At 72.3% G+C, this 56,900-nt stretch carries 46 protein-coding genes and 1 pseudogene (1 of these 47 cut by a window edge); 16 read left to right on the forward strand and 31 right to left on the reverse strand.

Going from position 1 to position 56,900, the window contains the following annotated elements:
- Positions 1-223: 223 nt before the first annotated feature.
- From ACIBQZ_RS10010 to ACIBQZ_RS10020, 3 genes and pseudogenes are all read right to left on the reverse strand, one after another.
- Positions 224-1,189, reverse strand: a complete 966-nt coding sequence (locus ACIBQZ_RS10010) for a PLP-dependent cysteine synthase family protein (protein WP_396088164.1) — start codon at positions 1,187-1,189, stop codon at positions 224-226.
- Positions 1,190-1,194: 5 nt separating this feature from the next.
- Complete coding sequence (locus ACIBQZ_RS10015) at positions 1,195-1,509, reverse strand: MoaD/ThiS family protein (protein WP_396088165.1); 315 nt, start codon at positions 1,507-1,509, stop codon at positions 1,195-1,197.
- Between the two features lie 68 nt (positions 1,510-1,577).
- Positions 1,578-2,080, reverse strand: a pseudogene (locus ACIBQZ_RS10020) (Mov34/MPN/PAD-1 family protein).
- A gap of 87 nt (positions 2,081-2,167) precedes the next feature.
- Between ACIBQZ_RS10020 and ACIBQZ_RS10025 the strand changes: the two are divergent.
- Positions 2,168-3,031, forward strand: a complete 864-nt coding sequence (locus tag ACIBQZ_RS10025) for an aldo/keto reductase (protein ID WP_396088166.1) — start codon at positions 2,168-2,170, stop codon at positions 3,029-3,031.
- Here ACIBQZ_RS10025 and ACIBQZ_RS10030 read toward each other — a convergent pair.
- Positions 3,028-3,537, reverse strand: coding sequence for a DUF2017 domain-containing protein (locus ACIBQZ_RS10030; protein WP_396088167.1), 510 nt, complete (start codon positions 3,535-3,537; stop codon positions 3,028-3,030). The genes ACIBQZ_RS10025 and ACIBQZ_RS10030 overlap by 4 nt on opposite strands.
- Positions 3,538-3,557: 20 nt before the next feature.
- Entirely contained in the window at positions 3,558-3,848 is a 291-nt protein-coding gene (gene clpS, locus ACIBQZ_RS10035; protein ID WP_396088168.1) for an ATP-dependent Clp protease adapter ClpS, read from the reverse strand.
- Between the two features lie 327 nt (positions 3,849-4,175).
- Between clpS and ACIBQZ_RS10040 the strand changes: the two genes are divergently transcribed.
- The 4 genes from ACIBQZ_RS10040 to ACIBQZ_RS10055 all read left to right on the forward strand — a co-directional run bounded on the left by ACIBQZ_RS10040 (position 4,176) and on the right by ACIBQZ_RS10055 (position 10,140).
- Positions 4,176-6,767, forward strand: a complete 2,592-nt coding sequence (locus ACIBQZ_RS10040) for a LuxR C-terminal-related transcriptional regulator (RefSeq protein ID WP_396088169.1) — start codon at positions 4,176-4,178, stop codon at positions 6,765-6,767.
- A 45-nt stretch (positions 6,768-6,812) separates the two neighbouring features.
- Complete coding sequence (locus ACIBQZ_RS10045; protein ID WP_396088170.1) at positions 6,813-8,099, forward strand: nicotinate phosphoribosyltransferase; 1,287 nt, start codon at positions 6,813-6,815, stop codon at positions 8,097-8,099.
- Between the two features lie 11 nt (positions 8,100-8,110).
- Positions 8,111-8,692: an isochorismatase family protein gene (locus ACIBQZ_RS10050; RefSeq protein ID WP_396088171.1), complete on the forward strand. Its 582-nt coding sequence runs from the start codon at positions 8,111-8,113 to the stop codon at positions 8,690-8,692.
- Positions 8,693-8,760: 68 nt separating this feature from the next.
- The gene (locus ACIBQZ_RS10055; protein ID WP_396088172.1) at positions 8,761-10,140 is read left to right on the forward strand and encodes an MFS transporter; all 1,380 of its coding nucleotides are present in this window, start codon (positions 8,761-8,763) and stop codon (positions 10,138-10,140) included.
- A gap of 10 nt (positions 10,141-10,150) precedes the next feature.
- Here the strand turns inward: ACIBQZ_RS10055 and ACIBQZ_RS10060 are convergent, their stop codons facing one another.
- From ACIBQZ_RS10060 to ACIBQZ_RS10075, 4 genes are all read right to left on the reverse strand, one after another.
- On the reverse strand, positions 10,151-10,762 hold the full coding sequence (locus ACIBQZ_RS10060; RefSeq protein ID WP_396088173.1) for a hypothetical protein: 612 nt from the start codon (positions 10,760-10,762) through the stop codon (positions 10,151-10,153).
- 72 nt (positions 10,763-10,834) lie between these two features.
- The gene (gene ctaD / locus ACIBQZ_RS10065; RefSeq protein WP_396088174.1) at positions 10,835-12,592 is read right to left on the reverse strand and encodes a cytochrome c oxidase subunit I; all 1,758 of its coding nucleotides are present in this window, start codon (positions 12,590-12,592) and stop codon (positions 10,835-10,837) included.
- Positions 12,593-12,715: 123 nt separating this feature from the next.
- Complete coding sequence (locus ACIBQZ_RS10070; RefSeq protein WP_396088175.1) at positions 12,716-13,825, reverse strand: FAD-dependent monooxygenase; 1,110 nt, start codon at positions 13,823-13,825, stop codon at positions 12,716-12,718.
- Positions 13,826-14,115: 290 nt separating this feature from the next.
- Positions 14,116-14,784, reverse strand: coding sequence for a helix-turn-helix domain-containing protein (locus ACIBQZ_RS10075; protein WP_396088176.1), 669 nt, complete (start codon positions 14,782-14,784; stop codon positions 14,116-14,118).
- Between the two features lie 73 nt (positions 14,785-14,857).
- Between ACIBQZ_RS10075 and ACIBQZ_RS10080 the strand changes: the two genes are divergently transcribed.
- Together ACIBQZ_RS10080 and ACIBQZ_RS10085 are read left to right on the forward strand one after the other, a co-directional pair.
- Positions 14,858-15,925, forward strand: a complete 1,068-nt coding sequence (locus tag ACIBQZ_RS10080) for a DNA polymerase ligase N-terminal domain-containing protein (protein WP_396088177.1) — start codon at positions 14,858-14,860, stop codon at positions 15,923-15,925.
- Between the two features lie 176 nt (positions 15,926-16,101).
- Entirely contained in the window at positions 16,102-17,448 is a 1,347-nt protein-coding gene (locus tag ACIBQZ_RS10085; RefSeq protein ID WP_396088179.1) for an MGH1-like glycoside hydrolase domain-containing protein, read from the forward strand.
- A 4-nt stretch (positions 17,449-17,452) separates the two neighbouring features.
- Here the strand turns inward: ACIBQZ_RS10085 and ACIBQZ_RS10090 are convergent, their stop codons facing one another.
- The gene (locus ACIBQZ_RS10090) at positions 17,453-18,046 is read right to left on the reverse strand and encodes an MBL fold metallo-hydrolase (protein WP_396088180.1); all 594 of its coding nucleotides are present in this window, start codon (positions 18,044-18,046) and stop codon (positions 17,453-17,455) included.
- Positions 18,043-19,131 carry an S-(hydroxymethyl)mycothiol dehydrogenase gene (locus ACIBQZ_RS10095; RefSeq protein ID WP_396088181.1) on the reverse strand — a complete coding sequence of 363 codons (1,089 nt, stop codon included), beginning with the start codon at positions 19,129-19,131 and terminating at the stop codon, positions 18,043-18,045. The genes ACIBQZ_RS10090 and ACIBQZ_RS10095 overlap by 4 nt, the downstream gene beginning before the upstream one ends.
- Positions 19,132-19,196: 65 nt before the next feature.
- Here ACIBQZ_RS10095 and ACIBQZ_RS10100 point away from each other — a divergent pair, with 65 nt between their 5' ends.
- Complete coding sequence (locus ACIBQZ_RS10100) at positions 19,197-21,221, forward strand: TPM domain-containing protein (RefSeq protein WP_396088182.1); 2,025 nt, start codon at positions 19,197-19,199, stop codon at positions 21,219-21,221.
- A gap of 16 nt (positions 21,222-21,237) precedes the next feature.
- Here the strand turns inward: ACIBQZ_RS10100 and ACIBQZ_RS10105 are convergent, their stop codons facing one another.
- The 3 genes from ACIBQZ_RS10105 to ACIBQZ_RS10115 all read right to left on the reverse strand — a co-directional run bounded on the left by ACIBQZ_RS10105 (position 21,238) and on the right by ACIBQZ_RS10115 (position 24,295).
- Complete coding sequence (locus ACIBQZ_RS10105; protein WP_396088183.1) at positions 21,238-21,705, reverse strand: MarR family winged helix-turn-helix transcriptional regulator; 468 nt, start codon at positions 21,703-21,705, stop codon at positions 21,238-21,240.
- A gap of 415 nt (positions 21,706-22,120) precedes the next feature.
- Positions 22,121-22,510 carry a cupin domain-containing protein gene (locus ACIBQZ_RS10110; protein WP_396088184.1) on the reverse strand — a complete coding sequence of 130 codons (390 nt, stop codon included), beginning with the start codon at positions 22,508-22,510 and terminating at the stop codon, positions 22,121-22,123.
- Positions 22,511-22,528: 18 nt separating this feature from the next.
- Complete coding sequence (locus ACIBQZ_RS10115) at positions 22,529-24,295, reverse strand: EAL domain-containing protein (protein WP_396088185.1); 1,767 nt, start codon at positions 24,293-24,295, stop codon at positions 22,529-22,531.
- Between the two features lie 378 nt (positions 24,296-24,673).
- On the opposite strand from ACIBQZ_RS10115, the gene ACIBQZ_RS10120 reads away from it, so the two are divergent.
- Together ACIBQZ_RS10120 and ACIBQZ_RS10125 are read left to right on the forward strand one after the other, a co-directional pair.
- A complete protein-coding gene (locus ACIBQZ_RS10120) occupies positions 24,674-26,257 on the forward strand; it encodes a restriction endonuclease (RefSeq protein ID WP_396088186.1) in 1,584 nt (527 codons plus the stop codon).
- Positions 26,258-26,385: 128 nt separating this feature from the next.
- A complete protein-coding gene (locus ACIBQZ_RS10125) occupies positions 26,386-31,404 on the forward strand; it encodes a DUF5005 domain-containing protein (protein ID WP_396088187.1) in 5,019 nt (1,672 codons plus the stop codon).
- Here the strand turns inward: ACIBQZ_RS10125 and ACIBQZ_RS10130 are convergent.
- A complete protein-coding gene (locus ACIBQZ_RS10130; protein WP_396088188.1) occupies positions 31,376-31,792 on the reverse strand; it encodes a cupin domain-containing protein in 417 nt (138 codons plus the stop codon). The genes ACIBQZ_RS10125 and ACIBQZ_RS10130 overlap by 29 nt on opposite strands.
- Positions 31,793-31,844: 52 nt before the next feature.
- Between ACIBQZ_RS10130 and ACIBQZ_RS10135 the strand changes: the two genes are divergently transcribed.
- Positions 31,845-32,813 (forward strand): helix-turn-helix domain-containing protein, encoded by a 969-nt coding sequence (locus ACIBQZ_RS10135; RefSeq protein WP_396088189.1) that lies wholly within the window; start codon positions 31,845-31,847, stop codon positions 32,811-32,813.
- Here the strand turns inward: ACIBQZ_RS10135 and ACIBQZ_RS10140 are convergent.
- Entirely contained in the window at positions 32,731-36,978 is a 4,248-nt protein-coding gene (locus ACIBQZ_RS10140) for an AAA domain-containing protein (protein WP_396088190.1), read from the reverse strand. The two genes, ACIBQZ_RS10135 and ACIBQZ_RS10140, sit on opposite strands and share 83 nt — an antisense overlap.
- Before the next feature lie 91 nt (positions 36,979-37,069).
- Here ACIBQZ_RS10140 and ACIBQZ_RS10145 point away from each other — a divergent pair, with 91 nt between their 5' ends.
- Positions 37,070-37,987, forward strand: coding sequence for a hypothetical protein (locus tag ACIBQZ_RS10145; protein ID WP_396088192.1), 918 nt, complete (start codon positions 37,070-37,072; stop codon positions 37,985-37,987).
- A gap of 86 nt (positions 37,988-38,073) precedes the next feature.
- Here the strand turns inward: ACIBQZ_RS10145 and ACIBQZ_RS10150 are convergent, their stop codons facing one another.
- The 4 genes from ACIBQZ_RS10150 to ACIBQZ_RS10165 all read right to left on the reverse strand — a co-directional run bounded on the left by ACIBQZ_RS10150 (position 38,074) and on the right by ACIBQZ_RS10165 (position 41,896).
- Positions 38,074-38,268, reverse strand: coding sequence for a hypothetical protein (locus ACIBQZ_RS10150; protein ID WP_396088193.1), 195 nt, complete (start codon positions 38,266-38,268; stop codon positions 38,074-38,076).
- Positions 38,269-38,894: 626 nt separating this feature from the next.
- Positions 38,895-39,905 (reverse strand): 1-aminocyclopropane-1-carboxylate deaminase, encoded by a 1,011-nt coding sequence (locus tag ACIBQZ_RS10155; protein WP_396088194.1) that lies wholly within the window; start codon positions 39,903-39,905, stop codon positions 38,895-38,897.
- 83 nt (positions 39,906-39,988) lie between these two features.
- Positions 39,989-41,101 (reverse strand): polysaccharide deacetylase family protein, encoded by a 1,113-nt coding sequence (locus ACIBQZ_RS10160; RefSeq protein ID WP_396088195.1) that lies wholly within the window; start codon positions 41,099-41,101, stop codon positions 39,989-39,991.
- A 126-nt stretch (positions 41,102-41,227) separates the two neighbouring features.
- Positions 41,228-41,896 carry a hypothetical protein gene (locus ACIBQZ_RS10165; protein WP_396088196.1) on the reverse strand — a complete coding sequence of 223 codons (669 nt, stop codon included), beginning with the start codon at positions 41,894-41,896 and terminating at the stop codon, positions 41,228-41,230.
- A 299-nt stretch (positions 41,897-42,195) separates the two neighbouring features.
- Here ACIBQZ_RS10165 and ACIBQZ_RS10170 point away from each other — a divergent pair, with 299 nt between their 5' ends.
- Positions 42,196-43,476, forward strand: coding sequence for a hypothetical protein (locus ACIBQZ_RS10170; protein WP_396088197.1), 1,281 nt, complete (start codon positions 42,196-42,198; stop codon positions 43,474-43,476).
- Positions 43,477-43,479: 3 nt separating this feature from the next.
- Here ACIBQZ_RS10170 and ACIBQZ_RS10175 read toward each other — a convergent pair whose 3' ends face one another.
- The 8 genes from ACIBQZ_RS10175 to ACIBQZ_RS10210 all read right to left on the reverse strand — a co-directional run bounded on the left by ACIBQZ_RS10175 (position 43,480) and on the right by ACIBQZ_RS10210 (position 49,828).
- Positions 43,480-44,565, reverse strand: a complete 1,086-nt coding sequence (locus tag ACIBQZ_RS10175) for a S8 family serine peptidase (protein WP_396088198.1) — start codon at positions 44,563-44,565, stop codon at positions 43,480-43,482.
- Between the two features lie 8 nt (positions 44,566-44,573).
- On the reverse strand, positions 44,574-45,806 hold the full coding sequence (locus tag ACIBQZ_RS10180; protein WP_396088199.1) for a hypothetical protein: 1,233 nt from the start codon (positions 45,804-45,806) through the stop codon (positions 44,574-44,576).
- On the reverse strand, positions 45,803-46,222 hold the full coding sequence (locus tag ACIBQZ_RS10185; protein WP_396088200.1) for a hypothetical protein: 420 nt from the start codon (positions 46,220-46,222) through the stop codon (positions 45,803-45,805). Before ACIBQZ_RS10185 ends, ACIBQZ_RS10180 begins: the two co-directional genes overlap by 4 nt.
- Positions 46,223-46,341: 119 nt before the next feature.
- Entirely contained in the window at positions 46,342-46,662 is a 321-nt protein-coding gene (locus ACIBQZ_RS10190) for a hypothetical protein (RefSeq protein WP_396088393.1), read from the reverse strand.
- A 2-nt stretch (positions 46,663-46,664) separates the two neighbouring features.
- Complete coding sequence (locus ACIBQZ_RS10195) at positions 46,665-47,825, reverse strand: WXG100 family type VII secretion target (protein ID WP_396088201.1); 1,161 nt, start codon at positions 47,823-47,825, stop codon at positions 46,665-46,667.
- Complete coding sequence (locus ACIBQZ_RS10200) at positions 47,822-48,136, reverse strand: type VII secretion target (RefSeq protein WP_396088202.1); 315 nt, start codon at positions 48,134-48,136, stop codon at positions 47,822-47,824. The genes ACIBQZ_RS10195 and ACIBQZ_RS10200 overlap by 4 nt, the downstream gene beginning before the upstream one ends.
- Positions 48,133-48,501 (reverse strand): YbaB/EbfC family nucleoid-associated protein, encoded by a 369-nt coding sequence (locus ACIBQZ_RS10205; RefSeq protein WP_396088204.1) that lies wholly within the window; start codon positions 48,499-48,501, stop codon positions 48,133-48,135. The genes ACIBQZ_RS10200 and ACIBQZ_RS10205 overlap by 4 nt, the downstream gene beginning before the upstream one ends.
- A gap of 28 nt (positions 48,502-48,529) precedes the next feature.
- Positions 48,530-49,828: an AAA family ATPase gene (locus ACIBQZ_RS10210; protein ID WP_396088394.1), complete on the reverse strand. Its 1,299-nt coding sequence runs from the start codon at positions 49,826-49,828 to the stop codon at positions 48,530-48,532.
- Between the two features lie 149 nt (positions 49,829-49,977).
- Here ACIBQZ_RS10210 and ACIBQZ_RS10215 point away from each other — a divergent pair, with 149 nt between their 5' ends.
- Positions 49,978-50,970 (forward strand): beta family protein, encoded by a 993-nt coding sequence (locus ACIBQZ_RS10215; protein ID WP_396088205.1) that lies wholly within the window; start codon positions 49,978-49,980, stop codon positions 50,968-50,970.
- Here the strand turns inward: ACIBQZ_RS10215 and ACIBQZ_RS10220 are convergent.
- Entirely contained in the window at positions 50,967-51,662 is a 696-nt protein-coding gene (locus tag ACIBQZ_RS10220; protein ID WP_396088206.1) for a hypothetical protein, read from the reverse strand. The genes ACIBQZ_RS10215 and ACIBQZ_RS10220 overlap by 4 nt on opposite strands.
- Before the next feature lie 98 nt (positions 51,663-51,760).
- Here ACIBQZ_RS10220 and ACIBQZ_RS10225 point away from each other — a divergent pair, with 98 nt between their 5' ends.
- Entirely contained in the window at positions 51,761-52,618 is an 858-nt protein-coding gene (locus tag ACIBQZ_RS10225) for a bifunctional DNA primase/polymerase (RefSeq protein ID WP_396088208.1), read from the forward strand.
- A gap of 102 nt (positions 52,619-52,720) precedes the next feature.
- Entirely contained in the window at positions 52,721-54,526 is a 1,806-nt protein-coding gene (locus ACIBQZ_RS10230) for a SpoIIE family protein phosphatase (RefSeq protein WP_396088209.1), read from the forward strand.
- Here ACIBQZ_RS10230 and ACIBQZ_RS10235 read toward each other — a convergent pair.
- Both ACIBQZ_RS10235 and ACIBQZ_RS10240 read right to left on the reverse strand, forming a co-directional pair.
- Positions 54,513-55,982, reverse strand: coding sequence for a hypothetical protein (locus ACIBQZ_RS10235; protein WP_396088210.1), 1,470 nt, complete (start codon positions 55,980-55,982; stop codon positions 54,513-54,515). The genes ACIBQZ_RS10230 and ACIBQZ_RS10235 overlap by 14 nt on opposite strands.
- Positions 55,979-56,900, reverse strand: the 3' portion of a protein-coding gene (locus ACIBQZ_RS10240) for a hypothetical protein (protein ID WP_396088212.1). Its footprint extends 140 nt past the window's final position; only the last 922 of its 1,062 coding nucleotides appear in the window; its start codon lies off the right edge, out of view — the gene reads right to left on this strand; it ends in the stop codon at positions 55,979-55,981. Before ACIBQZ_RS10240 ends, ACIBQZ_RS10235 begins: the two co-directional genes overlap by 4 nt.

A 56,900-nucleotide genomic window follows, 5' to 3' on the forward strand; every position in this document is an offset into this window, starting at 1 on the left:
CGGACGTAGATCCGGCGGCGGCCGGCTCAGGACCGGCCGAAACGGACGTAGATCCGGCGGCGGCCGGCTCAGGACCGGCCGAAACGGACGTAGATCCGGCGGCGGCCGGCTCAGGACCGGCCGAAACGGACGTAGATCCGGCGGCGGCCGGCTCAGGACCGGCCGAGGCCGGTGCCGGCCGGGAGCCGGGCAGGCGGGGCGGTGCGACCGCCCCGCCGCGTGCTCAGGCCCAGAGCTGGCCCTCGAGGGCGTCCTCGGCCTCGGCCAGGGTGCCGCCGTAGGCGCCGGTCGACAGGTACTTCCAGCCGCCGTCGCAGATCACGAACGCCACGTCGGCGCGCTGGCCGGCCTTGACCGCCTCGTGCGCCACCGCCAGGGCGGCGTGCAGGATCGCGCCGCTGGAGAAGCCGGCGAAGATGCCCTCCACCTCGACCAGCTGCCGGGTGCGCAGCACCGCGTCGCGGGTGCCGACCGAGAAGCGCCGGGACAGCACGGTCGCGTCGTAGAGCTCCGGGACGTAGCCCTCGTCGATGTTGCGCAGGCCGTAGACCAGCTCGCCGTAGCGGGGCTCCGCGGCGACGATCTGGATGCCCTCGACCTTCTCCCGCAGATACCGGCCGGTGCCCATGAGCGTGCCCGTGGTGCCCAGGCCCGCCACGAAGTGGGTGATGGTCGGCAGGTCGTGCAGCAGCTCCGGGCCGGTGGTCTCGTAGTGCGCCCGGGCGTTGGCCGAGTTGCCGTACTGGAACAGCATGACCCAGTCCGGGTGCTCCGCCGCGATCTGCTTCGCGGTCGCGACGGCCTGGTTGGAGCCGCCCGCGGCCGGCGAGAAGATGATCTCCGCGCCGTACATCCGGAGCAGTTGCACCCGCTCGGACGAGACGTTCTCCGGCATCACGCAGACCAGCCGGTAGCCGCGCAGCTTGGCGACCATGGCCAGGGAGATGCCGGTGTTGCCGCTGGTCGGTTCCAGGATGGTGTCGCCCGGGCGGAGCCGGCCGGACTCCTCCGCCTCGCGCACCATGAACAGCGCCGGGCGGTCCTTGATGCTGCCGGTCGGGTTGCGGTCCTCCAGCTTGGCCCAGAGCCGCACCGGCGGCGCCCCCTCGGGCACCGTCGGCGACAGCCGGGGCAGGCCGACCAGCGGCGTGCCCCCGCAAGCGTCCAGCAGGCTCTCGTAGCGAGCCATGACGGCTACTTCCGCAGCAGGGCTGCGGCAGCGGCGAAGCCCAGCGCGCCACCGGCCACGGCCGGCAGGATGGTCACCGAGTCGCCGTCGCTGAGCTTGGCGTCGAGGGCGCCCAGGAAGCGGACGTCCTCGTCGTTGACGTAGACGTTGACGAAGCGGTGCAGGCCACCCTCGGGCGTGAGCAGCCGGCCCTTGAGACCGGAGTGCTTGGCGTCGAGGTCGTCGATCAGGCCGGAGAGCGTCGCGCCGGAGCCCTCGACGACCTTCGAGCCGCCGGTGTAGCTGCGCAGGATGGTGGGAACGCGAACTTCGATAGCCATGACTGTGATGCTCCTAGTGAAGAGAAGTCGAGAGAGTTCGAGGGCGGGCAGGGTCGTCCGAGGTCGCGTCAGCGACACTCGTAATAGACCGACGCCGGGCTCTGCCCGAACATGTACGACTGGACGGCCATGCCGTCCGCACTCCTACTCACGCGTCCACCGTCGCATCCACGATGTTGACCTCTTCTTCGGTCACCACACCGTCCACGATACGGAACGAACGAATCTCCTCGGAATCCGGCTCGCGGGTCGAGACCAGCACGTAGTGGGCGCCCGGCTCGCCGGCGAAGGAGATGTCGGTGCGTGACGGGTACGCCTCGGTCGCGGTGTGCGAGTGGTAGATCACCACCGGCTCCTCGTCGTTGTCGTCCATCTCGCGCCAGACCCGCAGATGCTCCATCGAGTCGAACTCGTAGAAGGTCATCGAGCGGGCCGCGTTGTCCATCGCGATGTGCCGTGTGGGCAGGTCACTGCCGATCGGCCCGGCGACGACACCGCAGGCCTCGTCGGGGTGGTCCCGGCGGGCGTGGGCGACGATCGCGTCGACGATCGCGCTGTCGATGGTCAGCACGTTGTTCACATTACCGTGACGAGCGGTCGTACCGGGGGTGGCGGTGCTCACGCGCGTAGCCGGCACCGGACCGGGTAACGATGTGTCATGAAGCAACGATCAATCGGCACCACCCAGGTCGGCGCCATCGGGCTCGGCGGCATGCCGATGTCCATCGAGGGGCGCCCCGACACCGACCGCTCGGTCCGGACCATCCACGCCGCGCTCGACGCCGGGGTGACCCTGATCGACACGGCCGACGCCTACCATCTGCACGCCGACGAGGTCGGCCACAACGAGACGCTGATCGCCCAGGCGCTGGCGAGCTGGGGCGGCGACACCTCCGGCGTGCTGGTCGCCACCAAGGGCGGCCACCTGCGCCCCGGCGACGGCACGTGGACCGTCGACGGCTCCCCCACGCACCTGCGCGAGGCCGTCGAGGGTTCGCTCAAGCGGCTCGGCGTCGACGCCATCGGGCTCTACCAGTTCCACCGCCCGGACCCCAAGGTCCCGTACGCGGACTCCGTCGGCACCCTGCGCGACCTGCTCGACGAGGGCAAGATCCGGCAGGCTGGCATCTCCAACGCGACCGTCGACCAGATCCGCCAGGCCCAGGAGATCCTCGGCGGCCGGCTGGTGTCGGTGCAGAACCAGTTCTCCCCCGCGTTCCGTTCCTCGGAGCCGGAGCTGGAGCTCTGCGACGAGCTCGGCATCGCCTTCCTGCCCTGGTCGCCGCTGGGCGGGATCTCCCGGGCCGCCGAGCTGGGCACCCGCTTCGCCGAGTTCGACCGGGTCGCCGAGGCGCACGGGGTGAGCCCGCAGCGGGTCACGCTGGCTTGGATGCTGGCCAAGAGCGAGCGGGTCGTCCCGATCCCCGGCGCCAGCCGGCCGGAGTCGATCCGGGACTCGGCCCAGGCCGCCGAGCTGACCCTGACCGACGAGGAGTTCACCCGGCTGGACCGGGCCGCCTAGCGCCGTTCCTCGATCTCCGGCAGGGCGTTGAGCAGCGACTCCTGGAGATAACCGAGGTATGCGTAGACGGAGAGCTGGAAGACCCGGCTCGACGCGGGGTCACGCACCACGGCCTCGTCGAGCTCGTCACCGAGATCGGTGTCGCCCTGGATGTCGAGCCGGGTCCCCATCGCCAGCCGCGCGTCGTTGATCGCCCGCAGCCAGGCCTCGGCCTCCTCGCCGTCCAGGCGCACCTCGCCGGGCCCGTCGTCCGGCAGCGCGGCGAGGATGGCGCCGGCCTGGTCGATCTTGCCGGTCTTGAGGTCACCCTCGGTGTAGAGGCGGAACTCGGCCGAGTCATCGGGACGGTCCGGGTAGATGTCCGGGAAGAGCCGGCCGACCACCGGGTCGGTGTGGTCGAAGCCGTCCATCAGCAGGCCCACCACCTCGCCGGCGACCTTGCGCAGCACGCGCACCTCGTCGATGGCGAAGGTGGCCACGCACTGGTTCCCGTTGCGTCGGAACATCGTTCAGCTCACCCGCCCACTCACGCCCGGTCCACCGTCGCCCACAGACCGTAGCTGTGCAGCTGCGAGGCGTCCATTTCCATCCGCTCTCGCGCGCCGGTCGACACGATCGCCTTGCCCTTGTTGTGCACGTCCATCATCAGCTGCTCGGCCTTGTCGTGGCTGTAGCCGAAGAGCTTCTGGAAGACCCAGGTCACGTACGACATCAGATTGACCGGATCGTCCCAGACGATGGTCACCCACGGCCGATCATCAGCCGGTACCTCCTCGATCTGCGGCGTCTCTGCGGGAGCGACCTGAGGCAACGCCATGCCCCCATCGTGCCACGCCGTTTCCGGCGGGAGTCGAACCGAGGAGACCGAGCGCGTCGGGAGGGGGTGGGTCGGCGCAGCCCCGAGCCTGCGCCAGGCCCGCCGAGAACCCCGCCCACCGGCGCGAACAGCCGGCGCGGCCGGCGGCGCGCCCGGACCCGCCCCGCCAGGAGGGCCCGGGCAGTCACGCCGGCACCGCCGAACCGTATGGGACGGGATCGGGACCGGACAGCTGCCGGATTACTCACCGTTTCATGCACTCTTACTCATTCTCGAACGTGGTACGGGCGGTGACCTGAATGTGACGGATCTCGATATGCTGGCCCCGTGGAGCACTGGGGATTCGTCGGCCGCGCCGACGAGTTGACCCGGCTGACCAGCGTCGCGAGGGGCGGCTCGCAGCGCGGCCTGATTCTCAGCGGAAGCGCCGGGATCGGCAAGAGCCGGCTGCTCCACGAGGCCGTCGCCGACCTGCCCGCCGAGCGGTACGCGGTGCACTCGGCCTCGGCGAACATCGCCAGCTCGGGGCTGCCGTTCGGCGGGCTGGCGCAGATCCTGCCGACCGACCCGCCCGCCGGGCTCTCCCCCGCCGGGCTGCTGCGCTGGGCCGTCGACGGGCTGCACGCGGAGTCCGGCGACCGGCCGATGGTGCTGGCCATCGACGACGCCCACCTGCTCGACCCGCCGTCCGCCGCGCTCGCCCACCTGCTGGTCCGGGAGGGCGCCACCCTGCTCGGCACGCTGCGCACCGCCGAGCCGGTGCCGCCGCCGATCAGCGCGCTCTGGACCGAGGGCCTGCTCAGCCACGTCGAGCTGGCCCCGCTGACCGACGACGAGTCGCGTGAGCTGCTGACCGCCCTGGTGCGCGGGCCGGTCGAGGCGGGCTCCGCCCAACGGCTGATCCGGCTGGGCGGCGGCAACCCACTGCTGCTGCGTGAGCTGGTGCTGGCCGCGCTCGGCGGCGGCGAGCTGGTCAAGACGTACGGGTTCTGGCGCTGGACCGGCCGGCTCACCCTGGCGCCCAGCCTGGCCGACCTGGTCGGCGCCCGGATCGGCGGGCTCACCCCCGGCGTGCGGGACGTGCTGGAGCTGGTCTCGTTCGGCGAGCCGGTGGGGCTGACGCTGCTGATGCGCGGCGCCGCCGCCGCCGACGTCGAGGCCGCCGAGGAGCGCGGCCTGATCCGGGTCGTCGCCGACGAGCGCCGCCGCGACGTCCGGCTCGCTCATCCGCTCTACGGCGAGGTGGTCCGCCGCCGCTGCCCGGTGACCCGCTCCCGGCGGCTGCTGGCCGGGCTCGCCGACCTGGTCGAGGACGCCGGCGCCCGGCGCCGCGACGACCTGCTGCGGGTCGCGCTCTGGCGGCTCGACTCCGGTACGGCGCAGGACGGCGCGCTGCTGCTCGACGCGGCCCGGCAGGCGTTCGGCCGGTTCGACATCGGCCTGGCCCGGCGGCTGGCCGCGGCCGCCCGGGACGCCGGCGCCGGGTGGGCGGCCGCGGAGCTGCTCGCCACCGTGCTGCTCTTCGCCGACAGCCCGGAGGAGGCCCTGTCCGTCCTGGACGCCGATCCGGACGACAGCGCCCGCCGGCTGACCGCCCGCGCGGCCGTGGAGTTCTTCGGGCTGGGCCGGCCGGAGGCGGCGGACACGCTGGCCGCGGCCCAGCTGACCGACCCGGCGGAGACGGCCCGGCTGCGGGCGTTCGAGGCGTTCATCCGGCTCCAGCTCGACGAGCTGCCGGCCGCCCGGCGGCTGGCCCGGGAGGTGCTCGACGAGCCGGCGGCCGGGGTCGCGACCCGCGCGCTGGCCCGCTGCGTGCTGGCGTACCTGCTCGCGGCCGGCGGCGACCCGGACACCAGCGCCGAGCTCATCGCGGCCGTCGAGGCCGACACCGCGGCCTGGCGGCGCGACACCCCGACCCTGCAGTACGCCCTCCAGATGGCCGAGGGCACCCGGGTCAGCGTCGCCCTCGACCTGCCGGAGATCGACCGGATCCTGGCGGCGGAGTTCGCCCACCTGGCCCAGGCCGGCGGCTTCGGCTTCGGCTCGGGCTGGGTGTCGCTGCTCCAGGCGCAGGCGAGCCTGCTGCGCGGGCAGACCGGGGAGGCCCTGCACGCCGCGGAGCAGGCCTGCGCGTCGCTGGCACCGGCCCGGGTCTACGACGGCAGCGCCCACTTCGCCCGGGCCAACGTGGCGGCGCTGCGCGGCGACAGCAGGCTGGCCACCGAGTCGCTGGCCACCGCCGAGGCCGCTGCGGGCACCGCCGTCAGCCTCTACTACCCCTGGCAGGAGCAGGCCCGGGCGTGGACGCTGGCAAGCCGGGGCGAGCCGGCCGCGGCCGTCCGCATCCTCGAGCGCGCCGCGCACCGGCTGCGGGCCGACGGCCTGTACGGCCACGAGCTGCTTGTCCTCTACGACCAGGTCCGGCTCGGGCAGCCGCAGCCGGCCGCGACCCGGCTCGCCGACCTGGCGAGGGTGGTCGGCGGGCGGGCGACGCCGCTGCTGATCCGGCACGCCCAGGCCGCCGCGACCGAGGCGGCGGAGGAGCTGTTCGCGGTGGCCCGCGAGTTCGCCGTGCTGGGCTACCAGCTCTTCGCGGCGGAGGCGGCGGCGGGCGCGGTCCGGAGCTTCCGCGCCGCCCGGGACCCGCGGGCGCTGGCGGCGAGCACGCTGATGGCCGACGTGCTGGCCCGCTGCGGCACCCTGCGGACGCCGGCGTTGCTGCTGGTCCAGCCCGCCCTGACCGTCCGGGAACGCCAGGTGGCCGAGCTGGCCGCCGAGGGGGTGCGGAGCCGGGAGATCGCCGACCGGCTCTTCCTGTCACCCCGTACCGTGGAGAACCACCTGCAGCGCGTCTACACCAAGCTCGGGGTCAACGGGCGGGTCGAGCTGGCCCCGGCGCTGCGGCTGCTCCCGCAATAGGGCTCCGTCGGCCGGAGCCCGGACGCACACGCCTAAGGTGGATCAGTGACCGACTTCGCTCCCGCGCTGCTGACCGACCAGTACGAGCTGACCATGGTCAGCGCCGCCCTCAAGGACGGCACGGCCGAGCGCCGCAGCGTCTTCGAGGTGTTCGCCCGGCGGCTGCCGAGCGGGCGCCGCTACGGCGTGGTCGCCGGGCAGGGCCGGTTGATGGAGCTGATCCGCGACTTCCGGTTCGCGCCGGAGGACATCACCTTCCTGCGCCGCTCCGGGATCGTCGACGAGACCACCGCGGCGTGGCTCGCGGACTACCGGTTCACCGGCGACATCGACGGGTACGCGGAGGGCGAGCTGTTCTTCCCGGGCTCGCCGATCCTGACCGTCTCCGGTGGTTTCGCCGAGTGCGTGGTGCTGGAGACGCTGATCCTGTCGGTGCTCAACCACGACTGTGCGATCGCGGCGGGAGCGGCCCGGATGGTCACCGCCGCCCGGGGCCGGCCGATCATCGAGATGGGCTCCCGCCGTACCCATGAGGAGGCCGCCGTGGCCGCGGCCCGGGCGGCCTACCTGGCCGGTTTCGCATCCACCTCGAATCTCGCGGCCGGCGGCCGCTACGGCATCCCCACCACCGGCACGTCCGCGCACGCGTTCACGCTGCTGCACGACGACGAGCCGGCCGCGTTCGCCTCCCAGGTGGCGGCGCTGGGCAAGAACACGACGCTGCTGGTCGACACCTACGACATCGCGCAGGGCATCCGCAACGCGATCGCGGTGGCCGGGCCCGACCTGCGCGCGGTCCGGATCGACTCGGGCGACCTGTCGGTGCTGGCCCAGCAGTCCCGCGAGCTGCTGGACTCGCTCGGCGCGACCGAAACGAAGATCATCGTCTCCGGCGACATGGACGAGTACGCAATCGCGACGCTGGCGGCGGAGCCGGTCGACATGTACGGCGCGGGCACGGCGGTGGTGACCGGCTCGGGCGCGCCGACCGCCGGCCTGGTCTACAAGCTGGTCGAGGTCGACGGCCGGGCGGTGGTGAAGCGCTCGGAGAACAAGGCGACGGTCGGCGGCCGCAAGACCGCCATCCGGCGGCACAAGCCCACCGGTACGGCCATCGAGGAGATCGTGGTCTCCCAGGGCGTGCCGGACCACCACACCAACGACCGGCTGCTCCAGCACTCGTTCGTGGCGGGCGGCGAGATCGCCCCGCTGCCGACCCTCGCCGAGTCACGCGACCACCTGCGCCAGTGCCTGATCTCGATCCCGTGGGAAGGCCTGAAGCTGTCCGCCGGCGACCCGGCGATTCCGGTAACCGTCGTCCCGACCGCCTGAAAGGTGTGACCATGTCGCGCGCGCTCATCATCGTCGACGTCCAGAACGACTTCTGCGAGGGCGGCTCGCTGGCCGTCCAGGGCGGGGCGGGGGTGGCGGCCGGGATCTCGGCCGCCCTGAGGTCCGGCGGCTGGGACCACGTCGTGGCGACCAAGGACTACCACGTGGACCCGGGGGCGCACTTCAGCGCGCACCCGGACTTCGTGGACTCCTGGCCGGTCCACTGCGTGGTGGGCACCGACGGGGCGTCCTTCCACCCGGCGCTGGAGACCTCACGGGTGGAGGCGGTCTTCCACAAGGGTGCGCACGCGGCGGCGTACTCGGGCTTCGAGGGGCACACCACCGAGGGCGAGGGGCTCGCGGACTGGCTCCGGGCCCGCTCGGTGACCGACGTCGACGTCGTCGGGATCGCCACGGACCACTGCGTCCGGGCCACGGCGCTGGACGCCCGCAAGGCGGGTTTCACGACCACGGTGCTGCTGGATCTGACGGCCGGGGTGGCCGCGGGCACGACCACGGCGGCGCTGGCGCAGTTCGCGGAGGCGTCGGTGGCCACGACCGGCACCCCGGTGGTGGCGCCGGGTCCCGCGTGACCTCCGTCTAATCGGTTGGGTCTTGTCATACCCCTGCTGGACACTGGCCGGCGGAGGATAGGACCCGAATGACACTCACGCCTTACCGGGAGACGCTGGCGCTGCGCGGCATCCGGTCGCTGCTCATCATGGCGACGCTGGCCCGCATCCCGATCACCGCCGGCACGGTCACGCTGACCCTGCACGTGACCCAGGATCTGGGCCTCGGCTACGGCGCCGCCGGCCTGGTCGGCGCGGCCTTCACCGTCGGCAGCTCGCTCGGCGCGCCGGTGCTGGGCCGGGTCACCGACCGCAAGGGCCTGCGCCCGGTGCTGGTGCTGACCACGGTGGCCGAGGTGACGTTCTGGTCGGCGGCGCAGGCCATGCCGTACTGGGCGCTGCTGATCGCGGCGCTGGTGGGCGGCTTCCTGACGCTGCCCGCGTTCGCGGTCGCCCGGCAGTCGATCGCCGCGCTGGCGCCGGAGTCGCACCGGCTGCCGGCCTTCGCGCTGGACTCGATCACCACGGAGCTGTCGTTCATGGCGGGTCCGGCGCTCGGGGTGCTGGTCTGCACGACCGCGGGCGCCCGGGTGGCGATGCTGGCGGTCGGCGCCGGCATCCTGCTCAGCGGCATCGGCCTGTACGTGCTGAACCCGCCGATCCGCGGCAAGGACGAGACCCCGATCTCGGCCGGCGAGCGGGTGCCGCGGAGCACCTGGCTGAAGCCGCGGCTGGTGGCGGTGCTGGCGATCAGCAGCGCGGCCACCCTGGTGCTGAGCGGCACGGACGTGGCGGTGGTGGCGGTGCTGCAGAGCGCCGGCGAGGTGCAGTGGACCGGGGTGGTGCTGGGCGCGTGGGCGGCGTATTCGCTGCTCGGCGGGTTCACGTACGGGATGGTGAGGCAGGGGCTGCCGCCGCTGGCGCTGTTCGCGCCGATGGCCCTGCTGACGATCCCGGTCGGGCTGGCCGGGGGCCGGTGGTGGTTGCTGGCGCTGCTGTTGCTGCCGGCGGGTGCCCTGTGCGCCCCGACCATCACGGCGACGGCAGACGCGGTGAGCAGGCTGACCCCGGCCTCGGCGCGGGGCGAGGCGATGGGGCTGCACAACTCGTCGCTGACGGTCGGGGTGGCGCTGGGGGCGCCGCTGGCGGGCGTGGTGATGGACACCTGGTCGCCGGCCTGGGGGTTCGCGGCGGTCGGCGGGGTGGGGGTGCTGGTGGCCGTCCTGGCGCTGCCGGCGGAGCTGCGCCGCCGGCGTGAGCAGGCGGCAGCGCCCGCCGCCGACGCCGGGCAGGCGGTTGATCGCGCCGCCGACGCCGGGCAGGCGGTTGATCGCGCCGCCGACGCCGGGCAGGCGGTTGATCGCGCCGCCGACACCGGGCAGGTGGGCGATTCGGCCGATGCGCTGGGGTCGGGGGCCGCCGGGCCGGCGGTCGGGTTCCCCAGCGACGACCCGGCGCGGGCGAGCTGACGACGGCTGGTCAGGCGGTGGGCGACCGGCGGCCGCCGTAGGTGGCTACCAGCGCGTCTGCCACCGTCGCGGCGTCCGCGTCGGCCACCTCCGCCGGGTATTCCGGCAGCAGGTCGTCCCAGACCGTCAGCCACGAGCCGTAGAGCTGGGCCTGCCCCTCCGGCCGGGCGAAGAACCACATGTGCAGGTGCGCGCCGCCGTCGCCGATGCGATAGACGTGGGCCCGGGAGATGTGCGGCAGCGCCTGCACGTGGCGGACGATCCGGGTGCTCCACAGTCCCAGCTCGGCGGCCAGCTCGTCGGGCAGGTCGGCCATGTCGTAGTGGTCACGCGGGTACAGCATCAGCACCAGCGGCACGCCCACACCCGGGATCCGGGCCAGCCGCCAGTTGTCGGTGAACCAGATGCCCTCGTCCCGCTCCCGGCAGGTTCGGCAGTCGGCGGGGTCCTCGCCGTGCCGGGCCGGCTCGGGGAGCACCGGCGGCCGCAGCGGGGCGACACGCAGGCCGTCCTGCTCGAAGGGGCTGATGTCCCAGCCGGTCATCCGCGCCAGCGGGAGCCGGTGCTCGCCGTCCGCGGCGGCCAGGGCGTGGTCGTAGAACTCGTCCGGTCGTAGCGCCATGCCGGGCAGCGTAGTGCGGCACGGAAACGGCCCGCCTCCGATTTCGGGAGCGGGCCATTCCGGAGGATCAGGTCAGTGCTTGCTGCTGTCGCTCAGGTCTTCCCGGTAGGTCGCGCCACCATCCGACTCCGAGGTCAGCGGGCGGGCGCCGCCCTCCGGCGGGCCGGCCACCGACTGGCTGCCCGCGGCCAGCTCCGGGAACTTCGCGTCGAAGGCGGGACGCTCCGAGCGGATCCGCGGCATCTTGTCGAAGTTGCGCAGCGGCGGCGGGCTCGACGTCGCCCACTCCAGCGAGTTGCCGGCGCCCCACGGGTCGTCGACCGTCACCAGCTGACCGACCTTGTAGGACTTCCACACGTTGTAGAGGAACGGCAGCGTCGAGGCGCCCAGGACGAACGAGCCGATCGTCGAGAACGTGTTCAGGAAGGTGAAGCCGTCGCCGGGCAGGTAGTCCGCATACCGCCGGGGCATGCCCTCCGCGCCCAGCCAGTGCTGCACCAGGAACGTCGCGTGGAAGCCGATGAAGGTCAGCCAGAAGTGAATCTTGCCGAGGCGGTCGTCGAGCATCCGGCCGAACATCTTCGGGAACCAGAAGTAGATGCCCGAGAACACCGCGAACACGATCGTGCCGAACAGCACATAGTGGAAGTGCGCGATGACGAAGTACGAGTCCGAGACGTGGAAGTCGATCGGCGGGGCCGCCAGCAGCACACCGGACAGACCGCCGAAGAGGAACGTCACGAGGAAGCCGATCGCGAACATCATCGGCGTCTCGAAGCTGATCTGGCCGCGCCACATCGTGCCGATCCACACGAAGAACTTCATGCCCGTCGGCACCGCGATGAGGAAGCTCAGGAAGCTGAAGAACGGCAGCAGCACCTGGCCGGTGACGAACATGTGGTGCGCCCACACGCTCATCGACAGCGCCGCGATCAGCAGGGTCGCGCCGACCAGGCCCTTGTAGCCGAAGACCGGCTTGCGGCTGAAGACCGGGATGACCTCGGTGATGATGCCGAAGAACGGCAGCGCGATGATGTAGACCTCGGGGTGGCCGAAGAACCAGAAGAGGTGCTGCCAGAGCATCGGCCCGCCGGTGCTCACGTCGAAGACGTGCGCGCCGAGCACCCGGTCGGCGGCCAGCGCGAACAGCGCGGCGGCCAGGAACGGGAAGACCATGATCACCAGCAGGCTGGTGACCAGGATGTTCCACGTCATGATCGGCATCCGGAACATCGTCATGCCCGGGGCGCGCAGCGTGATGATCGTCGTGATGATGTTGACGCCACCGAGGATGGTGCCCAGGCCGGACAGCGCCAGGCCGACCACCCACATGTTGCCGCCGATGCCCGGCGAGTGCAGCGAGTTGCTGAGCGGGGTGTACGCGAACCAGCCGAAGTCGGCCGCGCCGCCCGGGGTCAGGAAGCCGCTGATGGTGATCGTGCCGCCGAACAGGTACAGCCAGTAGGCGAAAGCGTTGAGCCGCGGGAACGACACGTCGGGCGCGCCGATCTGGATCGGCACCACGAAGTTCGCGAAGGCGAACACGATCGGCGTCGCGAAGAACAGCAGCATGATCGTGCCGTGCATCGTGAACAGCTGGTTGTACTGCTCCGGCGACAGCACCTGCATGCCCGGCCGGGCCAGCTCGGTGCGCATGAGCAGGGCCATGAATCCGCCGAGGATGTAGAACACGAAGGCGGTGATCATGTACATGATCCCGATCTGCTTCGCGTCCGTCGTCCGCAGGATCCGCGCGAGGGCCGAGCCCTTTACCTGCTGTCGCACCGGCCAGGGCCGGGTCACGATCGGCTTAGGCGCAACGGTCGTCACGGATAGCCTCCGGTGTCTCGTTCGTCCCACTCCGTACACCCGAGTTCGAAGGCGTACCTCGCAGGCAGAATAGCCGCCCGCCGACCCCCGGCGGGCGCGGGGTGACCAAAGAGCACCCGGGTCTCAGAACGGCTCGACGAGTCCCCGGTACTGATCAGCGAAGATCCGTTGACCCCGCCTCCGCAGCATAGGGTCGCGCAACGCCGGAGGGACGTCGCGGGTCTGATCACGCTCCCGGGTGTGCTCGCGCACCTGCGTGCAGCGGTCCTGCCGGCGCTGCTCAAAGGCGCGCAGCGCGGCGGGCACGTCGTCGGGCGTGGCCTTGAGCACCTCGCCCAGCACCACGGCGTCCTCGAGCGCCATCGCGGCACCCTGGGCCAGCGTCGGCGCGGTCGCGTGCGCGGCGTCGCCGACCAGCAGCACCGGGCCCTTGGCCCAGCCGTCGAGCACGACCTCGTCGGTGCGGGCGACCTGGACCTTCTCCAGCGCGGCCAGCACGGCCGGCACCGGCCCGGCGAAGTCGGCGAACAGCTCGCGCATCCGGGCCCGCGGATCGGCCGGGTTGACGGCCTCCGGCTCGACCGACTCGTCGGCGTGAACGTAGAGCCGCCGGCCGCCCATCGGCATCACCACGAACTGGGAACGCCGGCCGAGCAGGCAGATCCAGTCGCTGAGCGGCGGGCCGCCGGTGACCACGCTGCGGTAGACGATCTGGCCGGTCGGGATCGCCGGCCCGCCGAGCCCGGCCCCGGTCCGGATCATGGAGCGCCGCCCGTCGGCGGCGATGACCAGGTCGTACTCGGCGAGGACGCCGTCGCCGAACTCCACCTTGGCGGCGCCGTCGACGATCTCCAGGTCGCGGACCGCGGTGTCGTAGCGCACCTCGCCACCGACGCTGGTGAGCAGCACCTGCTGCAGGTCGCCGCGGGAGAGCGCGCGGCTCTCGCCGACCCCGGCCCAGAGCGCGGCGAGGTCGATCTCGAACAGCTCGCCACCCTCGGCGTCGAGGAACACCTGCCGGAAGATCAGGTCACCGAGCGGGCGCAGCGGGGCGTCCAGGCCGAGCTGGCGCAGGGCCCGGGAGGCGTTGCCGGGCAGGAAGATCCCGGCGCCGGGAACGGTGGTGGCGGGCAGCTCCTCCACCACGTCGGGCCGGAAGCCGGCCACGCGGAGCCCTCGGGCGGTCGCGAGGCCGCTGATGCCGGCGCCGACGACCAGGATGCGCAGAGTCATCGCAGCAACGCCTCCGAGGGGTGGTCGATACGCGTCGGAGCCAAGACACTACAGGCCGCCACTGGAGGGCGGTACCCGCGATCATGTCCATGTCCGATTTGTTCCAGACGACCGGTGTGCGGCGCTCGTCGCGTCACTGCCATGACACCTACCTTCGATGCGATCGGCCGCGCGGTGGCCGACATGGGAAAGGCACTCTCCTTCTGCCGCCGTCCGGGACTGTCTTTCCCCGCCGGCTCGGATGCCCAACCGCACGTCGGCTCCGTCGACCTCTTCGCCGCCGCGCCCGGCTAGCCGACCAGCGCGCGGAGGGGCACGCCGGCCAGCGCCTTCACCTCGCGGGAGAGGTGTGCCTGGTCGGCGTAGCCCGCGGTGGAGCCGACCTCGGCGAACGGGCGGCCGCGGCGCGCCAGCGCCACCGCCGTCTGCAACCGGAGGATCCGGGCGAGCGTCTTGGGGCCGTAGCCGAAGGTGCTGAGGCAGCGGCGGTGCAGCTGGCGCGGGCTGAGACCGCACCGGTCGGCGATCACGCCGACCGGGCGGCCGGCCCGGGCCCCGGCGGCCACCGCGACCATCACCCGGTCGGGCTCCCGCCAGCGCCGCCGCGCCAGCTCCTCGAGCGCGGCGGTGGGGTCGTCAGTGGCGCCGGCGAGCCGGCGCACCTCGGCGGCGGGCAGCACCGCGTCGAGCGGCACCTGCCGGTCGGTGAACTCGTCGGCGGGCACGCCCAGCACACCCGGCCCGGTCCCGACGGCGAACCGCAGGCCGAAGAAGCGGCTGCCCGGCGGGGCCGTGCCGAGCTGGGCGGTGGTGTCCGGGCCGGCGATGAAGACCGTGCCGTCGTGCCAGATCAGGTCGAGGCAGCCGTCCGGCAGGATCCGGCTGACCTCGGCGCCCGGCGGCACCCGCGTGCGCCAGGCGACGACGTGCGGGAGCTGAGCGGCCCGTTCGGCGTACATGCGACCACCCTGGCAGGGGGGTGTGACAACTTCTCCGAATGACAACCGTGTAGTTCGGGCGGACAATTGCCGGGTGACCGATCAGCTGGAGGAGTATCGGCGCCGCCGCGACGCCCGGCGCACCCCGGAGCCGGTGCCCCGCGCCCGGCCCCGGCCGAGCACCGGGAACCGGTTCGTCATCCAGCAGCACCACGCCCGCAGCCTGCACTGGGACGTGCGGCTGGAACGCGACGGCGTGCTGGTCTCCTTCGCCGTGCCGCGCGGCCTGCCCCGCGACCGCGGCCGCAACAACCTGGCCAAACACACCGAGGACCACCCGCTGGAATACCTGGGCTTCGCCGGCGAGATCCCGGCCGGCGAGTACGGCGGCGGCCGGATGACCATCCACGACCAGGGCACCTACGAGACCGACAAGTGGCGCGACGACGAGATCGGCGTCACTTTTCACGGGGAACGCACCAGCGGGCGCTACGTCTTCTTCCAGACCGGCGGCAACGACTGGATGGTCCGCCGGATGGACCCCAGCGAGCCGGGCTGGCAGCCCATGCCCGAGGCCATCGAGCCCATGCTCGCCGCCCGGGCCGCCGGCCTGCCGCCCGACGACGAGGACTGGGGGTACGAGCTGAGCTGGGCCGGCCGGCGCACCCTCGGCTACGTCTCCGGTGGCCGGATCCGGCTCACCACGGCCGACGGCACGGACGTGACCTCGTGGTATCCGGAGCTGCGGCCGCTGGGCGAGGCGCTGGCCCCGCTGGAGGCCGTCCTGGACGGCGAGATCGTGGCCTTCGACGGCTCCCGGATCGCGCCCGAGCTGCTCGAACGCCGCAAGGCGCCACGCGACTCCGCGGCCGCGCGCCGGGCCGCCGAACGGACACCGGTGCAGTTCCTGGCCTACGACCTGCTCTGGCTCGAGGGCCACTCCACGGTGGAGCTGGTCCGCTACGCCGAACGCCGCGAGCTGCTCGACGGGCTGGCCCTGACCGGCGACAACTGGCAGACCCCGCCGTACTTCCCGGGCGGTGGCTCGTTCGCGCTGGACGCCGCGGTGACGCAGGGCCTGACCGGCATCGTCGCGAAACGCCTCGACTCCCCCTACCTGCCGGGCCGGCGCAGCCGCCTCTGGCTGTCGATCGACGCGTAGGCCCCAGCCGCCCCACCGGTTCCTTGCCGTATGTCCGGATGGCCGTAGCTCGCGGAAATTCCTTCAGTGCAGGCCAGGAGCTTCCGATCTAGCGGTTTACCGGTCCCGGCGACGGAAAGGGCTATAGATAGATGCACTGCCCGAAGCATGAGCCGCCCATCGCTGTGAACTCGGATATGTCTGCTGATCTCTGGAACTCCGCCGTCCAAGTCCTCGACACCAACTGGTCGGACGACCACATGGTCCCGTCCCGGCGCCTCTACCCGCACCAGTGGAGCTGGGACGCCGCCTTCATCGCCGTCGGACTCGCCTACGTCAACCCCACCCGTGCCTGGCGTGACCTGCGCAGCCTGTTCGAGGCGCAGTGGCCCGACGGCCGGGTGCCGCACATCGTGTTCGACCCCCGCACCGCCGAGGACGACTACTTCCCCGGGCCGGGTTTCTGGGAGGTGCCCGCGTACGGCGGCCGCCCCGCCCGCGGCAGCACCGGGCTGGTGCAGCCGCCGCTGCACGCGGTCGCGGCGTGGGAGGTCTACCGCCGCGCCGCGGCGCACGGCGTGGCCTGCGCCCACGAGGCCGGCGCGCAGCTCGCCTGGCTGTATCCGCGCCTGGTCGCGCAGCAGGAATACCTGACCCGGCGGCGGGACGTCAGCGGCGACGGGCTGGCCAGCATCGTGCACCCGTGGGAGTCGGGCCTGGACAACAGCCCGTCCTGGGACTCGGCGATGGCGGCCGTGCCGGCCGACCTGAGGCTGCTGGAGCGCTACCGGCGGCGGGACATCGAAAACGCGGACGCGGCGCACCGGCCCACCGATCTCGACTACTCCCGGTACGTCGGCCTGGTGGTCAACTACCGCGACGCCGGCTACTCGGACGCCCAGCTGGCACAGCGCCACGACTTCGTCGTCGAGTGTCCATCGTTCAACGCGATCCTCGCCGCGGCCGAGCTGGCCCTGGCCCACATCGCCGCGGTGGTCGGCGCCGACCCGGACCAGCACCGGCGGCGCGCCCGGGAGATCACCGCCGCGATCTCCACGCACCTGTTCGACCCGCGGACGCGGACGTTCCGGTCCCGGGACGTGCGTCGCCGCGCGCTGAGCCCGGCCCGGTGCGTCAACGGCCTGATGCCGCTGCTGCTGCCCGATCTGCCCACCGGGCAGGCGGAAGCGATCATGGCCGAGGCCCGGTCGGCACGCTTCGGCCTGCCGGAGCGCACCGGCCTGCCGCTGCCCAGCTACGACCGGACGGCGCCCGACTTCGACCCGCTGCGGTACTGGCGCGGGCCGACCTGGATCAACGTCAACTGGCTGCTGCGGCGCGGCATGCTGATGCACGGCTACCACGGCGAGGCCGAGGACCTGCGGACCGCGATGATCCGCCTGGTGCACCGCTCCGGGCACTTCGAGTACTACCACCCGGACACCGGCGCGGGGATCGGCGCCCCGGCCTTCAGCTGGACCGCCGCCCTCTGTATCGACCTGCTCGCCGACCGCAGCGTGCCCGCCTACGCCCGGGCCGCCTGAGCGCTCAGAATTCCTCCGCCCGCACGGTCGTGTCCGCGCCGTGTCCCGTGTGCACGACCGTGTCCGGCGGCAGCGTGAGCAGGCGCTCGCGGATCGACCGTTCGATCGTCGGCCGGTCGCTGTGCGAGCGGCCGGTCGCGCCGGGCCCGCCCTGGAACAGGGTGTCGCCGGTGAAGACGCAGCCCAGCGCCGGCGCGTAGAGGCAGACGGCGCCGGGGCTGTGCCCGGGCGTGTGCAGCACCCGCAGGATCTCGCCGGCGACCTGGATCTCGTCGCCGTCGGCCAGCGGGGTCGGCATCGGCTGGTCGGGGTGCACCAGCTTCCAGAGCACCTCCTCCGCCGGGTGCAGCAGCAGCGGGGCGCCGGTCTGCCGGGCCAGCTCGGGCGCGACCCGGACGTGGTCGTCGTGCGCGTGGGTGAGCACGATCGCGACGATCCGCCGGCCGCCGACCGTGTCGAGGATGGTGCGGACGTCGTGCGGCGCGTCGATCACCACGCACTCGTTGTCGTCGCCGACCACCCAGACGTTGTTGTCGACGTCGAACGTCTCGCCGTCCAGCGAGAACGTCCCGTGCGTCACCGCGTGGCCGACCCTCATGAGAAGAGCACCACCGAGCGCAGCACGCCGCCCTTGTGCATCTTGCTGAACGCGTCCTCCACGTCGTCGAGGCGGATCTCCTCGGTGACGAAGGCGTCCAGGTCGATCCGGCCCTGCAGGTAGAGCTCGGTGAGCATGGGGAAGTCGCGGGTCGGCAGGCAGTCGCCGTACCAGCTGCTCTTGAGCGACCCGCCGCGGCCGAAGATGTCCAGCAGCGGCAGCTCGACGGTCATCTCCGGGGTCGGCACGCCGACCAGCACCACCGTCCCGGCCAGATCCCGGGCGTAGAACGCCTGCTTGTACGTCTCCGGGCGGCCCACCGCCTCGACCACCACGTCGGCGCCGTTGCCGCCGGTCAGCTCCTGCACCGCGGCGACCACGTCGGTGTCCCGCGCGTTGACGGTGTGCGTCGCGCCGAACTTGCGGGCCCACTCGAGCTTCTGCTCGTCGGTGTCGACCGCGATGATCGTGGTGGCGCCGGCCAGCGCCGCGCCCACGATCGCCCCGTCACCGACGCCGCCGCAGCCGATCACCGCGACCGAGTCACCGCGGGAGACCCCGCCGGTGTTGATCGCCGCGCCGATCCCGGCCATCACGCCGCAGCCGAGCAGGCCGACCGCCGCCGGCCGGGCCCGCGGGTCGACCTTGGTGCACTGCCCGGCGTGCACGAGCGTCTTCTCCACGAACGCGCCGATGCCCAGCGCCGGGGAGAGCGCGGTGCCGTCCTCGAGCGTCATCTTCTGGGTGGCATTGTGGGTGTTGAAGCAATACCACGGCTTGCCCTTGCGGCAGGCCCGGCAGTCGCCGCAGACGGCCCGCCAGTTCAGCACGACGAAGTCGCCCGGCGCCACGTCGGTGACCCCGGCACCGACGGACTCCACCACGCCGGCGGCCTCGTGGCCGAGCAGGAAGGGGAAGTCGTCGTTGATGCCGCCCTCGCGGTAGTGCAGGTCGGTGTGGCAGACCCCGCAGGCTTGGATCTTGACGACGGCCTCGCCCGGACCCGGGTCCGGCACGATGATGGTGGTCACTTCGACAGGCGCGCCCTTCGCCCGGGCGATGACTCCGTTGACTCGCTGGCTCATGGTTCCCACCTTCTCACCTCCGGCTGGGCGCGCGCGCTGTCGGACCCAGGATCTAAGTTGAGCAGGTGACTGTCGCGCGCCGCATGCTGATCGCCCTCCTGATCGTGCTCCTGGCGCCCGCGCCGGCCCGGGCGGACGCGCCGCTGCGGCTGCCCACCCAGGTGACCGACGAGGCGGGTGCGCTGGGCGGCCGGGCGGCGGAGGTCCGGACGGCGCTGAGCCGGCTCCAGTCCGACACCGGCATCCAGCTCTTCGTGGTGTTCGTCGAGTCGTTCGACGGCACCCCCGAGCAGCGGTGGACCGACGAGACCGCCCGGCTCAGCGGCCTAGGCGACCGCGACGCGCTGCTCGCGGTGGCCACCCAGGACCGGGCGTACGCGTACTCGTTCGCGGAGGACTCCCGCCTCTCCGCAGCCGAACTCGACAAGGTGGCGGCCGACGACATCGAGCCGGCCCTGTCCCGCGGCGACTGGGCGGGCGCGGTCATCGCCGGAGCAGCGGGTTACACCGACGCCGCCGCGGGCTCGGGCAGCTCCCTGACCTGGGTCATGATCATCCTCGCGCTGCTCATCGTGGGCGCCCTGGCCTGGGTCTACCTGCGCCGCCGCCGCGCCAGGCCGGCCGCCCCGGCCGAGCCCGCCGGCCCCTCGATCGAGGAACTGACGGCCACCGCGAACGCCCTGCTGATCGAGCTGGACGACGACCTGCGCGCCAGCGACAGCGAGCTGGCCCTGGCCACGGCGCAATACGGCACCGGCGCGACGACACAGTTCCGGGCCGCCCTCGACGCGGCGCGCCCGGAGGTCGCGGAGGCGTTCCGCCTGCGGATGACGCTGGAGGAGGAGCCCGCACCGGACGAGCCGACCCGGCACCGCATCCTCAGCGAGATCATCGCCCGGTGCCGGGCCGCCGACGAGCGCCTGGACGCCGAGTCGGAGGCCTTCGACCAGCTCCGAGACCTGGAGGGCCGGGCGGCAGAGGTGGCCGACGAGGTGGAACGCCGCCGGGCCGCGGTCGAGGCCGCCCTGCCGGCGGCAGCCCAGACCCTGCAGGACCTGACCCTCCGGTACGCCGGACCGACGGTGACCGCGCTCTCCGGCAACCTGGACCAGGCGCGGGAACGTCTCCAGTTCGCGGGGGACGCGGTGAATCGGGCGCGGGTCGCTCTGGCCACGGCCGGCGGCCCTTCCACGGCCACCCCCGCCGGCGGTTCCCCCGTTGCGGGCGCCGGCGGGGCGGTGGAGGTGGTTCCGGGTGGGGGTCGGGCGGAAGCGGCGCTGGCCGTGCGGGCCGCCGAGCAGGCGGTCGGGCAGGCCGAGCAGCTGGTGGCCGCGATCCAGCGCACCGGCGCCGACCTGACCAGCGCGCGCACCGCCGCCGACGCGCTGCTCGCCGAGCTTCAGGCCGAGATCGCCGCCGGGCGGACCGCGCTGGCCGGTGGCGGTGCGGTCCCGGCCGGGCTGGGCGCCGCGGTGACGGGCGCCGAGCAGGCGGTCGCCGGGGTGCGTGGCCGGCTTGCCCAGCCGAAGACCGACCCGGTGACCGAGGTGGCAACCCTGCAGGCCGCGGACGCGGCCCTGGACCGGGCCCTCGCGGAGGCCCGGGACGCCGCCGAACGAGCGGCACGCGCCCGCAGCGTGCTGGCCCAGGCGCTGCCGGTGGCCCGCGCCGAGGTCGCCGCGGCGGGCGACTTCATCACCACCCGGCGCGGCGCGGTCGACACGAGCGCACGGGCATCGCTGTCGGAGGCCCAGCGCCACCTGGCGCTCGCCGAGAGCCTCGCGGTGTCCGACCCGGCGGCGGCGCTGGGCGAGGCACAGCAGGCGCAACAGCTGGCGGCCGGCGCGGGCCAGGCGGCGCGGGCAGACGTGCAGAGCTGGGGCGGCTACGGCGGCGGCTACGGCGGGCAGGGCGGCTTCGACAGCGGGGCCTTCGCGGGCGCGGTGCTCGGCGGCATCCTGTCCGGCGGCGGTGGCCGCTCGCGGGGCGGCAGCTGGGGCGGTGGCGGCTTCGGAGGCAGCGCCAGCCGCGGGCGACGATCCGGCGGCGGAGGCGGTGGCGGGCGGCGAGGCGGAGGCGGGCGCTTCTGAGCCCCCGGCCCGGGTGCTACGGGTTGACGCGGGGCGCGGGGTCTTCCAGCAGGGCATCGCAGAGTTTGCTGAGCTGACGGACCTGCGCCGGGCTCAGCCGGTCGAAGACCAGGTTCTGCACGGTGTCCACGTGCCCGGGCGCCGCCGCCACGATCTTCTTCATGCCCTCGTCGGTCAGGACCGCTATCTGGACCCGGCCGTCCTCCGGGTCGCGCTCGCGGCGCACCAGGCCCTGCGCCTCGAGCCGGGCGACCACGTGGGAAAGGCGGGACAGCGAGGCACTTGCCTTCCGCGCCAGCCTGCTCATCGGCAGGCGCCGGTCGTCGCGCTCGGACAGCGTCGCCAGCACCAGGTAGCCCATGTGGGTCAGGCCCGCCTCGCGCTGCAACTGGCCCTCGAGCGCGGCCGGAACCTTGACGAGCACCTCGATGAACCGGCGCCAGGCCTGCTGTTCATCGTCGGTCAACCACCGCGGCTCGTCCATGGCAGCAGATTAGTTAACCGAGTGCGCCGTGAGGTCGACCGGGTGCCCGGATATCGGCACCTGCCGGGCGGCCGCCGTCGGGTGGCGGCCCAACCTTCGGGAAAGTGCCGGCGAACATTTGGGCAGGTCGATCGACTTCCTTGAAGCCTCAAGAGTATCCTCCGGAGGGACTTTCCTCTCCGGCACGGCGCCGGGACCGGCTGGCTGGGGGGCCTCGGCCGGCCCCGGCGCCGTGCCGCCCACCCCGCACCGCCCGCCCGGCACCGCACCGCACCGCGCCGGGCCGGGCCGCGCCGCAGCCCCGCGAGCGCCGCACCCCCCGCGAGCGCCGCAGCCCAACCGCCCAGATCAGGACACGGCAAAGGACGGCCTGCGGCGATGAAGACGCGGGCCGTCCATTGCCGTGCGACCCAGCTCAGGAGGCCGGCGGCTCGTCCTTGCCGGCCTCTTCCATCGCGTCGGCCTGCTCCTTGGTCTTGTGGACCGCGCCTTCCGCGTGCTCCGGCGGCCCGTAGACCGTGTACAGCACGAGCGGGTTCGGGCCCTCGTTCGTGAAGTTGTGCTTGTGCCCGGCCGGCACCACCACCAGGTCGCCCTGGTTGACCTTGCGGGTCTGTCCGCTGATCTTGGCCTCGCCGGTGCCGCTCACGAACGTGAGGATCTGGTCCACCTCGTGGACCTCCTCGCCGATCTCGCCGCCCGGCGGGATCGTCATGATCACGAGCTGGGTGTGCTTACCCGTCCACAGCACGCGGCGGAAGTCCGGGTTCTTCTCGGCAACGGTGGCGATCGTGTAGTGCTCCATGCCACCGGCATACCCCGATTACGGGAGATTTGAACGCCGGAGCCGGTTGGCCGGCCGCAGCTCCTCCACCGGCGACGGGCGGCCGATCAGGTAGCCCTGCACGAAGTCGACCCCGAACTCGCGCAGCATCCGCATCGTCGCCTCGTCCTGCACGTACTCGGCGACCGTGTGGATGCCGTACGCCTGGCAGACCTGCACCAGCGCCCGGACCAGCACCTGGTCCTCCGGGTTGCGGACCAGGTCGACCACGTACTCGCCGTCGATCTTGACCAGGTCGATCGGGAACAGGCGCAGGTAGCGGAACGACGCGTAGCCCGAGCCGAAGTCGTCCAGGGCCAGCTGGCAGCCCAGGTCGCGGATGCGGTCGGCGAAGCTGCGGGCCTCGCTCAGGTTGCCGATCAGCGCCGTCTCGGTGATCTCGAAGGTGAGCTGCTCGGGGTTCACCGCGTACCGCTCGATCAAGGTCTCCACCTCCGCGGTCAGGCGCGGATCGCCCACCGAGCGGCCGGAGAGGTTGATCTGCAGGCAGAGGTCGGTGCGCTCGGCCGCGAGCTGCATCGCCCGCTCGACCACCCACAGGTCGATGTCGTAGATCGTGTCGAGCCGCTCGGCGATCTGCAGGACCTGTTCCGGCGACTGCGGGTTGTCGCCCTCGTCCAGGACCCGCAGCAGCAGCTCGTGCCGGAGCACCCGGTTGGTCTGCAGCTCGAGGATCGGCTGGGCGAACAGCGTGAACCGGTCCGTGCCGAGCGCGTCGGCGACCCGGTCGCGGTAGGTGCCCTGCCGGGCTCGGGGCAGCACCGGGTCGGCGACCAGGGTCAGCGGCCGGCCGGCCTCGCGACCCTGCCGCCAGGCCTGCTCGGCGTCGATCAGCAGGTCGTGGCTGCCGGCGTCGGCCTCGGGCCGGAAGCGCACCAGCCCGGCCCAGATCCGGGCGCGCAGCCAGGCGTCGGGCAGCACGAACGGCTGCGATCGCAGCGCTTCGACGAACAGGTCGGCCTGGCGGCGGGCCATCACCCAGGAGGCGCCGGCCAGCAGCACCGCCAGCTCGTTCGGCCCGGCCCGGCCCAGCAGGTCGTCCGGCCGGGCCAGACCTTCCAGTACGCGGGCAGCCCGCTGCAGCAGGTCGGCGTGCCGATCGGCGCCGGCGCCCTCGGCCCGATCCGGTTCCACCCGGATGACCAGCACCGCACCGCCACCACGACGCTGAGCCCGGTCCACCTCGTCGGCGAACCGCGCCCGGGTCATCAGCCCGGTCAGGCCGTCCAGGTCGATGACCGAGGCCTGGACGGTCTCGCCGCGCCGGCTCAGCCGGGCCACTTCCCGCCGGGCGCGCTCGCGGGCGGAGACGTCGCGCAGCACACCGTGCAGGCCCTTCACGGCGCCGTCGGGGTCGACGATCGGCTCCAGCCGGCAGTCCACGTCGAACCAGCCGCCGTCTTCGCGCATCAGCCGCACCGTCGTGCGCACCGGCTCGCGGGCCGTCCAGGCCCGGGTGAACGCGCCGAGCGCCTTGGCGTGGTCGTCGACGTGCACGTGCCGGGACAGGATCTGCTGGGTCTGTTCTTTGGCCGCGGGCGGCCGGCCGAGCAGGGTGGCGAGTGTGTCGGACCACACGATCTCGCTGCCGACAGCCAGGTAGGTGAACCAGGCCTCGTCGTCGGGAGGCGTCCGGGGCTCGGGAAGCGGCAGCTGGTAGCCCTGATTCGGGCTGATCCGGGGGCGGCGGGAGAGGCGGTCGCGCAGCGCGCGGGGACGGGGGAAGCGTTCGTCGGGTGCCGTCATGCGCCGTCGCTCCCTCCCTCCAGGTGAACCGTAACCCCTGACCTATTACGACCCGTCACGGGTCGATGTAACAGTGGGCACCCCCGACAATGTTTTCGCAACTGGCCCAACAAAACGGGGAACTGCGGTTTCTCCCCCGATCAGAGCATGAAATTGACTGATCGGTCGACCACTTGCCCTCGGTCGGTCGCGCCCCGGTCACCGCCGAGTCCATGACAGACAGTTACTTGCTGTGGTGACAATAGAACCATGTGCGACCCCTACCCGGCTCCCCTGATCAACATGCACGGAATGCCGCGACAGGCGTGCGCCGCGTAACGAGATCGCGAGACGGTGGATATGGTGGCTGTTCGGACACGTGAGCGAGGACGGCGACGCATGGGCATCATTCGGGACATGCAGCGGGCGCACGCGACCCAGGCTGCCGCCGAGCTGCGCGCGCAGACGGCCGCGGAACAGCAGCGCCAGCTGATCCGGCGTAACGCCGACCTGGCGGCCGCCGCCGCCCAGCAGGCCGCCTCCGACGCGGAGCGGCAACGGGAGCACCGCCGGCTGTACGCGGAGGCCCGCACGGCCGACGCGGCGGCGGCGAACGCGGACGTCCGGGCCCGGCTGTCCGACCTCGACGCCCTGCTGCTGTCCACCCTGGACGTCGACGACCACATCGACCTGGACCGGTTCAAGAAGCCGGTGCAGGCGCCGCCGTTCGACCCGGGCAAGCTGGGCCGGCCGTTGCCGGAACCGTCCTGGGAGAGTTTCGCCCCACCGGAGCCGCGCGGGGTGGGCAAGATCCTCGGCGGGGAACGGATCCACCAGCAGCAGGTGGACGCGGCGAAACGGGCATACCAGGCCGCCCGCGCCCGCTGGGTGGACGCGGAGACCCGCCGGCTGCGGCAGCTCGCCGAGCGGGAACGGCAGTACGAGGAGAACCGCAGCCGCTACCAGGCGAAGCTGATCTCGTACAACGCCGAGGTGGACCGGTTCGCGGCGGCCGTGGCTGGGGCCGACCCGGCGTCGGTGGTCGAGTACTTCGCGATGGTGCTGGGCAACTCCGTCTATCCCGACGACTTCCCGCAGCACTTCCGGCTCGCGTACCAGGGGAAGCAGCGGAGGCTGCTGGTCGAATACCACCTGCCGCCGCTCGAGGTGATCCCCGCGGTCAAGGAGTACCGCTACGACCGGGTCCGCGACGACCTGTACGCGGTGCCCCGCGACGAGGAGGAGATCCGCCGCCGGTACACCGAGATCATCGCGATGGTGGCGCTGCGCACCATCCACGAGATCATCGAGGCCGACCGCGGCGCGCTGGTGAGCGAGGTGCTGTTCAACGGCATCGTCGACACCGTCGACCGGCGGACCGGCCAGTTCGTCCGCCCGTGCCTGGTGTCGGTGCGGGCCGACCGGGACACGTTCGCGGCGATCAAGCTGCGCCGGGTCGACCCGATCGCCTGCCTCAAGCACCTGCAGGCCGGGCTCTCCGCACAGCCGGACCAGCTGGAGGGCGTGCCCCCGGTGCTCGACTTCGACCAGGAGGCGGGCCAGGACAACACCCGCGAGTTCAACGTGCTCGCCGACATCGACGAGCGGCCCAACCTGGCCACCATGGCCGCCGAGCAGTACGAGCAGCTGCTCGGCGACCTGTTCGGCAACATGGGCCTGGAGATGGGCGAGGCGGCCGAGGGCCCGCGCTGGCTGGCCACCGACCCCCGGCCGCTGTTCGGCGGCCCGGTCGTGATCTACGCGGCCCGCGGCCGGGCGGTCAGCGCCGCCACCGCGGCCGGCCTCGCCGAGGAGGTGGCCGCGGCGGGCGCGACCAAGGGCATCCTGGTCGCGATCGACGGCTACGAGGTGGAGGCGCACGAGGCCGTGGCGGGCCGGCCGATCGAGCTGCTGGACGGCCCCGCCCTGCTCAACCTGCTCGCCGAGCACTCCGGTGTGAAGGCCCGGATCGAGCCCTCCTGACCACATAGGACAAAGCCGGGGAACGATCGGCCCGACTTTCCGAGTTGATCTGTCCAATGGGTCCCCGCCTCCCTAGGCTGTCGCCACTGTCGGTCCGCACGCGGCAGACGGTCAACGGGGGAAGCGTCATGGGTAGAAATCTGGGTCCCGCACGTCGCCGGGGGCTGACCTTCGGGTCCCTCGCCGCGATGCTGATCTCGTTGGCGGCGGTGGTGCCGCCGCCGGGCGCGCACGCCGCGACGGTGACCAGCGCGACGCCGAACGTCGCGCTCAACCAGCAGTGGAACGCCTACGGTGACGCCGGCGGGCACTGGACCGGCGCCGACAGCACGGCCTCGGTGCTGCTGCCGGACGGGCGGATCGCCTGGCTCTACTCGGACACCTTCCTCGGCACCGTCAACGCGGACCACTCGCGGGCCCGCACCACCCCGATGATCAACAACTCGATCGTGGTCCAGCAGGGCAGCACCTTCACCACGCTGACCGGCGGCACCGCGGCCGCGCCGGAGTCGCTGGTCGGACCGTCCAGTGCGGACGAGTGGCGGTGGGTCGCCGACGGCACCGTCGTCGGCAACAACCTGCAGGTCTTCTACAACACCTACCGGCGTACCGGAACCGGGGCCTGGGACTTCAAGCTCTCCGGCAGCGAGCTGGCGACCTTCGCACTGCCCGATCTCACCCTGCGCGGCACGGTCCAGCTGCCGGTCGGCTCGTCGGTCGCCTGGGGCATGGCGGTGACCGAGCAGAGCGACTACACCTACGTGTACGGCACCGAGATGTCCTCGCCGACCAAGTACGTGCACGTCGCCCGCGCCCGCACCGGGCAGCTCTGGGACCCGTGGGAGTTCTGGGACGGCGCCGCCTGGACGGCCTCCGAGGCGACCTCGGCCCGGCTGGTCAGCGGGGTCGGCAGCTCGTTCAGCGTCGACCTCATCGACGGCCGCTACCTGCTGGTCACCAAGGACGACACCCTCGCGTTCGGCCCCAACGTCGTCGCCTACTTCGCGACCTCACCGACCGGCCCCTTCACCGAGCAGACCTTCCTCTACCAGGCGCCCGAGGCGTCGGGCAGCCAGTTCGTCTACGACGCGCGCCTGCATCCCGAGCTGTCGAAGCCGGGCAGGCTGGTCATCTCGTACAACGTCAATTCGATGGCCGCGGACGACAACTACCGCGACGCGCGCATCTACCGCCCGCGCTTCATCGACGTCGCGCTGTCCACCGCACCGCCGGACCCGAGCACCCTGCCGCCGGCCCCGGGCAACCTGCGCGCGACCCCCGGCGACGGCCAGGCCACGCTGCAATGGGACCCGGCCGGCGCCGGGCTCTGGTACTGGATCTACCGCCGCGACCTGACCGCCAAGGAGACCCAGTACGCGCGCCTGCCGTACCCGGTCGCCGGGGCCACCCAGGTCACCGTCGGTGGCCTGCTCGACGGCCACCAGTACGAGTTCCAGGTCTCCGCGATCAACGAGCTCGGCGAGGGACCCCGTTCGGCGTCGGTGGCCCTGACCGCGACGGCGATCCCGGCGGCCGTCCCGGCCGGGCTGACCGCGACCGCCCGCACCGACGGGCAGATCGACCTCGCCTGGCAGGCGGCCGCGCGGGCCACCTACTACTGGGTCTACCAGCGGAACGTCACCGACGGCGAGACGACGTTCACCCGGCTGAACCTGCCCGCCTCCGGCACCACGTTCACCGCGGGCCTGCTGACGCACACCCACACCTACGAGTTCCGGGTCACCGCCGCCAACGGCGGCGGTGAGACCGCGCCGAGCAACACCGTGCAGGCGACCTCCTCGTACGCGAAACCGGGCGCGCCCACCGGACTGACCGCGGTGGCCCGTGGCGACGCCAGCATCGCCCTCAGCTGGACAGCGCCGGGCGAGAACCTCTGGTACTGGATCTACCAGCGCGACGTCACCGCCGGCGAGACGACGTTCACCAAGCTGGCGTACCCGGCGACGACGACCTCCGCGACCCCCGGCGGCCTGCTGGTCGGGCACGTCTACGAGTACCAGGTTGCCGCGATCAGTGCAGGCGGCGACGGCCCGAACAGCGCCTCCGTGCAGGCCACCGCGAAGCTGGACGTGCCGGGCACGCCGACCGGCCTGACCGCCGTGGCCCGCGGTGACGCCAGCGTGGCCCTGACCTGGACGGCGCCGGGCGAGGATCTCTGGTACTGGGTGTACCAGCGCGACGTCACCGCCGGCGAGACGGAGTTCACCAAGCTGGCGTACCCGACGACCACCCCGTCCGCGACGCCGGGCGCACTGCTGGTCGGCCACGTCTACGAGTTCAAGGTCGCCGCGATCAACCAGGGCGGCGACGGCCCGGCCTCCGCGCCGGTCACCGTGACGGCCCGCCTCGACGAACCCGGCGCCCCGACCGACCTGGTCGCCGCGGCCGGCGCCGGCAAGGTCACGCTGACCTGGAGCTTCGCGCAGACCGACGCCTGGTTCTGGGTGTACACCCGGGACGTGACGGCCGGCGACACCACCTTCACCCGCAGCGGCTACCCGGTCGCCGACGCCACCACGGTCACCCTCGGCCCGCTGGTCAACGACCACACGTACGAGTTCCAGGTCGCGGCGATCAACCAGGGCGGCGAGGGCGCGCGCAGCGCCGTCGCCGCGGCCAAGCCGGTGGCGGTCAAGCCGGCCGCCCCGACCGGGCTCACCGCCGTGGCGGGCACCGACGGCACCGTCAAGCTCGCCTGGACCGCGTCCCCGGGCGACAACTGGTACTGGGCCTACTGGCGCGACGTCACCGCCGGCGAGACCACGTTCACCAAGGCGGGCTACCCGGTCGCCGACGCCACGAGCGTCACCGTCGGGCCGTTCACCCACAACCACACGTACGAATTCAAGGTCAGCGCGGTCAGCGGCTCGGGCGAGGGCCCGGCCGGCGCCACGGTGAGCTCCCTGGTCCGGTACGCGGTGCCGGGCGCGCCGCAGAACGTCCGGGCGGTCGTCGCCGGCGACGGCGTCGTCAACCTCAGCTGGGACGCGGCCGCCCCGCAGCTCTACTACTGGATCCACCGCCGGGACGTCACCGCCGGGGAGACCACCTTCACCAAGGCGGGCTACCCGACCGACCAGACCCAGATCACGCTGTCGGCGCTGACCATCGGGCACACGTACGAGTACAAGGTGTCCGGGCAGAGCACCGGCGGCGAGGGACCGCAGTCGGCCGTGGCCTCGGTGGTCGCCCGTGGCACCGTGCCAAGCCCGCCGACCGCTCTGACGGCCACGCCCGGCAACGGCGAGGTCAAGCTGAGCTGGACGGCGAGCACAACGGGAAGCGTCTACTACTGGGTCGAGCTGCGCGACGTCACCGCCGGAACCGGGTTCAAGCGCCTCGAATACCCGGTCGACGGCACCTCGCTGACGGTCAAGCCGCTGGTCAACGCGCACACGTACGAGTTCCGCGTCGCGGCCACCAGCACCGCCGGGGACAGCGCCCCGGCCGCCGCCACCGCCAAGCCGATGCCGCCCCTACCGGGGGCGCCGCCGGTGCTCAACGCGATCGCCATCGACGGCGCGGTCGGGCTGGGCTGGACGGCCGGCAGCAACGCCACCTCGTACGTGGTCGAGTACCGCGACGTCACGGCCGGGCAGAGCGCCTGGAAGCGGTCGAAGTCGGTCGACGGCTTCGCGTTCACCGTGCAGTCCCTGACGAACGGCCACGCCTACGACTTCCGGGTGAAGCCGGTCAACGCGACCGGCGAGGGCGCCGCGTCGCCGACGGCCCGCGCCACCCCGTTGCCGGCGCTGCCAGCCGCGCCCGCCGGCCTGTCGGCCACCGCCGGCAACGGCCAGGTGAAGCTGTCCTGGTCGGCTGCCTCGGGCGCGGACTTCTACTGGGTGTACTACAAGGCCCAGGGCCAGACGGAGTGGTACTACCTGAAGAACCCGATCTCGGGAACGTCGACCACGGTGAAGTCACTGCTCAACAACTTCAGCTACCAGTTCAAGGTCACCGCGGCCAACCCGGCCGGACAGGGCCCCGCGTCCAATGTGGTCAGCGCGAGGCCCACGGCGCCGCTGCCGGCCGCGCCCTCCGGCCTGTCCGCGGACGCCGGCGACGGCCAGGTGAAGCTCTCCTGGACGGGCGCCTCGGGCGCGGACTTCTACTGGGTCTACTACAAGGCCCAGGGCCAGACGGAGTGGTACTACCTGAAGAACCCGGTCAAGGGCACGTCGACCACGGTGAAGTCGCTCTACAACAACTTCAGCTACCAGTTCAAGGTCACCGCCGCCAACGAGGCCGGGCAGAGCGGCTACTCCAACACCGTCACCGCCAAGCCGATGACCCCGCTGCCTTCCGCCCCGACGGGGGTGACCGGGCGCATCATCGACAATTCGATCTACGACTTCACCACCGTCCTGCTGGAGTGGAACACCAAGCCCGGCCTGTACTACTGGGTCTACTACCGCAGCGCGGGCGGCAGCACCTGGACGAAGTGGGGCTACCCGACCACGGCCGGCAGCGCGCAGTTCGCGCCGCAGCGCAAGGGCGACATGGAGTTCATGATCCGCGCGGAGAACGTCTCCGGGCTCGGCCCCGCGAGCGACACCGTCAAACTGCGGCTGCATTCCCGGACCGATGTTTTCCGAATTGTGGCCCGCTGGATGGCCACCCAGATGTCGATCAACGCCAAGTCCACGGTCGTCCGCGACATCTACGACTTCAACCAGACGACGATCGGCAAGATCGGCGCTTACGCGCTGTGGGCCCGGTGGGTCAAGCCGGGCGCGGACTGGGACCACAAGGCGATTCTCCGCGAAATCCTGGAGGCGCCGTACAGCGAGCATCCGCGGGTCTGGACGAGGGTGCCGACGCGGGAGGAACTGGCCATCCTCTACGACATCTGGTCCAACATCCACTACGGCTATGTCGGCTGCCAGGCCGGCTTCAGCCGGTTCGAGCTCAACCTCGGGCAGGCGTCACCCGGTGCGGGTGCCGACGGCTACAACTTCGACAAGGGCGACCTGCTGTCCGTCAAGCTCGGCTACGACATGTGCGACCGCAGCAACAAGAACGTCTCGCCCGAGGCGCTGGCCAACGTCGTGATCAACAACGTGCCGATCTGGCAGTCGTACGGCGGCGACCGGGTCAAACCGTGGGTCGAGGGGATGAACTGACACCCGGGAGCCGGAGGGCGTGACCGGTGGTCGCGTCCACCTGTTCGGGGATCTCCTCGTGGCGGTCGCCGACGGTCGGCGTGCCGGTGGGCTCGAACATCAGGATCTGCGCGCCGCCGGGCGACGACGGCTTGTGCTCGGTGCCCCGCGGCACGGTGAACACGTCGCCCTTGGCCAGCACAACCGTGCGGTCCCGCAGGGCGATGCGCAGCTCGCCGTCGAGCACGAGGAAGAACTCGTCGGTGTCGTCGTGGGCGTGCCAGAGGTGCTCGCCCTGCACCTTGGCCACCCGGACGTCGTAGTTGTTGACCCGGGTCACGATGCGCGGGCTCCACAGGGCGTCGAAGGAGGCCAGGGCCGCGGTCAGGGAGATCGGAAGGTCGCTCACGGTATCCATCGTCGGCGCGGCCGGCCCGGCGCGCGAGTGCTAGGAATTGCAGATGACGCAAGGATCCTCGCACCGGGTCGTGGTCATCGTCGACGCGAACTCCAACCCGTTCGAGCTGGGCTGCGCGACCGAGATCTTCGGCCTGCGCCGCCCCGAGCTGGGCCGCGACCTGTACGACTTCCGCCTCTGCGCACCCGCACCCCGCACCCGGATGCGCGACGGCTTCTACACGCTGACCGGGGTCGCCGGGCTGGCGGCGGCGGAGCAGGCGGACACCCTGATCGTCCCGAACCGCCCGGACGTCGAGGTGCCCCGGCGCCCGGCGGTGCTGGCAGCGATCCGGCGCGCCCACGCCCGCGGCGCCCGCCTGCTGGGCTTCTGCAGCGGTGCGTTCACCCTGGCCGAGGCGGGCGTGCTGGACGGGCGCCGGGCCACCGCGCACTGGCAGTGGGCGGACGACTTCCGCGCCCGCTTCCCGGCGGTGACCCTGGCGGAGGACGTGCTCTTCGTCGACGACGGCGACATCCTCACCGCCGCGGGCAGCGCGGCGGCGCTCGACCTGGGCCTGCACGTGGTCCGCCGGGACTTCGGCGCGGAGATCGCCAACGCGGTCAGCCGCCGCCTGGTCTTCGCCGCCCACCGCGACGGCGGCCAGCGCCAGTTCGTGGAACGCCCGGTGCCGGCGACCCGGGACGAGTCGCTGGCGCCGCTGCTGGCCTGGGCCCAGGAACGCCTCGACCAGCCGCTCACCGTGGCCGGCCTGGCAGCCGAGGCGGCGGTCAGCCCGGCGACGCTGCACCGGCGCTTCCGCGCCGAACTCGGCACGACACCGCTGGCCTGGCTCACCGCGGAACGGATCACGCTGGCCCGCAGGCTGATCGAACGCGGCGAGCCGCGCTTCGAGCTGGTGGCCCGCCGCGCCGGCCTGGGCACGGCGGCTAACCTGCGGTCGCTGCTCCGCCGGGAGACAGGTCTGACCCCGACGCAATATCGCCGTCGCTTCGGAACGGCGCCACGTTGAGCTCCTCGATGCGCTGCCAGAGCGGGCGCAGGGCGGCCTCCGGCTCGCGGGCGAAGATGCTGCCGCGGATCCGGACGAAGACGCAGTTGCCGACCCGTTCCAGCACCGCCTGCCGGCGCATGTCGCTCTCCCACTGCTCCGGCCCGTGGTACGCGTCCCCGTCGCATTCGATCGCCAGGCGGCGGCCGTCCGGGGCGTTGAGCACGAAGTCGATGCGGTAGCCGCCGATCCGGAACTGCGGGGTCGGGCGGTAGCCGCGTTTGACCAGCCGGCGCAGCACCTCGCGTTCGAAGTCGCTCTCGCAGAGCAACTCCAGGTCCGGCGCCGTGGTCTGCGTCGGCAGGTTCAGCGCGTAGTTCAGCAGCAGGGCCCGGGCGTCGTCGGCCAGCAGCGACGACGGCCGGACCGAGTGGAAGATCCAGAGCTGGTCGCGGGCCCGGGAGGCGGCGACGTTGACCCGGCGGTGGTACTCGCGCTTGGTGAACGCCGCCGGCCGGCCGTCGTTGTCGGAGACCACCATGGACACCAGCACCACGTCGCGCTCGTCACCCTGGAACGTGTACGCGTCACCCACCCGCAGCCGCCGCGCCTCCATCTCGTCCTCGCCGATCTCCTCGCGGATCCGCGACAGCAGATAGCCGGCCTGTCCGCTGGTGCTGAGCAGGCTGATCACGCCGAGGGTCCGGCCGGCGTAGGCGTCATCCGCCACGATACGACCGATTTGCGCAACGAGCGCTTCCGCCTCGGCCAGGTTGACGTCGCCGAAGCCCGCGAGCGGCTGTCTCACGCCATCGGCGAGGAACACCGCTCGCACCGGTGAGAGCACAGCCCGATCCGCCCGCAACGGCTGGATCTTCCCGTCGTAGTAGTGCCGGGAGGAGAACTCGATGATCTGCGGTACGCAGCGGAAGTGCTCGGTGAGCAGGATCCGTTCCGGTGAGCGCCGCACCGCGTGGTCGTAGAGCGAGGACTCCGGGTCGAAGTGCTCGGCCGACGGCACGTCGTCCAGGTGGCTGTGGATCAGCCCGGCGACCGAGCCGACGAAGCCGAGCTGCGGGCCGATCTGCTGGTCGTCGCCGACCACCACGGCCCGCTCGGCCAGCGCCAGCACCGGCAGCGCGAACAGGTCCGCCTGCGACGCCTCGTCCACGATCACCACGTCGAAGTGCGCGCCGCCGGCGAACTGCTCGATCGCCCGGTCCACCGACATGACCCAGACCGGCACCGCCTCGACCGCGGACTCCATGGCCCGCTGGGCGTGCGCCTGCCAGGCCGCCGCGCTGCGGCCGGTGCCCTTGCCGATCTTGCGCAGGGCGGTGGTCCAGTCGGCCAGCGCGGCCCGCCGCCGGTCGTCGAGCGCGCGGGAGACCTCCAGCCACGCGGACGCGACGACCAGGTCGCCGGTGAGCCGGCGGATCTTCTCGCGGGCCAGCTCGATGCGCCGGTTCAGCACCGCCGGGTCCACGCTGCCGACCACGTGGTCGAACCACGTCTGCGCCTGCCGCCACTCCCACGCCTGCAGGCAGGCGGCGCCGGAGACGGCCGGCACCTGCCCGGTGCCGATCTGGGCGGCCCACTCCGGCGCGATCTCCGCCAGCCGATCGCGCAGCTCGACACAGCGGGTCGCCGCCGGACGCAGTGCCACGAGGCGGCGGGCCTCGGCGACCAGATCGTCCCACTGGGTGAGCGCCGGATCGAACCAGGCCGCGGCCAGCGGCGGCCACGGCACCAGCGCGTCGGCCACCGCCCGGTCGGCCGCGTCGAAAGCATCAAGATCAAAGACCGCGGGGCTGTCGTCCAGCAGGGCCGCGACCTCGGCCAGCCGGCCGGCGTCCAGGTCCAGCTCCTCCTGGGGTACGAGCACCCGCAGGCGCGCGGACAGCTCGGGCCACTGGCGGGCGTCCCAGCCCAGCGACTGGTCCGCCTCCGCGAGCAGCGTGCCGGCCCACGCCTCCGGCTCGCCCGGCCGGGCCGGGATGTCGAGGCGCTGGATCCATTCCGCCCAGTGCTCGCCGAGGCGCCGCTGTGCCTGGCCGCGCCGGACCCAGGCGGCGGCCAGGTCCACGTCCTCGACCGTGCGCAGCGGCTCGCCGTCGACCCGGACCTCGTCGGCGATCCGGTACAGCCCGGCCTGCAACAGGCGGTTGACGCCCCGGCCGGCGGCGAACCGTTCGCGCAGCTCGGCGAGGCCGGCCAGCAGCTTCTTCGGCTCCGCGGCCAGCGTGCCCGCGGCGGTGACGCGGTGCCCGCCCAGCGTGCGGGCCAGCTCGGCGAGCGCCCGCTGCAGGTCCTCGGTCGCCGCCACGTGATCCGTCCACACCCTGGCCCAGTGCGGGTCGGCCAGCAGCCGGCCCAGCCGGTCGGTCCACGTGCCCTCGCGCCGGTGCAGCCACGCGACCGCGTCCTTCAGCCCTTCCCGCAGGCCCGTGACGAGGCTGGGCCCCTGTGCGCGTACCGCCTCGGTGTCGACACCGGCCGCCTCCAGGCGGGAGACGCGGTCGGCGGCCGACTCCCGCTCGGCCCGCGCGTTTCTCGCGGTGGCCGCGTCGGGCAGGGCGGTGACCTCCGGCAGCGGGCGCAGCGCCGCAGCCCGGTCGGCCGGCGCGATTTGCGCGGCGAGCCGCAGCAGGGCGGCGAACTCGTCCGCGGACAGTGGCGGCCGGTCGGCCGGCGCGACCGGGTCGGGGATGCCACCGTGCGCGGCGGCTCGTTCCCGCAGCCAGGCACCCACGTCGGCGGGCGAGAGGTGCACGTCGTCGATCAGGTACGTCGCCGCCTCGTTCTCCGCGATCGCGCGCAGCCCGCCCAGCGCCGCGGCCAGGTCACGCTCGGCGTCCTCCAGCCGCCGGGTGAGGCGCTCGACCCGGCCCGCCTCGGCGTGCTGGTCCAGGGTGGCGGCCCGGTCGGACAGCTCGCGGGCGGCGAGCTGCAGCTGCACGAGCTGGTCGGTGGTGCGGCCGAGCACGGCCAGGCAGAGCGCCTGCACCTCGGCGGGCAGCCCGTCGCGGAGCACCCGCAGCGGGTCCTCCTTCTGCGCCACGACCAGCACCCGCTTGCCGTTGGCCATCAGGTGGCAGATCAGGTTGCGGATGGTGTGGGTCTTGCCGGTGCCGGGCGGGCCCTGCACGGCCACGTTGCGGTGCAGCGCGAGCCGGCGGGCGATCGACTCCTGGGCCTCGTTGGTGGGCAGCGGCATGAGCAGCCGCTCCCCCACCCGGTGCCAGTCCTCCGGCCGGTCGTCGGGCATCCGCAGCTTGCTGGGCTCGTGCGCGACGATCGCGGCCAGCGCGCCGATGCTGGCGGTGTCGCCGGCCAGCAGCCGGTCGCGCAGGCTCTCCAGGAAGCCGCGCAGCAGCCGCTGCCGGGGCCGGGTGAACAGCACACCGGTGTCGACCAGGTGCGGGCCGGTGCCGGTCTCGCCGGGCGCGAGCACCCGCCGGTCGTAGCCGAGCCGGCCCAGGGCGCGCTCGAACAGCTCGCGGCGCTCCAGGTCGTCCCAGAGATCGACCTCGACGGTGCCGGCCGGCCCGGCCAGCGCCAGCAGCTGGCCGAGGTACCGCTCGTCGAGCCCGGCGAGCGCGTCGGTCTGCAGCCGGGACGGGCCCTGCGGCGAGACGGTGATCAGCGAGCGGTCCGGGTCGTACTCGATCAGCACCGGCGTCGTGACCAGCGGATACCGCACCCGGTTGCCGGCGATGACGGTGTCCAGCAGGCCGTGGCCCCAGACCAGCTCGGTGCTGGCGGCGGCCATGTCGACCTGGTGCATGAGGTCGAACAGCTGCCGGTGCAGCACCCGGACGCGTTCCGTCTCGGCGCTGGCGAGCGACCAGGGCCGCCAGACCTCGTCGCGCCAGGTCTCGAACTCCGCGCCGTCGGCCTTGGGCTCGTCGGTCGGGGTGATCTGGTTGAGCCGGCGGCGCAGCTCCGCGGGGACGGCGACCGGCCCCGGCAGCTCGGGCAGGCCGACCCGCAGCCAGCCGCTGCCGTCCGCGGCGGGACCCAGCTGGCAGGCCGGGTGCGCCGGCAGGGCGTCGAGCCGGTACGCGTCAGCCGGCACCGTGCGCGCCGGACGTTCCATGTGGGCCCGCACGGCGAGCAGATAGTCCGCGACGGAGACGGCCCGGTCCCGGATGACGGTGGGCGACTCGGACTGCGGCGCGGACATTCTTCGCAGGTTATCCGATGTCCGCAGCAGCGACGGGGCGGCGCGGTAGGCACCCGGACGGCTATGGTTTCGACGCCGGAAGGGGGACGACATGTCGCAGGGTGAGTGGCAGGGCTGGCCGACCACACCGCCGCCCCAGCCGTACGCCTACGCGCACCCCCAGCAGCCGGCCTTCGATCCCGGCGACCCGCTGGTCAGCAACGACTTCAACGGGTGGTGGCAGCGCGGCTTCCGGCTGCTCCGGGCGGCGTGGCGGCCGATGGCGGTGATCCAGGCGCTGGTGGCCGTGCCGACGTTGATCCTGCTGGTGCCGGCCATGGTGATGTTCCAGGACCGGCAACGGGAGGGCCTGGCGAAGCTGGAGGCGTCGACCACGACGGAGTCCCTGCCGGACCTGTCGGAGCTCTTCGCCGGCTTCCCGATCCTGCTGGCCGCCACCGCCGGCGCCGGGCTCTTCTACCTGTTCGGCCAGCTCGCCGGCCAGCAGGTGGTGGTGTTCACCGCCACCGGCCGCACCGGCAACCTGGTGGGCCCGGCCCTGCTGGCCGCGGCCAAGCGGCTGCCGGCGCTGATCGGCTGGTACCTGCTGGCGATCCCGGTGCTGATCGTGGCGACGGTGCTGTGCTTCTTCCCGGTGATCTACGTGGCCGCGGCGCTCACCGTGCTGCCGGTGGTGGTGCTGCTGGAACGCGGCAACGGCATCGGCCGCTGCTTCCAGCTCTTCCACGCGAGCATCGGCGTCTCGGTGAGCCGGATCGCCACGATCTTCGGGCTGAGCCTGGCCGGCGGCCTGCTGCTGACCCTGGTGACCACGGTCGTCGACGTGACGATCGGCGGCAGCTTCAACACCCCGAATTCCGCGGCCACGGTGGTCAACACGGTGCTGCAGAGCGCGTACTACGTCGTGGCGTACCTGGTGGTGGCGCCGCTGCTGGTGACCGCGTACGCCGACATGCGCGCCCGCCGCGAGCCGTTCGGCACCGCGAGCCTGCTGCCCGGCACCGCCTGATCAGGCCTCCGTCAGCCGGGCCGCCGCGGCGGCGCGGAGCTCGGGTGTCTCGATCGGGTCTTCGCGCAGGTAAGCCAGCGGCCGGGTCACCGCCGGCCCGGGCCACCGCCGGGCGGCGGGCAACACGGCCGCGCCGAGCAGCGCGAGGCCCCATCGCGGGACGGCGAGGAAATCGTGGGGTCCCGCGGCCCGAAGACCGGCTCGTCGATCCGGTCGCGCACCACCGGCAGCAGGTCGTCCCACTGCTCGGCCGGCCAGTGCCGGGACACCGTCTCCAGCACCTCCCACGTCCCGGGCCTGGATGGCGCCCGGCCCAGGCCGCGTTGCAGCCGGTCGGGGACCGTGGCCGCGGGCTCGTCTACTTTCTTCCTTCATTGCCGTCGCAGCCTCAGCGGCAGCCTTCCCGCAGATCTTGATGAGCTAAAACGTTCCAGAGTCTTTTGCGTGGTTGGCGTATCGGGCGATGGCGATAGCCCGCCGGAGTGACGTGGGCCGCGCGCCGACCGCCACCGACGCGCAAGATTTCGATCTTGTTGAATTGGTGTGAGCTCCGAACCTTAAGTCCACAAGATCGACAATTCGCTGCTCGCTTCGTAACTTTTACGCCCTTTGTTCCCTGAGGATTCCTGCTATGTGAGAATCCTGCTCAATATGTGGCCCAGTGCTGCGGGTTCGGCGGTGGGCAGGCCTCCGGCAATGCTTGGCGCGGCCGTTTCGGCGCGGCAGAAGTGTGTCGCCCGTCCGGGGGATGGCGATCGATCATCACACCAGCCATGCAAAAGACTCTCCAGCCAAACCCCACCGCTACAAGGTCCACCACTCGCGCCCCTTTCCTCCTGAAATGAACCCCTCAACCTCCAAGGGTCAATCCCGCATACCGGACGAACCCGGCAAGGGGGCTCGTAGCTCACACGATCGCGCTGTAGGCGTTCAGCGCCGGCTGGCCGCCGAGGTGGGCGTAGAGAACGGTGGCGTCCCTGCCGATCTCGCCCCGGCTGACCAGGTCGATCAGCCCGGCCATCGACTTGCCCTCGTACACCGGGTCGGTGATCATCCCCTCGGTCCGGGCCGCCACCCGCATGGCGTCCAGAGTGGACTCGTCCGGGATGCCGTAGATGCCGGCGTGGTAGCGGTCGTCCAGCAGGATCTCGTCGTCGCGCAGCTCCCGGCCGAGGCCGATCAGCTCGGCCGTGTTGCGGGCGATCCGGGCCACCTGCTCGTGCGTCTCGGCCGGCTTGGCCGAGCCGTCGATGCCCAGCACCCGGCGCGGCCGGTCGTCGCCGAGCGCCGCGAAGCCCGCGATCATCCCGGCCTGGGTGCTGCCGGTCACCGAGCAGACCACCACCGTGTCGAAGAAGACCCCGAGCTGTTGCTCCTGGGCGGCGACCTCGCGCGCCCAGTTGGCGAAGCCGAGACCGCCGAGCCGGTGATCCGAGGCGCCGGCCGGGATCGGGTACGGCTTGCCGCCACGCGCCTGCACCTCGGCGATGGCCTGGTCCCAGCTCTCCTTGAAGCCGATCCCGAAGCCGGCCTTGATCAGCCGTACGTCGGCGCCCGCGAGCCGGCTCAGCAGGATGTTGCCGACCTTGTCGTAGACGCTGTCCGGCCAGTCGACCCAGCTCTCCTGGATCAGCACGCACCTGAGCCCCGCGTACGCGGCCACGGCGGCGACCTGCCGAGTGTGGTTCGACTGCACCCCGCCGATCGACACCAGCGTGTCGCAGCCCTGCGCCAGCGCGTCCGCGACCAGGTACTCCAGCTTGCGGGTCTTGTTGCCGCCGTACGCGATGCCCGAGTTGCAGTCCTCCCGCTTGGCCCAGACCGCGGCGCCACCGAGGTGCCGGGTGAGCCGGTCCAGGCGGTGCACGGGCGAGGGCCCGAACAGCAGCGGGTACCGGTCGAAGTCATCCAGCGGCATGGCAGCTCCTCAGTCGCGTCCCGCCGACCATCCTGCCAGTTCAGGCCGGGTGAAACCGCCGAGATTCCGCGCCGCGGCAGCGGCTACTTCAGCGGCGGAAGCGTCAGCTTCTTCGCCCGTACGGTGTTGATGATCTGCTGCAGGCCGGGAGCGGTGTACTTGCCGTGGCCGTGCATGAGGATCACGCCGCCGGCCCGGACCGGCGCCGAGCGGTAGTCGCCGTACCTGATCCGCTCCGCCATCAGGGCGGCCGACGGGCCGTCCCAGTCGTACGTGTCCGTGGTCCATCGGCACAGCTCGTAGCCCTGGCCGCGGGCGACGTCCTGCAGGCGCGTGGTGAACGCACCGGCCCCGAACGGCGGTCGCAGCAGTTTCGGCGTACCGGTGGCTGCCGTGCCCCCGGCGATCTGCTTGACCAGGTTGGTCTTGCCCATCCGGCTCAGCGCCGGATGCGTGTCGGTGTGATTCCCGATGACGTGCCCGGCGGCGGTGAGCGACTTGAACAGCGCCGGGTTCTTGCGGGCCCAGTCACCGCGGAAGAAGAAATGTGCCTTGACGTTGTTGCGCTTGAGGGTGGCCAGGATCGAGGTGAGCTGGGCCTTGCTGCCGCCGTCGTCGAAGGTCAGCCAGACGTCGTCGGTGGTGTTCCCGCAGCGCTCGATCTGCTGGATGGTGGCCCCGGCCATCGGGGTGGGCGTGGCGACCCCGTCGGCGACGACGGCCCGGGCGCCGGTGCCGGAAACCGTGCGGACCACGGTGCCCACGGTGACGACGGCGCTGCCCTTGACCTGGTAACTGCCCGGGGAGCCGGGCAGTTGGAGATAGCAGGTGCGGCTGGCGGTGCGCCGGACCGGGTTCTGCCAGACCGAGCCGGCGCAGAAGACGACGCTGCCACCGGTGCCGCCGGCGGTGATCGTCACCTTGGCGGACTTGGGCACCTCGTAAACGGTGACGATGGTGGGGACGGTGCCGCCGGGGCTGTCGTACTGCGGGGCGCCGATCCCGATCCGGAGCGGGACCTTGGTGGCGGCCTGCTGGACCTCGACGGCGCCGGCCCACAGCGCGCCGGCCTGCCGGACGCTGATGGTCCCGGCCGGCTCGGCGGCGATGGTGCCGGCCTCGGCGACGCCGATCCCGGCGCCGCCGAGAAGGACGCAGCCGGCGGCCACCGTGGCGACAACCCTGGAACGACGCATGAGACTCCCCGTGAGCAAGATCGATGGACTGTAGCGTCTGCACGGCGCGTTGGGGAGCCGGGTGGGCGCACAGAAACGTCCGCCGCCTGCGATGAGAGCAAGGCGGCGGACGCGGGGTCGGTGTGCTTACGGGAACTGCATGCGGCGGGGCCGCGGGATCACCGGGGGCGGCAGCGGCAGGTCGGCCAGGTGGCTCCAGTTGAGCGAGCCGTTGTCGGTCGACTTGATCTCGCCGAGGCAGGCCCGCAGCAGGCCCAGGTTCGGCGCGCCGGCGAAGCCGGCGATCACCACCTCCGGGGTCGGGTCGATCCGCGCGATGGCACCGCAGATCTTCGCGACCTCGCGTTCGTCGACGGCGTCGAGCGGCAGCGGCGCCTCCGCCTGGGACCGTCGCCAGGGCGGGCCGAAGCGGCGCAGCAGTTCGCGGGCGAGCCGGCCGAAGGAGCGGCCCACCTCGGCGTCCGCCATGGACATCCGCGCCGACTGGCCGTAACACCAGGGCACGACGACGTGGCCGTTGATGACGACGAGCTGGTAGACCGATTTGGGCACGCTGATGATTTCCGCCCCCGGCAGGGTGCCGAGAAAAAGGACCAACTCCTCGTACGGCAGCGGCCACCGCGGGTTGGCGAGTACTCGTTCCGTGGTCGTCGTCATGGCGGGATGAGCGTTGACCTCCCGGTCGATCGCGGTGCTCAACGCTTCGGGGACTCGGGTCCAGAGCTCTGCGGCAACCTTGCCACCGAACTGCTCGACCACCCACTCACTGGGACCGACCAGAACGTCTGGGCGCATTCGGTACCACCACCGTCCGTGTCGCTGGCGCTACGTCTGGCTAGAAGAGTTCCACTCACGGAGATCGACAGGAAGACAAATCCACCGCGATCTCAAAAACATCCATGAATGAAAACCGGCAGGACGGTCAAACCGTTGCGGCGACGTTGAAGCAGCAGGTCCGCGACCCGCGAAACATGCAACTTGCACAACACGCCGCCGTGCGGGCCGCGTGCCAACTTCGCGAGTCAGTCCTCTATTTGACAGTTAAGCTCGATCATATTTCGACATCATGACCGTCTTGCGAACAGCAACCGACAGTGATCAAGCCTCGTGGCCGGGCTCCGCAGCCGGTAAGGTGCCCGGCTGTGATCGACCCGGCCGGCACCCCAGCGCCACCGCCCCGGCGGACGGACCGCTGGCTGGTGCTGTTCGGCGTGCTGACCGTGCTGTGCGCGGGCGTCTTCGTCGCCGGCGCGGCACGCAACCGGGTGACGGCCGGCCGGATGCAGCAGGCCGACCGGACGATCCGCGCGACCCTGGACCGCCAGGGTGCCGCGCTGCTGCGCGGAGACCGGAGCGGATGGCTGAGCGACGTCGACCCGGCACTGTCCGGGGAGCTGACCACCCTGTACGCGAACCTGCGCGGGCTGCACGTGTCAGGCTGGCTGCCCCGCACCCGCAAGATCCGAACAGGACAGCGGTGGTCGGCGGACATCCAGATAAGGGTGTGCTTCTCGACGCCGACATGCACCCGCACCCCGGAAACGTATGTGCCGGCCGGTGACGTCATCTCGGCCCGTACCGAATGGACCGTGACCGGCAACCGCGCAACCTTGCGGGTCTTCGACCAGATCGGCCCGGACGGCTCGGTGCCGTGGAAAAGAACGGCCCTGACCTTCGCCACCGGCCGGCGCGTGGTGGTCGCGGCCCCGAAGGACGCAAAAAACCCGAGGCCGGAAGCCTGGCTGCCGGCCGCGGAACGCGCGGCCCAGGTGGCAGACCGGTACGCGGTGACGGAACCGCGGCCGGGCCGCTACGTGGTGTTCCTGGCCGGCGAACGACACTGGCGGGAAGCGGTGGGCGAGGACCGCGAGGCGGCGGCCTTCGTGGACAGAACAAGCGAGCAAACCGCATTCGCCATCATCGACGCGACAGCACTGGGCGCGGACCCCACCGACGAACGCCTGCTCCGCCACGAGTTCGGCCACATCGCAACCCTGCTCGGCACCCTCGACAACAGGGACGAATGGATCATCGAAGGCATGGCGGAATACATCGCGTATACAGGCGCGGCGGTGCGGTCGTACGAGTTGGTGGAGGATGCCCGATGGCACGTCACGCACAAGGCGTGGACCGGCAGGCTGGACCTGGAATGGTCCACGGAACCGACGGAACGGTTCGGGTATTACGCGATGGCGTTCCTGGCCATGCGCTGCCTGGGCGAGACATACGGCGAGGCCAAGTTGTTGTCGTTCTTCACCAGGGTGGCCCGGGAGGGAGAACCTCCGGCGGAGGCGGCGGCGGAAGCGTTGGGGAGGCCGTGGGACGAGGTGCAGAGCGCGTGCCGGCCGAAGATTCTGGCCTGGCTCAAAGCTTGAGGGTCATCGACGCCTGATGCCGATGACAAGGGCGGTGACGGCGCCGGCCAGGACAAGAGCAGCGAAGCCGATGATGGCCAGGCTCGGGAGGGTCTCGCTGTCACCGTCGCCGGAACCGACGATCACACCCGGCCGGGAGGGTGTGGGTGGGGATGGCTGGGAGGGTTCGGTGGTGGCGGCGGCTTTGAGGGCGGCGAGGATGTTCAACTCGCCGTAGCCGTAGGTGTCGTCGCGGCCGGCGGGGCCCTTGTCGGAGGCTGTCGACTCGAGGATCTTGACGACTTCGGCGGCGGAAAGCTCGGGATACTTCGACCTGACGAGCGCCGCCGCACCCGACACGATCGCGGTGGAGGCGCTGGTCCCCTCGACCGTCCGATATTCGCTGTCGAGCTTTCCGCCCACCACTGGGATGTCGATGCCGGGAGCCACCAGATCCAGTTGAGGTCCTTGGTGAGAGAACGGCGTGACCTCGCCTCTTCGCCCGCTGGCACCGACGGCGAGAACTTCCGGATAGGCCGCCGGATAGTCGCCGTCGATGCCTTCCTCACCGTCGTTACCGGTGGCTGCCACGAGCACAACGTCCGACTTCAGAGCTTTGGCGACGGCCGCAGCCAGGTCCTTGCCATCCTGGACGGCGAACGACATGTTGATCACCTTCGCGCCATGATCCACTGCCCACTCGATCGCCTTGGAGACGATGAGCGGACCGCTGGCCGGTCGGATGGGCAGGATCTTCGCGCGAGGTGCGATGCCCAACAGGCCGCGGTCAGCGGCCCGTCCCCGGGCAGCGATGATTCCCGCCATGGCGGTCCCATGACCCAGTTCGTCCTCGAGCCCATCACCGGATGCCGTCACGTCGAACCCTGGCAGCACAGCGCCTTCGAGGTCCGCGCGATCGGTGTACACGCCGGTGTCGATGACGGCAACGATGACGCCCGCTCCCTCAGAAAGCTGATGAGCCGCCGCGATATCGAGGCGTTTGAGGTACCACTGCGCGTCCCGTTGCTGGTCTGCCCGTGCCGGCACACCGCCGAGCAATGGCATGGCGAGGGTCGCCGCGACAACAGTAGCGATGATCCGAAGGATCACGGAACGTCTCACCCCTGCCACCCGATGACACCAGGTCCGGGATCGTGGCGGTACTGCTTGCGGGAGGGCTCGATGATCGGAGCTACCCCTACCTCGGTCACCCACGGATTGTCCGGATCAGTGCTCATAGCCTCGCCCCGCTTGTCGCGGGCAGGGGGCCTGCCCGCTCCGATCGGCATGGCGAGGGGACCGGCGGGACGCCCGCCTGCTTTCGGACCTCCGCGCGGGGCCGGTGCCGGCCCCTGCGGCAACCAGGGCGGCGGCGTGGGTTTGACCGGGCCGGCAGTGCCGCGACCGGGCGAGCTGCCGATCACAGCGCCCGATGGCAGGCCCCGCTGTGGTCCGCCGCCGAAGGGCGTGAAGCCTCCGCGCGATCCGACTGCGCCTCGTCCTGGCAGGCCTCCCGGCACGCCACCGCCGATGACAAGTCCCGGCTGCGCCAACCCGCCGGGGTTTCCGGTTGCCGGCGCAAGCGCGCTGGGCGGTGTGCTGGACGGCGCAATCGGCGAAGGTGAGATCACCTCTGCCAGCCCAGGTCCCTGCACACCTCCTGCTCCCTGGACCGGGTTGCTCGACTCCTGGCGAGGCAACGGCGGTGGTGGATCGTGCGGAACGGCGAGGCCGCCACTCGCGCCTACCGAGCCGCCGATGCCGGTCACCGGCCGGCCAGGAGGCCCGTCGCTGCCGGATCCGTCGCTGGGTCGGGTGCGGGACTCATCGGGCTGGAACTCGTAGATGCTGGGCGCGGTGATGGCGTTGCCCGGGTCAGCCACCAGACGCTCGGCCTCCCGCATGTGCTGACGCGCCTTCTCGTCCAGTTCGTCCTCGGCGTGATCCCACCAGCCCGGCACCCAGTCGTCGCTCTTGTCGAGGTAGGCCTGGTAGAGCGGAGCAATCTGGTCCTTGGCTCGTCGCAGCGCGTCAAGAATCTGGCCCAGCGAGCTGGCATTCGAGTCAGCGATGTCCTTGTTCACCTGCATCGTAAAGAGCAACTCGTCCATCTCGTTGACGAACGCACGCGCGGCCTTGTTCTTCTCCGGCGGCCAGGCGTCGATGAGCTTCTGCTTGGCGGCCTCAAGCCGGGAGCGCTGGTCCTTGAGCAGCCCGGCCATCGAGCCGAGTGCCGCCACCTGGCGCCAGGCCTCCGGGTCGTCCTCGCCTTCCACCATCGCCCAGATCCGAGGTGTGTTGTATGACGACCACGGCGTGGCACCGCTCGGCCGGAACGTCCCGTCACTCATGGCGTTTCCAGGTCATTTCGAGGGTCCCGCACAGTGCCGACGTCGGCATGACGTGCGACGCGCGCCTGATCCGTCGCGGTGGTCAACATGTAGTTGATGTTGTTGACGCTGCGCTCGGACTGATCGTCCACGGCCTGGAAGTCCGTCGCCACCTGCTCCGCGGCTTCGGCAAGAATTCTCGCGGCCTCGACGAACCGAGTCAGATTGACCAACGAGTTGGTGAGTGCCTCGGCATAGTCCTGCTTGGCGGCGAGCACCGCGAGGCTGGCGTTCCTGGTGCCGAAGGTGATGCCGGCCGAGAACGACTGCTTGGAGCGGTCCACATCCAGCGGGTCGACTTCCTCGGCGTAGAAGCGCACGTCCCCGGCGAACTCGCTGAGGCCGCCCGTTTCCACGTGTATCGAGCCGTCGCTCATCGCTGCCTCCCCTGTCGTCGCAGCCGCGGACCCGCCGAGAATACCGACGCAGACCGACGCTCCGTCACCCCGTGCTCACGCCGCCTCCGACATGGACACGTCGCCAGCCTTGAACCGGTTCACTTGGCCGGCGGGGCGGACGTGAGATCCACGAGTTGCTGGAGCAGATCCAAAGCAGGCTTCTTTGCCGGGGACTCCGGCAGCGCCCGTTGTGCCTCGGGGATCAGCCCTGTCCGCAACAGCTCGAAGATCTCCTGCTGCGTCGCCGGCGGGAACTCGGTCAGCCAGACGGATCCCAGGTTGTTGTCCACGACGGTCCGCAAGGACTCGGCGGCTCTCTCATCGGACAGCCGCGGGATCAGGAATTCGAGGGTGAAGTCGAACAGCCCACCGGAGGCCGCCCAATCCAGGCCCGGCTTCACGAGGATCAGAGATGCCATGGTCAACGTCCCAGGATGAACACGCGGGGTGCGAGGCCCCGCTCGGCGATGAAGCGCTCGATGCGAGCGATCTGTTCGGGGGAGAATTTTGCAACATCGACCGGCACGAAGTCGGCCTTCTCGAGATGTCGCTCCATCTGGTAACTGAACTGTGGCCATTGCTGGTCGAAGAATTGCGGCGGGAAGTTGCCGACCGCGTCATACGAGCGGCCGGCCTCATCGATCCAATCCGCGCGCGACTCCGCGGGTGCCCGGGTCAGGGTAACGCCTCGTTCTTGTTCGATGCGGAGAGCCGTCTCGGCCTCTGCCGGACGGAACTTGCCGGTCGCCGGGTCCATGCCCAGGTCATGGGCGCGCTGCTCGTTGAGCTTGGGGTCTGCTGCGGGCTTCCGCGGCGGTTCCGGGTCGCCTTTGCCGGGGGATGTGTTTTTCAGGTCGTCGACGTTGCGGCTCAGGCGGGTCATGGCTTCGCCGAGTTTTCGGAGGCTGGCGATCAGTCCCTTCAGCCATCGTGCGATTCGCGCTCCCCAAGCCGCGCACAGCGTTGTCACCTGCTCCACCACCAGCGGCGTCGCCAATCCCGCCGTGGCGATCAGTTCCCCCGCATAAACGATCAGCCGCGAGACCACCGTCGCCACCGCGTCGCGGACCAGCAGCCGGACGGTGCCGATCAGCGTGCCCGCCGCTTCGGTCATCAGGCCCATCGTTTCCGATGCTCGGGCCAGGGCGCGGAGCGTCTGCTCGCGCCGGGCTGCCCATTCCCGGTACGCCGATGCCGCCGTCCCCGACCAGTCGGCCAGGTCCGCCCGCACCGCTCCGGACAGGTCCTCCGCCTCCTCGGTCAGTGAGCTCGCGACGTTGCGCCAGGTTGTCGCGTGGGCGGCGATCCGGTTCGGGTCGCCGGCCAGCCAGTCCAGGGCTTCCGACAGGGGGCGGACGTGTTCGATCAGCCAGGCGATTCCGTAGCCCAGCAGCGCGCCCACCGGGTCCGACACCAGGGCCAGGCCGTCCAGGCCCGCTCCGGCGATTCCCAGGGTGCCGTCGATCCAGTTGCCGTTCTGCACCCCCTGCGCGATCAGCTCGATGTCCTCGGCGATCCAGATGCCCGCCCAGGGGCTCTTCGGCTCGTCGACGCGCGGCGCGATCAGGGGGTTGACGGTCACATGCCGTCCCGGATCCTCAGCAGGGCCTGCCGGCGGCTCTCGTCCGTCGCTCGGTAGGACTCCGCCGTGGTGCGCAGGCGGGCGCCGGTGTCGTCGAGCGCTTCCGCTGCCGACTTGATGCCGTCGACCAGGACGTCCTGCAGGGCGCCGAGCATCAGCGGGACCATCACGCACAGTTTTCCGTACGCGTCGGTGCTCGGGCGGACCGCGGCTCCTGCCTCGGCTGCCGTGGTCACCTGGTCGCCGATCGCCTCGACGTGGCCGGCGTGCGTGACGAGGTCCTGCGGGCGTACCTCGAGCTGGTCGGTCACGGCTGCCGCCGGGCGAACGACGCGATCACGGCCTTGCCCGTCTCCGAGTCGGCGCCGACGGTCTCGGCGGTGGCCTCGGTGGCCCGGGCCGTCAGTTCCGTCTGGGCCGCGGCCAGGGTTGCGAGGATCTGCCGGGCGGTTTCCGCGGCCGGGCGGCGGCGTATCTCCTCGTCGAGTTCCAGGCCGGTGAGCGTGCCGGTCGCGCCGACGGTCACCCGGATGTGGCCGTCGGCGCTGCGGGCCGACGCCGACAGTGCCGCGAGCCGGGTGGCGAGCTCGCGGGCCTCGGCGGCGCGCTGCTCGAATCCGGCTTGCCACTCGTCGACGCGGCGCTCGGCCGCGTCCAGGTCCGGTCCATCGAACATGGACCCACGGTAGTACCCGGCCTCACCGTCAGGTCAGGGCGGCGAGGTGGGCCAGCATCGACTGGTTCGCCTCCCAGCCGTCCGGGAACTTCACCGGTACGCCCAGATGCACCGGTTCCGTGGACGGGTGGGCGTCCAGCAGCTCGGCGATCCCGGCCCGGGCCACCACCACGCAGGCGTGCCGGTGTCGCGACGTCAGCACGCACAGCCGCCCCGACTCCAGGTGGAACGCCGTGGCGTCGCGGCGGCCCGACAGCGGGTGCAGCACCACCGTCAGGTCGTACTCGCGGCCCTGCAGGCGGTTGGCGGTGTCCACGGTGATCTCGCGGGCGTGCGCCGGCAGGAACGATCTGATCGCCGCCACCTGGTCGCGGTGGGCCGCGCCGATGGCGATGCGGTCGGCGGTCAGGGGCGTCGTTCCCGATTCCGATTCGGTGAGCGCGCCCCGGGCCAGCGCCCGGGCGGCGATCAGCGCGCAGGCCGCCGCCGCTTCCGCGTCCGTGCGGATCGTGAAACGGGCCGGGAGTTCGTGCAGGCCCCAGCCGGTTGCCGCGGCCACGTCGAGCACCTGGTCCAGGTCTGTCGACGCCGGTTCGGTGAAGGTCAGCGTGCGGTCCGCCGGGCCGGTGCCCGAGCGGAAGCCGGTGAACGGGTAGAACGCCGCCGCGACCACCGGCGCCGCCGAGGCCGGCAGGCGCCAGGAGACCGGCAGGCGGTGGACCGGCAGCTCGGGGTTGTGGCGCAGCAGGACCGCCACCGCGCTCTGCATCGGGTCCCAGCTCAGGCCGGTCCAGCGGTCGACCTCCACGGTGGAGAACGGGTCCAGCTGGCCCGGGTCGCCGACGAACAGGGCGCGTTCGAAGCGGGCCGCCACGCGCAGCAGGGCGTCCGAGCGCATCTGGTACGCCTCGTCCACGATCGCCCACGGCCAGGTGCCGTCGGTGACCGTGGCCCACTTCGCCGCCGTGCCGATCGTCACCGGGGGTCCGCCCAGGTCCGGCACCTTCGCGCCGACCCGGCAGGACGGATGGTTGCGGACCCGTTCCGAGGCCGTGTAGTCGACCGCGGAGAGCCGGCCCACCCGGACCGTCGGGTGCTGCTTGCCGAGACGCTCGATCAGGTCGTCCACCTGCTCGTTGGTCTGCGCCACGATCATCAGGGCGGCGCCGGTGGCGGCGAGCACGCCGGCCGCGCGTACCACCAGGGTGCTCTTGCCCGCGCCGGGCGGTGAGTCGACCACCACGCCGCGCCGGTCGGAGGTCGCGAGGTCGCGCAGCACCGCGTCGACAACGCGGGCCGCCTCGGCGCCCGGCGGCTCGGAGGACATGGTCACCGACGCACCGTATCCCGTCACCCCGACCGCCCCGATCTCCGCTGAGCCGATCCGCAGCGGAAAACCCAGGCAACTTCGCGATATGAGGTGAGTATTTCGCTCCACATTGTCACTCGTCGGATATCTGACGCTACGTTGAGTGAATGACCGATGGCGTCTACCGTCCGATCCTGCGGCCCCGGCGGGGTGAGCTCGCCGCCCTGCACCACCTTGATGCCGCCACCGCGACCCGGGTCATGCCGATCATCGAGCTGTCGCCCGGCGACCGGTTGCCCCAGCTCGTGCGGCAGATGCCACCCCGGACCGGGGCCGTGGCCGTCGACCTGAGCGCGATCGAGGAGCCCGCCGGCCCGCTCGCCGAGGAGCTGGCCGAGGTCGGCGTCGCCATGCTGCCGGTGCTGCGGGCGTACGACAGCCGTCGCCGGCTGGTGGAGCACGGCCTGGCCGCTCGCCTGCACCTCGGGCGGGCCGTGCTGCGGCTGCAGCCACACCTCGACGCCCGCAATCCCGCCGCCGCGACCGAGACCGCCGACCGGCTGCTGACCGGCGCCGGACTGGAGGCGGACCGGGTCGACCTGGTGATCGACCTGGCCGAGACCGCGTGCGCCGCGCACGCGAACCGGTTCGAGGAGCGGGCCCGGCACGTGCTGCGCTGGGCGCGGTCCTCGCCGTGGCGGTCGGTCACCGTCGCCGCCGGCGCGATGCCGCCCAACCTGGACGACCTGCCCACCGACGAGGCGTACCCGGTCGGCCGGCTGGACGCCCAGGTGTGGGCCCGGCTCTCGGAGCCGGGCGTCGGCTATGCCGACTACGGCGTGACCTCACCGGTACGCCGCCTCGGCGTCAACCACCGCCAGCTGCCCACCCTGCGCTACACCGCCGAGCGCGACTGGTGGATCTACCGGTGGGCCCGGCGCGGCGCCCGCAGCGACGACCGCTGTCACGACCTGTGCCGGACCCTGGTCGGGTCGCCGCAGTGGCCGGCCGCCGGCGCCCGCTTCTCCTGGGGCGACGCGCAGATCGCCCGGCAGGCCCGCAGCGCGCGCGGCGGCGGCAGCTCGGCGAACTGGATCGCCTGGAGCACCTCGCACCACATCGCCCACGTGCTGCGCACCCTGCCCGGCGCGGCGCCCTAACCCAGGTGCCAGGTGGCGATCACGTCGATCGTCGGATAGACGAAGATGATGTCGCCCCCGGCGTTCGGCACGTCGAAGACGATCGTCGTCCGGTAGGTGCGGCCCGCGACCAGCCGGCGGACGAACGCGCCGTAGTTCTTCTCGCAGCTGCTGCCGTAGACCGAGTTGAACCGGGTGCCGTCGGGCTGCTGGAAGCGGAACGCATAGTCGCTGACGTCCGGTTCGCCGGCGAGCACCTTCACCCGCAGCTCGGTCGGCAGGTACGCGCCGTGCTCCGGCTTGCGCGCGTACCCGTCGCAGCCGGATTTGCGCAGCTTGCGGGCCCGGACCGTGACCTCGAACTTCGCGCCGCGCTCGCCGGAGATGACGAACTTCTCCCCGTTGGCCAGCCGCTGCGGGCCGATCCGCTCCAGCAGCGGCCCGGACGGCTCGACCGGCGCCGGCGTGATCGCACTCCGGGGCGGCTGCACCTTGCGGCTGGCCGTGACCGGCGGGCTTGTGGCCCCGCCGTAGACGTCGGCCGCCAGGTAGAACACGGCGATGGTGCCGGCCAGCAGCAGCGCCAGCCCGCCGGCGAAGTAGGCGGTCACGAGCCGGCGGGACAGCCCGGCCCGCGGGCGTCCGATCACGACCGGCTTCACCTGCGCCGGCACGGTGTCGTCGGGCGGCAGGGCCGGCGGCTCCTTCGTCACGGCGGCGGATCTCCTCGGACGGGGACAGGGCTGAGTGCGCAGCATAGAGGCCATCGATCAACTCCGTGACCCGGCCAGCATGTCGTACACTTGTGCTAATGCTGCTCGACGCCGCCCTCGCGTACGCTCGGCACGGGATCCCCGTCCTGCCGGTGCACTCGCCTGCGGCCGACGGCTCCTGCTCCTGCGAGCAGCCCGGCTGTGCGCGGCCCGGCAAGCATCCGCGGCTGCGGCACGGCCTGACCGAGGCCAGCGTCGACCCCCGCCGGATCGAGATGTGGTGGGCCCGCTGGCCGGCCGCCAACGTCGGCCTGCGCACCGGCGTGGTGATGGACGTCGCCGACGTCGACTCCCCCGGCGGGTGGCACGGCCTGCGGCATCTGCTCGGCGGAGCGATGCCGGCGGGTCCCCAGGTCCGCACGGGCGGCGGCGGCTGGCACTTCTGGTTCCGCCCCCAGGGGTACGGCAACCGCGTGGGTCTGCTGCCCGGCGTCGACTGGCGCGGCGCGGGCGGCTACGTGATCGCGCCACCGTCCCGGCACGTCGAGCGCACCACCTACTACTGGGTCGTCGGCCCCGGCGCCGAGCCGGCCGAGGCGCCCGGGGCCCTGCTCGGGCTGATCACCGGTCCGGAGCCGCCGGCGCCGCGCGGCGCCCCCGCCGGCAGGCCCATCGGCCGCCCGGATCGTTATGCGGCCGTGGCCCTGGCCGCCGAGGTCGACCGGGTGGCCCGGGCCCCGGTCGGCACCCGCAACGACACGCTCAACCGGGCGGCGTTCGCGCTCGGCCGGCTGGTCGGCGCCGGCCTGCTCGACCCGGGGCTGGTGACCGGCGAGCTGACCGCGGCGGCCCGCTGGGCCGGGCTGGGCCAGGCCGAGATCCGCCGCACGATCCGCTCCGGCCTCACCGCCGGCCGCCGCCAGCCCGTCGACGCGGAGCGCCGGCACGTGGCGTGATCGATCCGCCGGCGCCGGGCGGCGCATCGCCGTCCTGCTCACCCGGCCGGCGGCGGGTAATCTGGCTTGTCGGACCGCCGGGGGGCGACGGGTGGAGGGTGCATGGCCGAGGACGCCGAGGTTGCCGCAGCACGCACGGGCAGCCTTGCCGATCACGCGCGCCTGGAGTCCCTGCAGCGCGTCTGCGTCGGCGCCGAGCCCGACGAGGCCTTCGACCGGTTCGCGAGCCTGGTCAAGCGGCTGCTCGACGTGCCGGTCGCGCTGGTCTCGCTGGTCGACGACGAGCGCCAGTTCTTCCCGGGGCAGGTCGGCCTCGCCGAGCCGTGGAGCACCAAGCGGGAGACGCCGCTCACCCACTCGTTCTGCCAGCACGTGGTCGTCGAGGGCGAGGCCAAGGTCTTCCCGGACGCCCGGATCTACGCCCAGGTCCGCGACAACCTCGCCATCCCCGACCTCGGCGTGGTCGCGTACGCCGGGATGCCGCTGACCGACGCCGACGGCCGCACGCTCGGCTCGCTGTGCGCGATCGACACCAAGCCCCGGGCCTGGACCGCCGCGGAGCTGGAGACGCTGCACGACCTGGCCCAGGCCTGCTCGTCCGAGCTGCGCCTGCGCATCTCCCGCGAGCTCGCCGAGCAGGCCCGCCGGCACGCCGAGACCGCGCACCAGCAGCTGGCCATGCTGGCCGAGCTGACCGAGACGCTCGCCACCACCACCGACATCGACGACGCGCTGGCCACGCTGGGCAGCTCGCTGACCCCGCGGCTCGCCGACTGGTGCCTGATCACGCTGATCGGCCCGGACGGCATGCCCCGGCACCTCTCCGCCGCCCACCACGACCCGGCGCTGGCCGCCGACGTCTCCCGCTTCGCCGAGCTGATGACCACCGGCCTCAACGCGAAGTCGATCGTGCTGGCGGTCCAGCGCACCGGCCGGCCGATCCGCCGCGAGGGCGAGAGCGCGGCGGACATCCTGGACCGCACCACCGACGCCGAGCTGGCCCGGATCGCGGAGCGGCTGGGCTACGCCTCGTTCCTGGTCGCCCCGATCACCGCGCCGGTCAGCCACCGGGTGCTGGGCAGCATCACCATGGTCAACGGCCCGTCCCGGGCCCCGTTCAGCGAGGCCGACGAGCGCACCGGCACCGACATCGGCCGCCGGGTCGGGTTCGCGATCGACAACAGCCGGCTCTACCGCCAGCAGCGGCACGTCGCCGAGGTGCTGCAGCAGAGCATGCTGACCGAGCTGCCCACGATCGCCGGCCTGGAGCTGCACGCCCGCTACCTGCCGGCCCAGGACGGCGCGGCGGTCGGCGGCGACTGGTACGACGCCTTCGCCCAGCCCGACGGCTCGCTGATGCTGGCCGTGGGCGACGTCTCCGGCCACGACATCGAGGCCGCCGCGACCATGGGCCAGCTGCGCAACCTGGTCCGCGGCGACGCGTTCGGCCGCGACGACGAGCCGGGGCCGCTGCTCAGCCAGCTCGACCGGGCGCTGCGTGGCCTGCGGGTGCCGGCGGCGGCCACGGTCGTGCTGGCCCGGCTGCGCCGCGAGGACGACGGGTACACGCTGTCGTACTCCAACGCGGGTCATCCGCCGCCGCTGCTGCTGCTCCCGGACGGCACGGTCGAGGTGTGGTGGACGACACCGGAACCGCTGCTCGGCCTCACCGCCCGCAACGAACGCGCCACCCACCGGCGCCGCATCCCGCGCGGCGCCACCCTGGTGCTCTACACCGACGGCCTGGTCGAGCTGCCCGGCCGGCTGCTCGACGACGGCATCCTGCTGGTCGAGCAGGCCCTGCGGAACAACGCCGAACTGTCCGGCGACGAGCTGTGCACCCGGCTGATCGCGGCGGCCAGCCGCCGCGCGGACGACATCGCCCTGTTGCTCATCAGGACGCGCTGACCGCGTCCGGCTCCGGAGCGGGCTCGGTGACCGGCGGGCCGCCGTGGGTCCACGGGGTCTGATCCGGGTCCGGGAACGCGCCGCCCGGCCGGTACGCCTCGCTCAGCGTGGTCAGCAGCAGCCGTTCGCCCACCTCGGGCACGCTGCCGGGCTCGGCCACCAGCTTGCGGCCCATGCCGCCGGAGAGCTCCAGCAGCACCTCGGTCTTGTGCTCGTCGACGGCCGTGACCGAGATGACGGTGGCCTTCTGGCTGGGCCGCTGCGGCGAGGTCAGCGTGGCGCCGCGCTCCACGCGTACCGGCTCGGTGGTCACCACCATGATCCGGGGGCGCAGCACCGGCCGCTTGCCGCTGTCGTCGATCCGGTCCGCCTTGGCCAGCGTCACGTCGCCGACGAAGGCCGTGCCGGTCAGCCGGTACTCGGCCATCACCAGCGGGTCGTCGAAGGCGCGCTGGACGGCGTACCGGGTGGCGGCGTTCTCCAGGCGGTGCAGCCGGGCCGCGGCGGCCACCGCGCCGTCGCGGCGGGGCTGCGGCGGGCCGCCGTCGGCCAGGTGCTGAAAAAATCCGGAGTACGTGTCCCGGTCGCTGTCCCAGCGGCCGGCCACCCGGGCGCCGGGCGGCAGCGCAGCGAGCAGGTCGAGGGCCTGCCACATCAGCTCCCAGGTCGGCAGCAACTGCGCGCGCAGCACCTGGGTCAGCGCGGCCACGTCCGGCTCCGCGGTCGCCAGCAGCGGCGCCAGCACGTGGTTGTCGAAGACCGGGTCGGTGGCCGGTCCGGCCGGCGGGGACAGCGCCGGGTCCTCGGCGGCCCGCGCCGCCTGCGCGCCGGTGCTGCCGGGCGGCGGGGAGATCCAGCCGAGCAGGGCGGCGAGCTGGGCGTCCTCCGCGCTGCTCTGCCCGGTCGCCCAGTGCAGCCCGAGCGCCTGTACGGCGTTGAGCAGCAACGACGACCCGGCCACCTCGGCGGAGTTGGCGAAGAACGTGAGCCAGCGCCCGAGCAGCGGCACCGACGGCGGCACCGCATACTCCCCGTCGACGCTGCGGAAGCGGGTGGACCGGCCGAACAGGCGCAGGAAGTCCACGCCGCCGGTGTTCGGCACCCAGAGCTGCGGCGCGTCGGTGAACCGGTGCCGCACGTCCCGTCCCCGGTCGACCGCGACCGCCTCGGTGGCGCCGGCGAAGCTGTCCACGTAGGAGACGACCAGGTCGGCCAGCTCGGCGGCGTAGGCGAAGCGGTGGTCCCGGTTCCGGGGCTGCGCCACGATCAGCAGCCGGGGCGCCGCGCGGTCGGTGCCGGCCAGCGTCGCCAGCGGGGCGTTCGCCTCGCCGGCCATCGCCAGCGGGATGAGCACCAGGGGCCGCTGGTGGACGTGCAGATGGCGGACGGTGGCCACCGGCTGGGCCCGGCCCGCGACGACGGCCTGCGCCCGGGCCAGGGCGGTGAGCGTGCTCACAACAGCTCGGCCCGCAGGCGCGCCGCGGCCTGCAGCAGCGCCGCCGCCTCGGCCTGTTCCGCGGTCGGGGTCGCGGTGCCGGCGGCCAGGGCGAGCGCTTCGGCCACCGTGTCCACGCCGCCGAGCGCCTCGCGGACCGGCCGGCCGAGCGCGGCGGTGCTGCCCGCGGCCTCGTGCCGGCAGTAGACCGCCAGCTCGCAGGTCGACAGGCACTCGGGCGCGTACCGGGCCTGGACGTGGGCGAGCGCGGCGATCAGGTCGGCGGGCGGCAGCGCCAGGTCGAAGCTGACCGTGGCGGGCAGCGCGGCGGCCAGCGCCGACACCGAGGCCAGCCGGGTGAGCTGGCGCCGCAGGGTGGAGAGCTGCTTGCGGACGTCGAGCACCACCGCGGCCGGCTGGAGCGAGAAGTTCTCGGTGCAGACCAGCACCACGTCGTGGCTGACCAGCAGGGGATCGTGGCCGAGCTCCTCGAGCAGCCGGCGCAGCGCCAGCACGTAGACGGCCGCCTGCACGGCCGCCGCGGAGACCTTGGCGCTGTCGGCCTGCCCGTCCACGATCGCGAACGACTTGATCTCGACGACGTGCAGCCGGCCCCCGGCCTGGAACGCGATCAGGTCCGGCTCGAGGAAGACGCGCTGGCCGGCGACCTCCAGGGTGAGCAGCGGGTGGTCGATGAGGGCGGCGCCGGCCGCGTCGGCGAGCAGCCCGCGGGTGCGCCCGTGCCGGGCCGCGAGGGTGTCGTCGGCGTCCTCGCCCAGGTCGTCGTAGGCGCCGGAGGCGTCAAGCTGGAGCGTCTCGGCCAGCACCGAGCGCAGCAGCGCGCAGTCGTCCGCCTTGAGCATCGCCTCGAAGCCGTTGCCGCGGGCCAGCGCGAAGCGGGACTGCCCGAAGGCGCCCGGGAAGCCGATGTGCTGGGCC

It is taken from the genome of Actinoplanes sp. NPDC049599, assembly GCF_044465625.1.
GTDB lineage: Bacteria > Actinomycetota > Actinomycetes > Mycobacteriales > Micromonosporaceae > Actinoplanes.

What these genes read in the sequence shown, in the direction of transcription:
- ACIBQZ_RS10010 (WP_396088164.1), bottom strand. Translation starts at nt 1,189, where the DNA reads ATGGCTCGCTACGAGAGCCTGCTGGACGCTTGCGGGGGCACGCCGCTG.
- ACIBQZ_RS10015 (WP_396088165.1), bottom strand. Translation starts at nt 1,509, where the DNA reads ATGGCTATCGAAGTTCGCGTTCCCACCATCCTGCGCAGCTACACCGGC.
- ACIBQZ_RS10025 (WP_396088166.1), top strand. Translation starts at nt 2,168, where the DNA reads ATGAAGCAACGATCAATCGGCACCACCCAGGTCGGCGCCATCGGGCTC.
- ACIBQZ_RS10030 (WP_396088167.1), bottom strand. Translation starts at nt 3,537, where the DNA reads ATGTTCCGACGCAACGGGAACCAGTGCGTGGCCACCTTCGCCATCGAC.
- clpS (WP_396088168.1), bottom strand. Translation starts at nt 3,848, where the DNA reads ATGGCGTTGCCTCAGGTCGCTCCCGCAGAGACGCCGCAGATCGAGGAG.
- ACIBQZ_RS10050 (WP_396088171.1), top strand. Translation starts at nt 8,111, where the DNA reads ATGTCGCGCGCGCTCATCATCGTCGACGTCCAGAACGACTTCTGCGAG.
- ACIBQZ_RS10055 (WP_396088172.1), top strand. Translation starts at nt 8,761, where the DNA reads ATGACACTCACGCCTTACCGGGAGACGCTGGCGCTGCGCGGCATCCGG.
- ACIBQZ_RS10060 (WP_396088173.1), bottom strand. Translation starts at nt 10,762, where the DNA reads ATGGCGCTACGACCGGACGAGTTCTACGACCACGCCCTGGCCGCCGCG.
- ACIBQZ_RS10070 (WP_396088175.1), bottom strand. Translation starts at nt 13,825, where the DNA reads ATGACTCTGCGCATCCTGGTCGTCGGCGCCGGCATCAGCGGCCTCGCG.
- ACIBQZ_RS10075 (WP_396088176.1), bottom strand. Translation starts at nt 14,784, where the DNA reads ATGTACGCCGAACGGGCCGCTCAGCTCCCGCACGTCGTCGCCTGGCGC.
- ACIBQZ_RS10085 (WP_396088179.1), top strand. Translation starts at nt 16,102, where the DNA reads ATGTCTGCTGATCTCTGGAACTCCGCCGTCCAAGTCCTCGACACCAAC.
- ACIBQZ_RS10090 (WP_396088180.1), bottom strand. Translation starts at nt 18,046, where the DNA reads ATGAGGGTCGGCCACGCGGTGACGCACGGGACGTTCTCGCTGGACGGC.
- ACIBQZ_RS10095 (WP_396088181.1), bottom strand. Translation starts at nt 19,131, where the DNA reads ATGAGCCAGCGAGTCAACGGAGTCATCGCCCGGGCGAAGGGCGCGCCT.
- ACIBQZ_RS10105 (WP_396088183.1), bottom strand. Translation starts at nt 21,705, where the DNA reads ATGGACGAGCCGCGGTGGTTGACCGACGATGAACAGCAGGCCTGGCGC.
- ACIBQZ_RS10110 (WP_396088184.1), bottom strand. Translation starts at nt 22,510, where the DNA reads ATGGAGCACTACACGATCGCCACCGTTGCCGAGAAGAACCCGGACTTC.
- ACIBQZ_RS10115 (WP_396088185.1), bottom strand. Translation starts at nt 24,295, where the DNA reads ATGACGGCACCCGACGAACGCTTCCCCCGTCCCCGCGCGCTGCGCGAC.
- ACIBQZ_RS10120 (WP_396088186.1), top strand. Translation starts at nt 24,674, where the DNA reads ATGGGCATCATTCGGGACATGCAGCGGGCGCACGCGACCCAGGCTGCC.
- ACIBQZ_RS10125 (WP_396088187.1), top strand. Translation starts at nt 26,386, where the DNA reads ATGGGTAGAAATCTGGGTCCCGCACGTCGCCGGGGGCTGACCTTCGGG.
- ACIBQZ_RS10135 (WP_396088189.1), top strand. Translation starts at nt 31,845, where the DNA reads ATGACGCAAGGATCCTCGCACCGGGTCGTGGTCATCGTCGACGCGAAC.
- ACIBQZ_RS10140 (WP_396088190.1), bottom strand. Translation starts at nt 36,978, where the DNA reads ATGTCCGCGCCGCAGTCCGAGTCGCCCACCGTCATCCGGGACCGGGCC.
- ACIBQZ_RS10145 (WP_396088192.1), top strand. Translation starts at nt 37,070, where the DNA reads ATGTCGCAGGGTGAGTGGCAGGGCTGGCCGACCACACCGCCGCCCCAG.
- ACIBQZ_RS10155 (WP_396088194.1), bottom strand. Translation starts at nt 39,905, where the DNA reads ATGCCGCTGGATGACTTCGACCGGTACCCGCTGCTGTTCGGGCCCTCG.
- ACIBQZ_RS10160 (WP_396088195.1), bottom strand. Translation starts at nt 41,101, where the DNA reads ATGCGTCGTTCCAGGGTTGTCGCCACGGTGGCCGCCGGCTGCGTCCTT.
- ACIBQZ_RS10165 (WP_396088196.1), bottom strand. Translation starts at nt 41,896, where the DNA reads ATGCGCCCAGACGTTCTGGTCGGTCCCAGTGAGTGGGTGGTCGAGCAG.
- ACIBQZ_RS10180 (WP_396088199.1), bottom strand. Translation starts at nt 45,806, where the DNA reads ATGAGTGACGGGACGTTCCGGCCGAGCGGTGCCACGCCGTGGTCGTCA.
- ACIBQZ_RS10185 (WP_396088200.1), bottom strand. Translation starts at nt 46,222, where the DNA reads ATGAGCGACGGCTCGATACACGTGGAAACGGGCGGCCTCAGCGAGTTC.
- ACIBQZ_RS10190 (WP_396088393.1), bottom strand. Translation starts at nt 46,662, where the DNA reads ATGGCATCTCTGATCCTCGTGAAGCCGGGCCTGGATTGGGCGGCCTCC.
- ACIBQZ_RS10205 (WP_396088204.1), bottom strand. Translation starts at nt 48,501, where the DNA reads ATGTTCGATGGACCGGACCTGGACGCGGCCGAGCGCCGCGTCGACGAG.
- ACIBQZ_RS10210 (WP_396088394.1), bottom strand. Translation starts at nt 49,828, where the DNA reads ATGTCCTCCGAGCCGCCGGGCGCCGAGGCGGCCCGCGTTGTCGACGCG.
- ACIBQZ_RS10215 (WP_396088205.1), top strand. Translation starts at nt 49,978, where the DNA reads ATGACCGATGGCGTCTACCGTCCGATCCTGCGGCCCCGGCGGGGTGAG.
- ACIBQZ_RS10225 (WP_396088208.1), top strand. Translation starts at nt 51,761, where the DNA reads ATGCTGCTCGACGCCGCCCTCGCGTACGCTCGGCACGGGATCCCCGTC.
- ACIBQZ_RS10230 (WP_396088209.1), top strand. Translation starts at nt 52,721, where the DNA reads ATGGCCGAGGACGCCGAGGTTGCCGCAGCACGCACGGGCAGCCTTGCC.